Origin of the sequence: Mesorhizobium sp. M0306 (assembly GCF_040321655.1) — a bacterium.
Lineage (GTDB): Bacteria > Pseudomonadota > Alphaproteobacteria > Rhizobiales > Rhizobiaceae > Mesorhizobium.
This window is the reverse complement of sequence record NZ_JAMYRY010000014.1, coordinates 1-55824: the sequence shown is the minus strand read 5'-3', so window position 1 is coordinate 55824 and position 55824 is coordinate 1. Positions and strand designations below refer to the sequence as shown.

55 protein-coding genes, 2 tRNA genes, 1 pseudogene and 1 riboswitch (1 of these 59 only partly in view) are annotated in these 55824 nt (G+C 63.7%); of the genes and pseudogenes, 33 read left to right on the top strand and 25 right to left on the bottom strand.

The window, feature by feature from the left end:
* From NKI95_RS19685 to NKI95_RS19675, 3 genes are all read left to right on the top strand, one after another.
* Positions 1-100: the end of a DUF3592 domain-containing protein gene (locus NKI95_RS19685; RefSeq protein WP_352718952.1), read on the top strand. It extends 878 nt beyond the left edge of the window; only the last 100 of its 978 coding nucleotides appear in the window; the start codon falls outside the window, past its left edge; the stop codon is at positions 98-100.
* Between the two features lie 500 nt (positions 101-600).
* Entirely contained in the window at positions 601-1122 is a 522-nt protein-coding gene (locus NKI95_RS19680) for a hypothetical protein (RefSeq protein ID WP_352718951.1), read from the top strand.
* Positions 1115-1732 (top strand): hypothetical protein, encoded by a 618-nt coding sequence (locus NKI95_RS19675; protein ID WP_352718950.1) that lies wholly within the window; start codon positions 1115-1117, stop codon positions 1730-1732. The genes NKI95_RS19680 and NKI95_RS19675 overlap by 8 nt, the downstream gene beginning before the upstream one ends.
* 12 nt (positions 1733-1744) lie before the next feature.
* Here NKI95_RS19675 and NKI95_RS19670 read toward each other — a convergent pair whose 3' ends face one another.
* The 3 genes from NKI95_RS19670 to NKI95_RS19660 all read right to left on the bottom strand — a co-directional run bounded on the left by NKI95_RS19670 (position 1745) and on the right by NKI95_RS19660 (position 2976).
* Positions 1745-2029 carry a PilZ domain-containing protein gene (locus tag NKI95_RS19670; protein WP_292659122.1) on the bottom strand — a complete coding sequence of 95 codons (285 nt, stop codon included), beginning with the start codon at positions 2027-2029 and terminating at the stop codon, positions 1745-1747.
* 173 nt (positions 2030-2202) lie between these two features.
* A complete protein-coding gene (locus NKI95_RS19665) occupies positions 2203-2787 on the bottom strand; it encodes a BA14K family protein (protein ID WP_352718949.1) in 585 nt (194 codons plus the stop codon).
* A 51-nt stretch (positions 2788-2838) separates the two neighbouring features.
* Positions 2839-2976 (bottom strand): hypothetical protein, encoded by a 138-nt coding sequence (locus NKI95_RS19660; RefSeq protein ID WP_156937338.1) that lies wholly within the window; start codon positions 2974-2976, stop codon positions 2839-2841.
* On the opposite strand from NKI95_RS19660, the gene NKI95_RS19655 reads away from it, so the two are divergent.
* Complete coding sequence (locus tag NKI95_RS19655; RefSeq protein ID WP_352718948.1) at positions 2975-4087, top strand: endonuclease/exonuclease/phosphatase family protein; 1113 nt, start codon at positions 2975-2977, stop codon at positions 4085-4087. The two genes, NKI95_RS19660 and NKI95_RS19655, sit on opposite strands and share 2 nt — an antisense overlap.
* Positions 4088-4094: 7 nt before the next feature.
* A complete protein-coding gene (locus tag NKI95_RS19650) occupies positions 4095-4841 on the top strand; it encodes a hypothetical protein (RefSeq protein ID WP_352718947.1) in 747 nt (248 codons plus the stop codon).
* On the opposite strand, the gene NKI95_RS19645 is transcribed toward NKI95_RS19650, so the two are convergent.
* The 4 genes from NKI95_RS19645 to NKI95_RS19630 form a co-directional block, all read right to left on the bottom strand.
* Positions 4816-5055 carry a hypothetical protein gene (locus NKI95_RS19645; protein ID WP_352718946.1) on the bottom strand — a complete coding sequence of 80 codons (240 nt, stop codon included), beginning with the start codon at positions 5053-5055 and terminating at the stop codon, positions 4816-4818. The genes NKI95_RS19650 and NKI95_RS19645 overlap by 26 nt on opposite strands.
* Positions 5056-5169: 114 nt before the next feature.
* Positions 5170-6387 carry an ABC transporter permease gene (locus NKI95_RS19640; RefSeq protein WP_352718945.1) on the bottom strand — a complete coding sequence of 406 codons (1218 nt, stop codon included), beginning with the start codon at positions 6385-6387 and terminating at the stop codon, positions 5170-5172.
* Between the two features lie 2 nt (positions 6388-6389).
* On the bottom strand, positions 6390-7097 hold the full coding sequence (locus NKI95_RS19635) for an ABC transporter ATP-binding protein (protein ID WP_352718944.1): 708 nt from the start codon (positions 7095-7097) through the stop codon (positions 6390-6392).
* A gap of 2 nt (positions 7098-7099) precedes the next feature.
* Entirely contained in the window at positions 7100-8392 is a 1293-nt protein-coding gene (locus NKI95_RS19630) for an efflux RND transporter periplasmic adaptor subunit (RefSeq protein WP_352718943.1), read from the bottom strand.
* A 111-nt stretch (positions 8393-8503) separates the two neighbouring features.
* Between NKI95_RS19630 and NKI95_RS19625 the strand changes: the two genes are divergently transcribed.
* Together NKI95_RS19625 and NKI95_RS19620 are read left to right on the top strand one after the other, a co-directional pair.
* On the top strand, positions 8504-9409 hold the full coding sequence (locus NKI95_RS19625; RefSeq protein WP_352718942.1) for a PhzF family phenazine biosynthesis protein: 906 nt from the start codon (positions 8504-8506) through the stop codon (positions 9407-9409).
* A 105-nt stretch (positions 9410-9514) separates the two neighbouring features.
* Positions 9515-9590: transfer RNA gene (locus tag NKI95_RS19620), tRNA-Lys, on the top strand.
* 100 nt (positions 9591-9690) lie between these two features.
* On the opposite strand, the gene NKI95_RS19615 is transcribed toward NKI95_RS19620, so the two are convergent.
* From NKI95_RS19615 to cbiE, 8 genes are read right to left on the bottom strand one after another with little or no spacing between them, the layout of a single operon-like run.
* The gene (locus tag NKI95_RS19615) at positions 9691-10416 is read right to left on the bottom strand and encodes a hypothetical protein (protein WP_352718941.1); all 726 of its coding nucleotides are present in this window, start codon (positions 10414-10416) and stop codon (positions 9691-9693) included.
* 16 nt (positions 10417-10432) lie between these two features.
* Entirely contained in the window at positions 10433-11443 is a 1011-nt protein-coding gene (gene cobT, locus NKI95_RS19610) for a nicotinate-nucleotide--dimethylbenzimidazole phosphoribosyltransferase (protein ID WP_352718940.1), read from the bottom strand.
* 24 nt (positions 11444-11467) lie between these two features.
* The gene (locus NKI95_RS19605) at positions 11468-12238 is read right to left on the bottom strand and encodes an adenosylcobinamide-GDP ribazoletransferase (protein ID WP_352718939.1); all 771 of its coding nucleotides are present in this window, start codon (positions 12236-12238) and stop codon (positions 11468-11470) included.
* 3 nt (positions 12239-12241) lie between these two features.
* The gene (locus tag NKI95_RS19600) at positions 12242-13591 is read right to left on the bottom strand and encodes a cobyrinic acid a,c-diamide synthase CobB (RefSeq protein WP_352718938.1); all 1350 of its coding nucleotides are present in this window, start codon (positions 13589-13591) and stop codon (positions 12242-12244) included.
* Positions 13588-14394, bottom strand: a complete 807-nt coding sequence (gene cobA, locus NKI95_RS19595) for a uroporphyrinogen-III C-methyltransferase (protein ID WP_352718937.1) — start codon at positions 14392-14394, stop codon at positions 13588-13590. The genes NKI95_RS19600 and cobA overlap by 4 nt, the downstream gene beginning before the upstream one ends.
* On the bottom strand, positions 14391-15155 hold the full coding sequence (gene cobM / locus NKI95_RS19590) for a precorrin-4 C(11)-methyltransferase (protein ID WP_352718936.1): 765 nt from the start codon (positions 15153-15155) through the stop codon (positions 14391-14393). The genes cobA and cobM overlap by 4 nt, the downstream gene beginning before the upstream one ends.
* Positions 15152-15532, bottom strand: coding sequence for a cobalamin biosynthesis protein (locus tag NKI95_RS19585; RefSeq protein ID WP_352718935.1), 381 nt, complete (start codon positions 15530-15532; stop codon positions 15152-15154). Before NKI95_RS19585 ends, cobM begins: the two co-directional genes overlap by 4 nt.
* Positions 15529-16770, bottom strand: coding sequence for a precorrin-6y C5,15-methyltransferase (decarboxylating) subunit CbiE (gene cbiE, locus NKI95_RS19580; RefSeq protein ID WP_352718934.1), 1242 nt, complete (start codon positions 16768-16770; stop codon positions 15529-15531). The genes NKI95_RS19585 and cbiE overlap by 4 nt, the downstream gene beginning before the upstream one ends.
* Before the next feature lies 1 nt (position 16771).
* On the opposite strand from cbiE, the gene NKI95_RS19575 reads away from it, so the two are divergent.
* Entirely contained in the window at positions 16772-17554 is a 783-nt protein-coding gene (locus tag NKI95_RS19575) for a cobalt-precorrin-6A reductase (RefSeq protein ID WP_352718933.1), read from the top strand.
* On the opposite strand, the gene NKI95_RS19570 is transcribed toward NKI95_RS19575, so the two are convergent.
* The 8 genes from NKI95_RS19570 to NKI95_RS19535 form a co-directional block, all read right to left on the bottom strand.
* Entirely contained in the window at positions 17518-18282 is a 765-nt protein-coding gene (locus NKI95_RS19570) for a precorrin-3B C(17)-methyltransferase (RefSeq protein WP_352718932.1), read from the bottom strand. The genes NKI95_RS19575 and NKI95_RS19570 overlap by 37 nt on opposite strands.
* The gene (locus NKI95_RS19565) at positions 18279-19037 is read right to left on the bottom strand and encodes a precorrin-2 C(20)-methyltransferase (protein WP_352718931.1); all 759 of its coding nucleotides are present in this window, start codon (positions 19035-19037) and stop codon (positions 18279-18281) included. The genes NKI95_RS19570 and NKI95_RS19565 overlap by 4 nt, the downstream gene beginning before the upstream one ends.
* Entirely contained in the window at positions 19034-19681 is a 648-nt protein-coding gene (locus NKI95_RS19560) for a precorrin-8X methylmutase (RefSeq protein ID WP_502909209.1), read from the bottom strand. Before NKI95_RS19560 ends, NKI95_RS19565 begins: the two co-directional genes overlap by 4 nt.
* Positions 19678-21144 (bottom strand): precorrin-3B synthase, encoded by a 1467-nt coding sequence (cobG, locus tag NKI95_RS19555; RefSeq protein ID WP_352718929.1) that lies wholly within the window; start codon positions 21142-21144, stop codon positions 19678-19680. Before cobG ends, NKI95_RS19560 begins: the two co-directional genes overlap by 4 nt.
* Complete coding sequence (cobN, locus tag NKI95_RS19550; protein ID WP_352718928.1) at positions 21141-24806, bottom strand: cobaltochelatase subunit CobN; 3666 nt, start codon at positions 24804-24806, stop codon at positions 21141-21143. Before cobN ends, cobG begins: the two co-directional genes overlap by 4 nt.
* Positions 24807-24825: 19 nt before the next feature.
* Positions 24826-25866 carry a cobalamin biosynthesis protein CobW gene (gene cobW / locus NKI95_RS19545; protein ID WP_352718927.1) on the bottom strand — a complete coding sequence of 347 codons (1041 nt, stop codon included), beginning with the start codon at positions 25864-25866 and terminating at the stop codon, positions 24826-24828.
* Positions 25863-26297, bottom strand: a complete 435-nt coding sequence (locus NKI95_RS19540) for a DUF1636 family protein (protein WP_352718926.1) — start codon at positions 26295-26297, stop codon at positions 25863-25865. Before NKI95_RS19540 ends, cobW begins: the two co-directional genes overlap by 4 nt.
* 38 nt (positions 26298-26335) lie before the next feature.
* Positions 26336-26539, bottom strand: a riboswitch (cobalamin riboswitch).
* 29 nt (positions 26540-26568) lie between these two features.
* Positions 26569-27768: a winged helix-turn-helix domain-containing protein gene (locus NKI95_RS19535; RefSeq protein ID WP_352718925.1), complete on the bottom strand. Its 1200-nt coding sequence runs from the start codon at positions 27766-27768 to the stop codon at positions 26569-26571.
* Between the two features lie 335 nt (positions 27769-28103).
* Here NKI95_RS19535 and NKI95_RS19530 point away from each other — a divergent pair, with 335 nt between their 5' ends.
* From NKI95_RS19530 to NKI95_RS19425, 22 genes are all read left to right on the top strand, one after another.
* Positions 28104-28469, top strand: coding sequence for an NADH-quinone oxidoreductase subunit A (locus tag NKI95_RS19530; RefSeq protein WP_352718924.1), 366 nt, complete (start codon positions 28104-28106; stop codon positions 28467-28469).
* Positions 28460-29041: a NuoB/complex I 20 kDa subunit family protein gene (locus NKI95_RS19525; protein ID WP_292664697.1), complete on the top strand. Its 582-nt coding sequence runs from the start codon at positions 28460-28462 to the stop codon at positions 29039-29041. Before NKI95_RS19530 ends, NKI95_RS19525 begins: the two co-directional genes overlap by 10 nt.
* Positions 29042-29046: 5 nt before the next feature.
* Positions 29047-29649, top strand: coding sequence for an NADH-quinone oxidoreductase subunit C (locus NKI95_RS19520; RefSeq protein ID WP_352718923.1), 603 nt, complete (start codon positions 29047-29049; stop codon positions 29647-29649).
* Positions 29650-30840 carry an NADH-quinone oxidoreductase subunit D gene (locus NKI95_RS19515; protein ID WP_023720747.1) on the top strand — a complete coding sequence of 397 codons (1191 nt, stop codon included), beginning with the start codon at positions 29650-29652 and terminating at the stop codon, positions 30838-30840.
* 437 nt (positions 30841-31277) lie between these two features.
* Positions 31278-32348 carry an NADH-quinone oxidoreductase subunit NuoE gene (gene nuoE / locus NKI95_RS19510; protein ID WP_352718921.1) on the top strand — a complete coding sequence of 357 codons (1071 nt, stop codon included), beginning with the start codon at positions 31278-31280 and terminating at the stop codon, positions 32346-32348.
* A 10-nt stretch (positions 32349-32358) separates the two neighbouring features.
* Complete coding sequence (nuoF, locus tag NKI95_RS19505; RefSeq protein WP_023676626.1) at positions 32359-33663, top strand: NADH-quinone oxidoreductase subunit NuoF; 1305 nt, start codon at positions 32359-32361, stop codon at positions 33661-33663.
* 77 nt (positions 33664-33740) lie between these two features.
* Positions 33741-34436: a helix-hairpin-helix domain-containing protein gene (locus tag NKI95_RS19500; protein WP_352718920.1), complete on the top strand. Its 696-nt coding sequence runs from the start codon at positions 33741-33743 to the stop codon at positions 34434-34436.
* 74 nt (positions 34437-34510) lie between these two features.
* The gene (nuoG, locus tag NKI95_RS19495; protein ID WP_352718919.1) at positions 34511-36592 is read left to right on the top strand and encodes an NADH-quinone oxidoreductase subunit NuoG; all 2082 of its coding nucleotides are present in this window, start codon (positions 34511-34513) and stop codon (positions 36590-36592) included.
* 2 nt (positions 36593-36594) lie between these two features.
* Positions 36595-37638, top strand: coding sequence for an NADH-quinone oxidoreductase subunit NuoH (gene nuoH / locus NKI95_RS19490; RefSeq protein ID WP_352718918.1), 1044 nt, complete (start codon positions 36595-36597; stop codon positions 37636-37638).
* Between the two features lie 196 nt (positions 37639-37834).
* Positions 37835-38326, top strand: coding sequence for an NADH-quinone oxidoreductase subunit NuoI (gene nuoI / locus NKI95_RS19485; protein ID WP_023676622.1), 492 nt, complete (start codon positions 37835-37837; stop codon positions 38324-38326).
* 118 nt (positions 38327-38444) lie between these two features.
* Positions 38445-39065 (top strand): NADH-quinone oxidoreductase subunit J, encoded by a 621-nt coding sequence (locus NKI95_RS19480; protein ID WP_352718917.1) that lies wholly within the window; start codon positions 38445-38447, stop codon positions 39063-39065.
* A gap of 1 nt (position 39066) precedes the next feature.
* Positions 39067-39375, top strand: coding sequence for an NADH-quinone oxidoreductase subunit NuoK (nuoK, locus tag NKI95_RS19475; protein ID WP_023676620.1), 309 nt, complete (start codon positions 39067-39069; stop codon positions 39373-39375).
* Positions 39376-39385: 10 nt separating this feature from the next.
* Entirely contained in the window at positions 39386-41359 is a 1974-nt protein-coding gene (gene nuoL / locus NKI95_RS19470; RefSeq protein ID WP_352718916.1) for an NADH-quinone oxidoreductase subunit L, read from the top strand.
* Entirely contained in the window at positions 41359-42864 is a 1506-nt protein-coding gene (locus tag NKI95_RS19465) for an NADH-quinone oxidoreductase subunit M (protein ID WP_352718915.1), read from the top strand. The genes nuoL and NKI95_RS19465 overlap by 1 nt, the downstream gene beginning before the upstream one ends.
* A gap of 17 nt (positions 42865-42881) precedes the next feature.
* Positions 42882-44318, top strand: a complete 1437-nt coding sequence (gene nuoN / locus NKI95_RS19460; protein WP_352718914.1) for an NADH-quinone oxidoreductase subunit NuoN — start codon at positions 42882-42884, stop codon at positions 44316-44318.
* 4 nt (positions 44319-44322) lie between these two features.
* Entirely contained in the window at positions 44323-45144 is an 822-nt protein-coding gene (locus tag NKI95_RS19455) for a biotin--[acetyl-CoA-carboxylase] ligase (RefSeq protein ID WP_352718912.1), read from the top strand.
* An 83-nt stretch (positions 45145-45227) separates the two neighbouring features.
* The gene (locus tag NKI95_RS19450; protein WP_352718911.1) at positions 45228-46898 is read left to right on the top strand and encodes a ribonuclease J; all 1671 of its coding nucleotides are present in this window, start codon (positions 45228-45230) and stop codon (positions 46896-46898) included.
* 120 nt (positions 46899-47018) lie between these two features.
* Positions 47019-47423: a methylmalonyl-CoA epimerase gene (gene mce, locus NKI95_RS19445; protein WP_352718910.1), complete on the top strand. Its 405-nt coding sequence runs from the start codon at positions 47019-47021 to the stop codon at positions 47421-47423.
* The gene (locus NKI95_RS19440; RefSeq protein WP_292663027.1) at positions 47420-47704 is read left to right on the top strand and encodes a DUF1467 family protein; all 285 of its coding nucleotides are present in this window, start codon (positions 47420-47422) and stop codon (positions 47702-47704) included. The genes mce and NKI95_RS19440 overlap by 4 nt, the downstream gene beginning before the upstream one ends.
* 561 nt (positions 47705-48265) lie before the next feature.
* Positions 48266-49594, top strand: a complete 1329-nt coding sequence (proS, locus tag NKI95_RS19435; RefSeq protein ID WP_352718909.1) for a proline--tRNA ligase — start codon at positions 48266-48268, stop codon at positions 49592-49594.
* Positions 49591-50877, top strand: coding sequence for a lipoprotein-releasing ABC transporter permease subunit (locus tag NKI95_RS19430; protein WP_352718908.1), 1287 nt, complete (start codon positions 49591-49593; stop codon positions 50875-50877). The genes proS and NKI95_RS19430 overlap by 4 nt, the downstream gene beginning before the upstream one ends.
* Positions 50874-51557 carry an ABC transporter ATP-binding protein gene (locus NKI95_RS19425; protein WP_254818120.1) on the top strand — a complete coding sequence of 228 codons (684 nt, stop codon included), beginning with the start codon at positions 50874-50876 and terminating at the stop codon, positions 51555-51557. Before NKI95_RS19430 ends, NKI95_RS19425 begins: the two co-directional genes overlap by 4 nt.
* Positions 51558-51945: 388 nt before the next feature.
* On the opposite strand, the gene lipB is transcribed toward NKI95_RS19425, so the two are convergent.
* Complete coding sequence (gene lipB / locus NKI95_RS19420; RefSeq protein ID WP_352718907.1) at positions 51946-52689, bottom strand: lipoyl(octanoyl) transferase LipB; 744 nt, start codon at positions 52687-52689, stop codon at positions 51946-51948.
* 177 nt (positions 52690-52866) lie between these two features.
* Between lipB and NKI95_RS19415 the strand changes: the two genes are divergently transcribed.
* Together NKI95_RS19415 and NKI95_RS19410 are read left to right on the top strand one after the other, a co-directional pair.
* A tRNA-Leu gene (locus tag NKI95_RS19415) sits at positions 52867-52951 on the top strand.
* 136 nt (positions 52952-53087) lie between these two features.
* Positions 53088-54470, top strand: a complete 1383-nt coding sequence (locus tag NKI95_RS19410; RefSeq protein WP_352718906.1) for a DUF6538 domain-containing protein — start codon at positions 53088-53090, stop codon at positions 54468-54470.
* A gap of 535 nt (positions 54471-55005) precedes the next feature.
* Here the strand turns inward: NKI95_RS19410 and NKI95_RS19405 are convergent.
* Positions 55006-55203 (bottom strand): hypothetical protein, encoded by a 198-nt coding sequence (locus NKI95_RS19405; protein ID WP_352567621.1) that lies wholly within the window; start codon positions 55201-55203, stop codon positions 55006-55008.
* A gap of 53 nt (positions 55204-55256) precedes the next feature.
* Between NKI95_RS19405 and NKI95_RS19400 the strand changes: the two are divergent.
* Positions 55257-55824: pseudogene (locus NKI95_RS19400) on the top strand (transposase); the annotation flags it as partial.

The following is a 55824-nucleotide window of genomic DNA, read 5'->3' as shown; positions in this document are numbered from 1 at the left end:
TGCAGCGGTTCTCGAATGCAGGGTGAGTGGGCTTTGGCTCCTGTGGGTCTGCGCCGTTGGCTTCCTCGGTGGAGCCGCGCTGCTTGTCGGGGTGATCTAGTGCTGAAGCTGCCGTCCTAGACGCTGTAGATCCAGAGGAAGAGCACTTGTCCTCAGCATCTGACAAGAACTCCGCTGTCGAAGCCAGGCCAAGTCAATCTCACCGTCGCACCGTCGACAACAATATGGATGACACGGGAGAACGGCTCTTCGGCCGACGGGTTGGATCCGTAGCATTGGCTGGCCCGCGCCACCCAGCCCGTAGGCGTCTTGAGGAACCTTGCGTGTTCGCAGCCGAGAGCAGGGACCGACAGCGCGTCGCGGTACAATGTGTAGACAGTCTGGCGTTGAACATCCGCAACGGCGGTACAGTTCGATCTGTTCCCGGACCATGTGCCCACATAGGGTTCCGCGGCGACGGCTTGGCCGCACGAAAATGCTAGGATCGAAATGAGCATCAAGAGATTTCGCATCATCGATTCTTTCTTTTCGACGTGGCCTTGGGCCATGCTAAAGCATCGATGCTCAAACTTCACAATGATGCTGCTCCAAGGGACTTAAATGATCATCCGCAAAGCAGCAGCTATTTTTCTGAGCATGCTGAGCGTGTTGCAAGCAGCGAACGCAACAGAATGTTCGCTCAGCCATGCGACCTATCGCGAGCCGCGTTCGGGAGCGACGATACAGTTCCGGCCAACCAACAACGAGCCGGCTGCGCTGACGACGGAGGTCTTTTCGCTGATCGTGCCCAACACCGACATTCATCTGCCGTCGGACATCACCTGGACCAATGGCAAGTACTCGTTTCCTGTGGGCACGATCCGGCACACCTGCACCGACGACGATCGTGAGGCGGGTCTCGAGGACGGCACCGGGCAGTGCAGAGTGTGGGATGGGCAGGTCTATGCGTTCAATGCAGGCGGTGCCGAGCAGTTGAGCTCCCGCGAAGCCTCGCCGGCACCGGCAGGGTTGCTGTTGCCTGACTTCGGCGCGATTTTTACCGAATGGCCCGATTTCGCCAAAGCCAATCCCGACGGTTCAGCCTGGGACGCCTTTAGCTTGACGGGTTGTAGCGATGAATAGCAAGAGACTGCCGGCCTGCATCTTCGCCCTGCCGGTCCTTATGGCCATGGCCACCGGCGCTCGTGCCGACCAAAGCAAGCCGTCGCGTCCGCCTGTCGACAAATGCGCTTGGGAACGGCTGGCGGACAAGGATGTCGGGCTGGCTGCCTGGGTGCAGCGCTGCGATTTCGGTTTTCGCCGGATTCATTTCGAGCTTGGCGGCAATGCGCTTGCCATCAAATACAGCGACGGCGGCCCGGCCGATCCCGTCGTCGAAGTCTTCGATATGCTGCCGGGCGAAGCGGCCGTCGCTGCGTTGCAGCGCATTTTTACGCAGAAGACCGAGAAAGCCATCAGCACACGTTGCGTGCTCATGCCCGAAGGGGTCACGCCCGCGGGCACCCTGCGGTATGTCTTCAGTCCCGACGCCGTTTATCTCAGCGAATTGAAGGCCGCCGCCAACCCTGACGAGGTCGGCGAACCGCCTTGCGGCGAATGGGGCGAAGCCCCGGACGGCATTCAGTATTTCGAGGTGCAATCACCCGAACTGCGAAAGCTTCTATTCGTTCGCGTCGGCCAGGATGAGCCTTTGTTTGACGAGCAGACACTGCAAGTCCTGCCACCCGGATAGCGCCGGGAGATATCAGCCGTAATGCCAACTTGGCTTTGGCTGAGTGCCGGTGAACATCACGCCGATGCGATCCTCGCGGCGCCAGCGGACCACGGCCTCGTAGGCAATGCCGTCGGTCGGAACATAGAGCAGGAATTCATCGGGCACGCGCGCGTCGATCGAGACCTTCAATTCGGCGCCGCCGGCATGCATGTTGCGCAGCGTGCATGTGACCTCGGAATTGGTCATGCCGGTCAGGATCGTCGCGCCCTTCAAGACGCGCTGCCGGCGTTTGTCCCTCTGTTCGTCCTCGGCCATTGCACGCAATCCAGCCAGCTTCGCGTCTCGGGCGTTCTGATCGGGAGGATTATTAGACCTGCCTGATAAAAATAGCGTTATCACCAGTGAGACTGGGCGATTTTCGCGATTCCTGGCTGGAAGAAAAAGGCGCCGCGAAGCACGGCGCCGAATGATGCTTGTTGTCGGCCTGCTTACCTATAGGGCGAGTAGCATTGCTGGCGCGGCCCGTAATAGGGCTGGAAGGTGTTGTCCCAGGCGCGGTACGACCGGTAGCGATTGTAACACCATTGGACATGTGCACTGGAAAGCCGCCCTGCGCGATAATAGCGGCGCGGTGGCGGCGCGTCGTAGTAGTTATAGCTGTTGTACAGGCTGCCAAGGCCGAATCCCAGGCCCAAGCCAAGAATCGCGGCGCCCGCACTATCATCATAGTAGCCGCCGCGGTAATGGCGGCGATGATGGCGCCAACGCCAGCTGTCGTCCCAGCCGCCATTGTCCCAGTGTCTCGAAAAATGACGGCCGCGGAAATTGTTGGACCGCCATCTCCAATCATTGTCGCCGTGCCATTGCCGAAAGCCGCGATTGCGCCAACGCCAGATCTGCCTGTCATTGCCGCCTGCCCAATCTTCACGAATTTGCACGATGTCGGCGGCATTGCCCGCCACCGGCAGCAGGGGTTTGGGCATCGGCCCGGCAAGCGAGGGGGCCGAGAGGCCGGCGATCAGACCGAGGGCCATCAGCCCGGATCTGACGGAAGATAAAAAGAGCGGTTTCATCGCACTCTCCGAAGGTTCAGGCCCCACGCCCAGAATACCCCGGGGAAGGGCCTATTGATGGAACTTTCCATCTGAACGGAAGATGAACAAAAAGGTTCCGTCAACCATGGCGAGCGCGCGATCAATCAGAGCCGCTTGGTTTCTGCGCCCTTGTTTTCGGGCGCGCTTGCGGGCAAAGGTCAAAGCCATGTCGCTGCGCCTTGCCACCTTCAACGTCGAAAACCTGATGAACAGGTTTGATTATTCTGGATACCGCAATCAGCTCAACGAAGATCGCACGCTGGCGCTTTTCGACATCCAGAGCGAGGCCGAATACAAGATGCTCGAGCAGGCGCGGGCGATCGCGCAATCCGACGACACGCGGCAGTTGACGGCGCTGGCGATCGCGGCCACCCGCGCCGACATTATCTGCATGCAGGAGGTCGACAACATCGAGGCGCTGAGGGCCTTCGAATATGGCTATCTGTTCAAGATGGTGGGGCAAGGTTACCGGCAGAAATACACCACCGCCGGCAATGATTCGCGCGGCATCGACGTCGCCCTGATGATGCGCAACGAGACCGCGCAGGGCCAGCCGATCGAATTCGTGCGCATGACCAGCTACGCCTATGTCACGTTCGAGCAATTCGGACTGCACACGGCGGAATTGGCAGCGCTTGGTCACCAGGCCAATGAACGCATCTTCCGGCGCGACTGCCTGGAAGTCGATCTGACCGTGGCTGGCGCGCCGTTGACGCTCTATCTCGTGCATTTCAAGTCGATGGGCTCGCCCCGCAACGGCCTCGACGGCCGCGAGGCGACAATGCCGCTGCGCATCGCCGAGGCGCAAGCGGTGCGCCGGATCATCGAGGAGCGTTTCGGCAAGGACCATGCCGCCGACAAGCGCTGGGCAATCTGCGGCGACATGAACGACTACCGGCAGCGCGTGAAGATCACCGGCGATGCCGTCGACGGCTATCGCTTCGAGGTCATCGACGAGACCCGGTCCTGCATCGACGTGCTCACTGCCGGCGGCTTTTGCGAAAACGCGGTCGAGCGGCGGCCGGAAATGGATCGCTGGACTTTCTATCACACGCGCGGACCGGAAGAGCGGCATCTCTGCCAGCTCGACTACATCCTTCTGTCGAGGGCGCTAGCCAGACAGAACGCCACCGCCGTTCCCGATATCATCCGCAACGGCCAGCCTTGGCGGACTATTTTTCCGGCGGGTCAGGAGGTCGAGCGCTTTCCACGCGCCGGATGGGACCGGCCGAAGGCATCCGACCATTGCCCTGTAGCAATTGCCCTCGACATGGCGTGAGACAGGCGTGAGTTTCGACCTGCCGCGCAACGTCATCCTGCCGGTCGATGCCATCGACGTCAGGCTCGATCCCGGCCCGCATCCGTTCGAGCGCGATAATGCCGAAGCGATCGCCGCAAACTGGCGGCGTGAGACCGCAGCCAAGCCGGCGCTTTTCGACGGCACCGTGGTGCTGCTTTCCGCTCTCAGCTATCGCGACAATCGCCTCCTTGGCCGCTGCCATGCGGTGCGGTATTCGACCTTCATGCTTTGGCGCGGCAATCGACAGGTGGCCGGGGCCGAGCACGCCTATGCCCATGCCATGCTGGTCGCCGGCGACAATGCGCTGGTGGCGATCCGCATGGCGCCGCATACGGTCAATGCCGGGCGCATCTACTTCGCCGCCGGTTCGTTCGAGCCAACCGATTTCCGCGACGGCCTTGTCGACGTCGACTTGAACATGATCCGCGAGGTGCGGGAGGAGACCGGCCTCGACCTGTCAGGCGCGACACGCGGCAAGCGCCACTACGCCCTGTCGACGGCAAGCGGCACGGTGATCTTTCGCCGCTACCGCGAGACGGCCTCCGCCGACGACCTGGCACAGCGGATCAGCGCTTTCGTCGCGGCCGAGTCAGAGCCTGAAATCGAAGGCCCCGTCATCATCCGCAATGCAGCCGACCTGCCGGACGGGTTGATGCCGCATATGAGACCGCTGATCGAATGGCACTTTGCGGGCAAGGATTCCGACTCTAACGTCGCGACCTGCCTTCAATAGCCTTGTCGCTACGGGCAGCGACAAAATACAGCAGCACGCCGAGACCCAGGAGCGCCCCCATCGCCGTTCCCATCGTCTGCCCAATTACCTGCTGGAAGTCAGCGGTGACGCGATCGGGATTATCCATTCCATAACGGATCAAATTCCACCAAAGCCCTGCCAAGGCGGATTCGACGATCACCATCGCCAGAGCCAGTCGCCCTTTCTTGCTCATCCATTGTTCCCCCTTAGTCCCCAACAGCATTGTTATCATTGCAGATTGTGCTGCGACAAGGGCAGGTTGCACATAAAAGTGGCAGCGTCGCGAGGCGACATTTGCTGCAACGCTCTATTCATGCCTCAGCGCGTCGATGGGGTTGAGCCGTGCGCCGCGCAGCGCCGGGAAGAAGCCGAACACCATGCCGATCAGCGCGGAGAAGCCGACCGCAAGCAGGATGACCGCCGGGCTTGGCGCAAACGGGATCGTCAGCGTCACCGAGGCGAGGCCGGCAAGGGCCAGGCCGATCAGGATGCCGATGATGCCGCCAAGCAGCGACAGCACGGTTGCCTCGACCAGGAACTGGATGAGAATATGCTTTTCATGGGCGCCGATAGCGAGCCTGATGCCGATCTCGCGCGTGCGTTCGGTTACCGACACCAGCATGATGTTCATAATGCCGATGCCGCCGACGAGCAGGCTGACGCCGGCGACGGCACCGAGCATGCCAGTCATGGTGGTGGTGGCGCTGGCCATGGCATCGGCGATCTGGGTCATGTCGCGGATCGAGAAATCATCGTCACGGTCGGGCGTGATGCGGCGCGTGTCGCGCAAGATGTCCTCGACGCGCGTCTGCAGCACCGTGGTTGGCGTACGGTCGTCGGCGGCGACATAGATCGATTCGATATCGCGATTGCCGGCAATGCGACGCTGATAGGCGGCGAGCGGCATCAGCACGACATTGTCCTGGTCCTGGCCGAAGCCGGTATAGCCCTTCGGTTCCAGCAGGCCGATGATCTTGCAGGAGGTGCGGTTGACGCGGATGATCTCGCCTTCGGGGTCCCCGGCGCCGAAGAACTGCTGGCGCACCGTCTCGCCGATGAGGCAGACGCCGGTCCCCGAGCGGGTTTCCGAATCGCTGAACGGGCGGCCCGAGACCAGCTTCCAGTCGCGGGCATCGAGATAGGCGCTGTCGGTGCCGGTGACGCCCGAGGTCAGGCTTTCGGTGCCGAAAATGACGCGTACCTGCTTTTGCGAGGCCGGCGAGATGGCGCGCGCGCCGTCCAGATGCGCGACAAGCGCTGCAAGATCCTTGTCGCCGAGCGGCCGGACCACCTGGTCGAGCCCTCCAGGTCCGCCAGGCCCGGCAGGGCGGCCGGAACGGACGACGAGCAGGTTGCTGCCGAGCTTGGAAATATCGGACTTGACCTTTTCGGTGGTGCCCGAGCCGATGGTCAGCATGGCGATGACGGCAGCAACGCCGATGACGATGCCGAGCAGCGTCAGGAACGAGCGCAGCACGTTGCGGCGGATGGAGCGGAGCGAGAGGCGGACGGTTTCCCAGATCATGGCTAGGCCATCTCGAGATTGGCTGTGTCCGAGGCGACATGGCCGTCGAGGAAACGGATCGTGCGCTGCGCATAGCCGGCAACATCGGCTTCGTGCGTGACCATGGCGATGGTCAGGCCGAGCTCGCTGTTCAGCTGCGTCAGGAGCTCCATGATCTCGTGCGTGCGGGCGGTGTCGAGATTGCCGGTCGGCTCGTCGGCAACGAGCAGCGTCGGCCTGGTGACGATGGCGCGGGCGATCGCCACGCGCTGCTGCTGGCCGCCGGACAGCTCGGCCGGCGTATGATGCTCGCGGCCGACAAGGCCGACCTCGGCAAGTGCCTGCATGGCAAGGCCGCGGCGCTCGCGGGCACCGATGCCGCGATAGATCAGCGGCAGTTCTACATTCTCGGCGGCCGTGGTGCGCGGCAAGAGATTATAGCCCTGGAAGACGAAGCCGACATAGAGGTTGCGCAGCACAGCGCGGCGGTTGCGGTCGAGACGGCCGGCGTCGATGCCTTCGAAGCTGTAAGTCCCAGCGGTCGGCGTGTCGAGGCAGCCAATGATGTTCATGGCCGTAGATTTGCCCGAACCGGACGGGCCCATGATGGCGACGAATTCGCCGCGCCTGATGGCGAGGTCGACGCCGGCCAGCGCATGCACCCGGGCCTCGCCCTGGCCATAGCTTTTCCAGACCTTGTCGAAGCCGATGAGGGTCGCGCCCGATGCCACGATCAGCTCCGCTGCTGCGAGGCGGTAATGACTTGCGCGCCTTCCTCCAGGCCGGAGACGATCTCGGTCAGTTCGCCATCTGTCGAGCCGACCCTGACGTTGACCGGATGCGGCCGCCCATTCTCCAGCACGTAGAGCGTGCGCGAGCCGTCGGTGGGCTTCGTCGCCGCCTGGCGCTGGCGGTTGCCGCCGGGGCGTCCCATGCGGCCGGTGAACAGGTCGGTGAGGCTCCAGCCGCGCTCCGCCGTCTGCGCCGGCCGGTAGCGGAAGGCGATCGACGGCACGGTGAGCACGTTTTTGGCCTGCTTGGTGACGACCGAGACGGTGGCGGTCATGCCGGGCCGCAACAGAAGCTCGCTGTTGTCGACATCCAGCCTTGCATCGTATGTGACGACGCCGTCGGTGGTGACCGAGGCATAGGAAATGTCGCGGATTTCGGCGTCGAATGGCCGTTCGGGGAACGCGTCGACGGTGAAGCGCGCATGCTGGCCAGGTTTGACGGCGCCGATATCGGCCTCGTCGACCGCAGCTTTCAGTTCCATGTTCTTCAGATCCGCGGCGATGACGAACAGCACCGGCGCCTGCAGCGAGGAGGCGACCGTCTGGCCGGGATCGACCGAGCGCGTCAGTATGATGCCGTCGATCGGAGCGTAGATGGTACTCTTGGCAAGATCCGTCTGCTGCGCCTTGAGATCGGCATTGGCCATGGCGAGGTTGGCTTTGGCGATATCGAGCGCTGCCTTCGAGCGGTCGCGCGTGGCGGTTGCCGCTTCAAGCGACTGGTCCGTCGCCATGCCGCGCTTGGTCAGTTGCGCCGCGCGCACCAGCGCCTTTTCGTTTTCGGCCAGGGTCACGGTGGCGTCCTCGACGCTCGCCGCCGCTGCCTTGGCGGAGGCCTGGGCGCGCTCGATCTGCACCTCCAGCTTGGCGGTGTCGAGCGCGGCCAGCACATCGCCCTTCTTCACCAGCTGATTCTCGTTGACCGAGACCGAGCGGACGACGCCGGAGAGTTCGCTGGAAATATCGACCTGGGTGAGGGGCTGCAGTGTGCCGGTAGCCGAAACTGCGACGGTAAGATCGGCCATGGCGGCCAGTGTCGTGGTATACTCGATCTTGGCGGGCGAGCCCGCATACCACTGGTAGCCGACGACGCTCGCGGCGACGGCAAGCAGTGCGAACATTGGGTAAAGCCAACCGCGACGGCGTTTTGTCTTCAGGCCCTGGTGGTCAAGCCCGAGCGCCGTCTCGATGGCGGAAGCGGATTCCGTCTTTGGCAGATTGACAATCTGGTCCACGCCGGACCCCTATGTTCAGTGATATCCCATCAGTGCACAAATCAGGCCTAATGGTTCAAAATTCAAATTAAATTTCGCTCATGTTGGGAATGAGGCAGAGGACTTACTGAGATGCAGCCGCGGAATTACTTGCTTTACGACGTATTCACCACCAACCGGCTGGCCGGCAATCCGCTGGCCGTGGTGCTCGACTGTGACGGGCTGGACGTTGCGGCGATGCAGGCGGTGGCGCGCGAGTTCAACCTGTCCGAAACCGTTTTCGTGCTGCCGCCTGATAATCCCAAGCATCGGGCCCGCATCCGCATCTTCACACCCGACTATGAAATGCCCTTCGCCGGCCACCCAACCGTCGGCTCGGCGATAGCGCTCGCCGAAATGGCGGGAGAGGCCGCCGGCATCTTCGTGCTCGAGGAGAATATCGGCCCGGTGCGCTGCGCTGTCAGCAAGCACGATGGTTCGACCTTTGCCGAGTTCGACCTGGCGAAACTGCCGGCGCAGCTGGAATTGTCGGCCGATCCCGAGGCGATCGGCGCGGCCCTTGGCCTTGGGCCGCACGAGATCGGCTTCGAGAACCACCGCGTTTCGTTCTGGTCGGCTGGAGTGCCTTACGTGACCATCCCAGTCGCCAATCTGGAGGCGGCTGCCCGGATCAGGCTGGACAATCAGGCCTGGTCGGAGCTCGCACCACGCAAAAGCGACTGGGCCTTCGCCAGCCCCTACGTCTATTGCCGCGAGACGGTGCACCACGACAGTGCCTTCCATGTCCGCATGATGGTGCCCGGCAATCCGTCCTACGAAGACCCGGCGACCGGCTCAGCGGCGGCCGCGTTCGCCGGCGCGATCATGCATTTCGACGGCCCGACCGACGGCGTTTCACAACTGTGGATCGAGCAGGGGCTGGAGATGGGCCGGCCTTCGCGCATCCGCCTCGAACTGAATGTCGAAGGCGGCAAACTGGCGGCCGCCCGCATCGGCGGCCACGCGGTCAAGGTGGCGGAAGGCAGGCTCTTCGTCTGATCGTTGTCGGCTTCAAGCGATTTGTCGGGAAATGAATCCGGCAGGGCTGGACATGGCGGATGTCGGCGGCTATATGCCCGCCAACGCCGGTTTTTCCGGCCGAGTGGGTGCGTAGCTCAGTTGGTAGAGCAGCTGACTCTTAATCAGCGGGTCCACAGTTCAATCCTGTGCGCACCCACCAAAAATCTCCAGGATTTGGTGGAAAGACCTTAGCGAGCCGCGGCGCGAGACAGCGTTTTGCCCGTCGCACATGTCGGCAAGCGGCTAGTCGACTCGCCCGACTACTGGATAGTGGGCCTCAGATAGGTCAGGATTGCTCGCGTTATGGCAACGGCATCGAAGCTTGTCTTGCTTTTGCCGGCGATCCATTCGAGTTCCGGATGCCTGGGCAGTCGAAGTGCATGGAATAGCGCCTCGCCCGAGAGACCGCCCAGGCCAAAGGATGTAGGCTCATCGTCTGCGTAGTAAGGAAAGCTAAAATCCAGCCGGATCGGCCCACCATATCCAAGCTTTAGTTTCATCACGACTAGAACCTCGTGGCCAAAAGCATCTTCTATCGTGCCCCTAAAGCTGAGGTCACGAAGAAAATAATCGTGTGACGATCTATCCAGCCCCATGGAACTCCACAGTCTCCACGTGTGTGCTTTTAACTCCTTGTAATTCGTAAATTTTCTCATCTCGGGGGTGAGGCGCGTGGGCAGATCAGCGTAGCCGGTCTCTTCTCTCTCCTCAGCCGCGTTGCGAAAATCCTCAAAAATCCGGACGGTTTCTGGATCCGCGGGTTCCTTGGAAAAGTAGGAAATCCGCTTTTGAGAAATCATCTCGCATAGGTCCTCGACCGAATGGCCTGATCGTTCAGCCCAATCCTCCGTGGCCAACATCCATGGTGAACTGTATGTGAGCCCGGCAAAGGCCCCAGCCTTCCGATCGAAATCGCGGACAATTCGCGCATAGACTTCGCGAATGCCCTGCTTCGGGTCACGAAAAGGATATGGCGGTTCATTCATCGCAGCCGTCTGGTCCTTACTTCTCCGAAACCCCAGCCTCGGCAAAACTTGCCATGCGGGCATGGCACTCCAATGCCGAGCGGACCATGTTGACCGCCAGGCAGGCGCCGGAGCCTTCGCCGAGACGCATGCCGAGATCGAGCAGGGGCGGCAGGCCGAGCGCCTCCAACAGGCGGCGATGGCCCGATTCGGCCGAGACATGGGCTGCCAGTGTGTGCGCGAGGCCGGCCGGATGCAATCTCGCCAATGGTGCCGCGGCGGCGGTGCAGACGAAGCCGTCGAGCAGCACCGGCACGCCGAGATGGCGCGCCGCCAGTGTTGCGCCCAAGATCGCCGCAAGCTCGCGCCCGCCGAGGGCTGCCGCTATCTTCAGGGGGTCGGCTAGCGCCGGGGCGTGGCGCTTCAGGCCGGCCTCGATGGCGACGATCTTGCGCACGAGGCCGGCATCGTCGACGCCGGTGCCGCGCCCTGTCCATCGTTCCGCGCCGCCGCCGAACAGCGCGGTCGAGATGGCTGCCGCCGGCGTGGTGTTGCCGATACCCATTTCGCCGAAGCAGACAAGGTCGAGATCCCTGCTGATCGCGTCGTAGCCGGCCGAGACGGCGGCGAGGAAGGCCTCGTCGTCCATCGACACTTCTTGCGTGAAATCGCCGGTCGGACGGTCGAGGTCGAGCGGGATGACGTCGAGTTCGGCGCCGGCGATGCGGGCAAGCTGGTTGATGGCGGCGCCGCCGCCGGCGAAATTTGCCACCATCTGCACGGTGACCTCCGAGGGGAAGGCCGACACGCCTTGCGCGGTGACGCCGTGATTGCCGGCAAAGACGAAGACCTTGACGCGGTCGAGCTTTGGCATGTCGCGGCCCTGCCAGCGCGCCAGCCAGGCGGCTATCGTCTCCAGCCGGCCGAGGCTGCCTTGCGGCTTGGTCAGCGTGTCCTGGCGGCGGGCGACGGCATTGGCCGCGGCGTCGCTGCCATTGGGCAGGTCGAGGCAGGCGGCGCGCAATTCATCGAGCGATTTGAAAGGCATGGGGGCGAAATCTCCGAAACAGAGTCAGGAAAGGGAAACGGAAGCGACGAGCAGGATTGCGATCTCGCCCAGTTGCTGCAGGGCGCCGACGGTGTCGCCGGTCTGGCCGCCGACCTGGTTCAGGCACAGCGCGCGGAAGGCGGCGAGTAGCCCAAGCAGGATGAGTGCTGCGAAGGCGGCGCCTACCCCAAGCGCCAGCAGCGCGGCCGCACCGAGCACAGCACCGGCTATAGCGGTTTCGGCGGTGACTGTGCCTGCATCAACCGAGAGGCCGTCGGCGCGGGCCGGTGGCAGCAGGAGCATGAAGGCGCCGAGCAGGCCGCGCGAAGCCGCTTGCGCGGCAATGAGGGCCCAGAAGACATGAGCCGGGCCGGCGAATCCAGAGAGCACGCTCCAGCGGATCAGCAGCGAGATGCCGAGCGCGCAGGCGCCGTAGGCACCGATGCGGCTGTCGCGCATGATCTCCAGTTTCCTGTCGCGCGTCTTGCCGCCGCCAAAGCCGTCGGCGACATCCGAAAGCCCGTCTTCATGCAGGCAGCCGGTGGCAAGCAAGATTGCGGCAAGGGTCAACGCTGCAGCAGGACCCTCGGCAAGGCCGAGCTTCGTTCCGACGGCGTAGACCAGCGCACCAGCCAGAGCGACGGCGAGACCGGCAACGGGCGCAGCCCAGATCGCAGCGGCAAGGCTGCGGCCACGGAAGTCGGCTCTCGGCAGCGGCAGCCGGGTAAAGAAGACGAGGCAAAGCGCGATGTCTTCGAGGAGCTGCCGTTGCGAGGGGATCTGGAGTTTGAGCATGATCTATTCTGAAAACCGGCTACCACTTTTCGGGATCATGCTCTCGCCCCTCGCAATGGCATGGAAGAACGTGCCGCTGACATTGCCGCGCCGGTAGCCCGAAGCGCCGAGCGGATTGCCTTGTCCGTCGGCGAGGTCGGCCAGCGGCTCGTCATTGCCGGTCGTAACCATCTGCGCGTAATGGAATTCGTGGCCGCGGATCAGCATGCCTTGGCCGCCGAGCGGACACCCGGACCGCAGCCGCGCCTCGCGGTAGCCGAGATTCATCTTGCGCTTGGCGAAGCTGGTCGAATGGCCCAGCAGGCCAAGCATCCGATGCGTCTCGCCCGACGCGTCCTCGAGCGCCTCGCCGAGCACCATGAAGCCGCCGCACTCACCATGCACCGGCCGCGAGGCGGCGAACCGCGCCATGCCGGCCCTGAAATTCGCCGCGGCCGCGAGGCGGCCGGCATGAAGCTCGGGATAGCCGCCGGGCAGCCAGCAGACATCGCAATTGTCGCCAGGCGCCTCATCGGCGAGCGGCGAGAACGGAACGATCTCGGCGCCGGCCTTGCGCCAATGCGCGGCGACATGCGGATAGAGGAAGGTAAAGGCGGCGTCCTCGGCCAGCGCAATGCGCTGGCCGGGCGGCGGCAGCGCGTCGTCGAAATTGCCCGGCGCGGGCGTGAATGGCGCCGCCAGCGCCATAATGGCGTCGAGGTCGAGCGAGCGCTCGACCATGTCGGCCAGCCGGTCGAGATGCGCCATCAGATTCTCATATTCGCCGGCCTGAACGAGGCCGAGATGGCGCTCGGGCAGGTTGAGCGAGGGATCGCGCAGGATGGCACCGACGACAGGCAGGCCGAGTGCCTCGATGGCATCGCCGCAAAGCCGGCGGTGGCGCTCGCTGCCCAGCCGGTTGAGCACGATCCCCGCCATGCGTACATCCGGATCGTAGGTGGCAAAACCCTTGGCGACGGCCGCTGCCGTGGTCGACTGGCCGGAAACGTCGAGCACCAGCAGCACCGGCAGGCCATAAAGTCGGGCAAGGTCGGCGGCCGAGCCGGTGCGGCCCGGAGCAGCCGGAATCCCGTCGAACAGGCCCATGGCGCTTTCGAGGAAGATGAAGTCGGCGTCCTCGGTCGCTTCGCCAGCCAACGCGTTGAGCAGGGCGGGCGGCATTGCCCAGCTGTCGAGATTGACGCCGGACAACCCCGTAGCGGCAGTGTGGAAGCCGGGATCGATATAGTCCGGGCCGGACTTGGCGCCGCGCACCTTCAGGCCGCGCCGGGCAAGCGCGCGCAAAATGCCGATGGTGACGCTGGTCTTGCCCGAGCCCGAGCGCGGCGCACCGATGATGATGGCGCGGGTCATGGCTCACCCGCCAGTGCCGCGCGCATCCCGACGATGCCGCCGACGACGATCAGCGCCGGCGAGGTCAGACCGGCTGCGGCCGTTTCTTCGGCAATTGTGGCGAGCGTGGCGACGACGATCCGTTCCTGCGGTGTCGTCGCAGCGACGATCACCGCGGCGGGCGTCGAAGGCGCCAGCCCGCCCTCAAGCAGCGAGGCGGCGATCAGCGGCAGATTGGCCATGCCCATATAGATGACCACCGGCTGGCCGGTACGGGCGATGGCCGCCCAGTCGAGATCGTCATCGGTGCCGGCGGCGTGACCGGTTGCCAGGATCAGCGCCTTGTTGATGCCGCGCATGGTGCCGGGAATGCCGGTTGCGGCCAGCGCGCTGAGGCCGGACGTCAGGCCGGGCAGGATGCGGAACGGGATAGTTTCCCCGGCCAGCGCCAGCGCCTCTTCGCCGCCACGGCCGAATATATAGGGGTCGCCGCCCTTCAGTCGGACGACACGCCGGCCCGCGCGCGCCAGCCGGACCAGCAGAGCGGTGATGTCGTCCTGCTTCATCGACGGCTTGCCGCCGCGTTTGCCGGCATAGAACAGTTCCGCGCCCTCGGCGACGGCGACGACTTCCGGCGAGACCAGCGCGTCATAGACCAGCGCGTCGCACTGTCCGAGGGCGGCCAGTACTTCCAGCGTCAGGCAGCCGGGATCGCCAGGGCCGGCGCCGGCCAGCCAGACATGCCCGGGCTCAAGCTGGCGCGGCTCGAAATTCAGCCGGGTGAGCGCCTGCTCGACCGTAGTGTTTCTATTGCTGCCGCTCACAATCCGTCCCGTCCGCGAAAACGCCGCTGGTAGTGCGCGTCGTACAGTGAACTTTCGCCAAAGCCCTCCGCTGCCAGCGAGCGGCCGACGAAGATGATTGCCGTGCGTTCCATCGGATCGGCGGCCAGTTGCGCCTCGATGGTGGCCAGTGTGCCGGTCAGCACGCGCTCGTCCGGCCAGGAGGCGCGGAAGACGACCGCGACCGGGCAGTCGGCGCCGTAATGCGGCGTCAGCTCGGCGACGACGCGATCGACGGCATGGATGGCGAGGTGGATGGCGAGCGTGGCGCCGGTGCGGCCGAAGCCGGCCAGCGTTTCGCCGGGCGGCATTTTCGAGGCGCGGCCGGAGATGCGGGTAAGCACCAGGCTTTGCGCGACTTCCGGAATGGTCAGCTCGCGGCGCAGCGCTGCCGCCGCAGCGGCGAAAGACGGCACGCCAGGCGTCAGCGTGTAAGGGATGCCGTGCTTTTCCAACCGGCGGATCTGTTCGGCAACGGCGCTCCAGACCGAAAGATCGCCGGAATGCAGGCGGGCGACATCATGGCCGGCCGCGTGGGCGGCCAGATATTCGGCCTCGATCTCGTCGAGCGACATCGGCGCGGTGTCGATCAACCGCGTTCCGGGCGCGCAGTGCTGCAACAGATCGGGCGCGACGATCGATCCCGCATAGAGGCAGACGGGACAAGTGCCGAGCAGGCGGCTGCCGCGCAAGGTGATCAGATCGGCGGCACCCGGGCCGGCACCGATGAAGTGAACGGTCATGCCGCATCTCCGCTGATGGCGATGGCGCAGGTGATAGGACCGAGCACGGTGCGCGGCCCGAGCAGTTTTGCGCCTTTGCCGGCGGCGGCAAGCGCCGAGGCTTCGGAAACAGACGGCGTGCCGGCATGCTCCTGCGATAGGTCGGAGTGGCTAGTCGTAGACGCAGCTTTGAGTTCGGCCTGCTCGACAACGATTACCGGAAGGCGGAGTTCGCGTCCGGCGGCGAAGATTGCCGCTTCATCCTGCTTGAGAGACGCGGTCGCGAGGGCCGAAAGCGCGGGCAGGGCAAGCCCGTGCGCTTCCAGGGCGGTTTCTACCGCAGCAAGCACGTCCCGCGCGCTGACGCCTTTGCGGCTGCCGATGCCCGCGACCATCATGGCTTGACCCAGCTCCATTGGGTGACCGGCATAGCCGGCCGCCACGCCTGCATCGAACCGACCGGCGAAGCACGGGATACCGCGATGCGGGTGAGCTCGCCGCCGAACGCAGTCTGACGGGAAAGCAGCAGCGCCTCCATCTCCAGCGTCACCGCGTTGGCGACGAGGCGGCCGCCGACAGGTAAGGCATCGAGGGCTCTTTCCAGCACTCCGGCATCGCTGCCGCCGCCGCCGATGAAGATCGCGGCCGGCGTTTCCAGCCCGGCAAGAGCTTGCGGTGCCGAACCTTCGACGACGGTGAGACCGGGAACGCCGCAGGCCGCGGCGTTGCGTCGGATGCGCGCGGCGCGGGCCGGATCTGCCTCAACGGCGATCGCACGCATGGAAGGATGGGCCAGCATCCATTCGATGCCGATGGAGCCCGAGCCGGCGCCGATGTCCCACAGCAGTTCGCCGCGCCTTGGCGCGAGAGCGGACAGGGTGACGGCGCGCACTTCGCGCTTGGTGATCTGGCCGTCATGCTCGAACAAATGATCGGCAAGTCCCGCTGTCAGCGGCAGGATGCGTGCTTGCGGAGTCGATTCAACTTCGATCGCGAGCACGTTGAGCGGATTGATCTTTGCGAGGCCGAAAGTGCCGGCGCTCGCCGAGCGCAGCCGTTCGTTCGGGCCGTCCAGCGCCTCCAGAACCGTCAGCCGCGAAGCGCCGAAGCCAAGTTCGGTCATGAGACGGGCAATCGCTTCCGGTGCATCGCTATCCGAGGTCAGCGCGAGAATGCGGGTGCAAGGATGCAGCAACGGCCGGATCAGGTCGAGCGAGCGGCCATGCAGCGAAATGGTCTCGACGTCCTGCAGCGCCCAGCCCAGGCGTGAGGCGGCCAGCGAAAAGGCCGAGGGCGCGGGGATCACCCGCATATCCTCTGCCGCGACCTTGCGGGCGAGGGTGACGCCGACACCGTGGTAGAAGGGATCGCCGGAGGCCAGCACGCAGACGCGTCTGCCGGAGAGCGCCAGCACGTCGCGCAGCTCGGCATCGAAAGGCGTCGGCCAGGCATGCGCTTCACCTTTGGCGAGCGACGCGACGAAGGCAAGGTGGCGCTTGCCGCCGAAGACGAATTCGGCCTCCGCGATCAACCGCTTGGCCTCGTCGCCGAGACCCGCTACACCGTCCTCGCCGATGCCGATGATCGTGAGCCACTTGGAAGTGAGCTTGGCGCCGCGCGGAGCTTCAGCAGGCATGATGACCTACCGCATTCTGATCCTCGGCGGAACCACCGAAGCCCGGCAACTGGCTGGAAAGCTGGCCGCGCGCGCGGATATTTCGGTCATGCTGTCGCTGGCCGGCCGCACCGAAAGCCCGGTCGCGCAAGGGGTGCCGGTACGTGTCGGCGGCTTCGGCGGTGCCGGCGGGCTGGCGGCGTATCTCCGCCAGAACCAGATCGACCTGCTGATCGACGCCACGCATCCCTATGCGGCGCGAATCTCCGCCAATGCGGCGGAAGCAGCGCGCATGACCGGCGTGACTATCGTTGCGCTCAGGCGTCTGGGCTGGGACCCAGCCGAAGGTGACCACTGGATGTTGGTCGATAGTGTTGCCAGCGCGGTGACGGCTCTGGGATCGGTGCCGCGCCGCGTGTTCCTGGCGCTCGGGCGGCAGGAGGTCGCTGCCTTCGAGGCGGCTCCCCAGCATCATTATCTCATCCGCAGTGTCGACCCGGTCGAGCCAAGGCTCGCTGTGCCCGACGCGACCTATCTCTTGGCGCGCGGGCCGTTTCATGAGGTCGATGAGCGCGCGCTGCTTCAAGAGCACCGCATCAATGTCGTCGTTTCCAAAAACAGCGGCGGCGAGGCGACCTACGGCAAGATCGCGGCGGCGCGAGCACTGGGAATCGAGGTGGTGATGATCTGCAGGCCGGCGCTGCCGGACGTCACGTCGGCTGAGACCGTCGAATCTCTTGCCGCGATGGTGGATCATTTTCTGGTCGGTCATGTTCTTGGGCCCGCTGCCGACCGCGGCGTGTAGACCAGCGCTGGTTTTTCGCCGCGCTTGATGATCCTGGTTTCCGGCGAGCCGATGATGATGCAGGTGGCCATGTCGGCCTTTTGCGCATCGGCTTCCGCCAGCAGAAAAACCTCGATGCGCTCGTCAGGGCGGCCGGCGGCACGGCCGAAGATCACCGGCGTGGTGCCGGGCAGGATCGCAGCAAGGCATTCGAAGGCGCGGCCAAGCTGCCAGGGGCGTGCCTTGCTGATCGGATTGTAGAGCGCGATGACGAAGCCGGCGCCGGCTGCCGCCAGGAGCCGCAGCTCGATCAGCTCCCACGGCTTCAGATTGTCGGACAGCGAGATGGCGCAGAAATCATGGCCGAGCGGCGCACCGATGCGGGCGGCGACAGCGAGCATGGCGGTAATACCGGGCACGATGGCGATGTCGACCGCACGCCATTCGGGTGGGCCCGCCTCTATCGCCTCGCAGACGGCTGCCGCCATGGCGAAGACGCCGGGATCGCCGCCCGATACGACGGCGACATCGTGGCCTTCCGCGGCCTTCAGCAGTGCGTCCCTGGAGCGGGCGAGTTCCTCGCGATTGTCGGAGGCGATGCGGGTCTGGTCCGCGCGCAGGTCGAGCCGGTCAAGATAAGGCTTGTAGCCGTAGAAGAATTTCGCCTCGGCAACGGCGCGGCTGGCTTCCGGCGTCACCTGGTCGGCGTTGCCTGGCCCCAGGCCGATGACGGTCAGGCGGCCGCTCATGCTTCGGCTCTCAATGCATTTGGCCGGCCCGACCAGCCGGCCACCAGCACGATGGCGAAATAGGGCGCCTGGTCGTCCTTTTTGTCGGCAAGCCGCATCGAGACGCCGCCCGGCATGGTGCCGCGCTCGACATAGATGGCCCGCGCCAGCTTGTCGGTTGCCTCCAGCGCACGCCTGATCTTTGGCAGGTTGCGGCCGACCTTCATGATCACCGCGGCATCGGTGTCGGCGAGGCGGCGCGTCAGCTCGAATTCGCTCATCGTGCCCGGCAGCACCGTCAGCACGTCGTCGCCCTGGACGATCGGCAGGCCGGTTGCCGACCAGCAGCCGGACATGGCGGTGACGCCGGGAATGACTTCGGTCGGAAAGCGGTGCGTCAGCCGGACATGAAGATGCATGTAGGAGCCGTAGAAAAGCGGGTCGCCCTCCGAGAGCACCGCGACCATCCTGCCGGCGCTGAGGTGCTCGGCGACCTTTTCGGCCGACTGCTCGTAGAAATCCGTTATCTGCGACCGGTAATCGCCGTGATCCTTGTCGATCTCGGTCGTCACTGGATAGAGCAGCGGCAGTTCGATCAGATCAGGGCGAAAATGCGCGCCGACAATGGCGCGCGCATTGCTGTTGTTGCCACGCTTGGCGAAATGCGCAACGACATCGGCCTCGGCCAGAGCACGCACTGCCTTCAGCGTCAAAAGTTCCGGGTCGCCAGGACCGGTGCCGACGCCGACCAGCCGACCTTTTGCGATCGCATTCATAGGCCCGGCCTCGCCAATGCATTGAGGGCGGCGGCGGTCATGGCGCTGCCGCCCAGCCGTCCGTGCACGACGGCGTAAGGCACGCCATAGGAATTTTCGGCCAGCGCATCCTTCGATTCAGCGGCGCCGACAAACCCGACCGGCATGCCGATGATCGCCGCCGGCTTTGGCGCGCCGTCGCGCAGCTTTTCCAGCAGATAGAAAAGGGCGGTCGGCGCATTGCCGATGGCGACGACCGAACCGGCCATGCGCTGGCCCCACAGGTCGATCGCCGCGGCCGAGCGGGTGTTGCCGATCTTTTTCGCGATGTCGGCGGTCTGCGGATCGCGCAGCGTACAGATTACCTCGTTGCCGGCCGGAAGCCGGGCGCGCGTGACGCCATGCGAGACCATCTGCGCGTCGCAGAAGATCGGCGCGCCGGCCCCCAACGCCGTGCGCGCGGCGGCGACGAAGTCGCTCGAGAAAACGAAGTGCCGCGCAGCCTCGACCTGGCCGCAGGCGTGGATCATGCGGATGGCGATGTCGGCCTCGGCTTCGGAAAAGCGCGACAGGTCGGCCTCGGCGCGGATAATGGCGAAGGAGCGCTCGTAGATCGCCGTGCCATCATGGATGTAGTCGTAGGCGTTCTGGGCGGGCATGCTCATTCCTGTCGGTAGATTTCGGTGATGCCGGCCGCGCCGAGCCTTGCCAGGCAAGCGGCAGCAGTTTCGCCGGGATGTCGTGCGCTGCGGATCGCCGCTGCAATGCGGCCGATGCCGTGCGCAGCGTCGTAGCCCGGCCTGTATCCGGCGGGCCATGCCTTTGCCGTCCCGTCCACGACAAGTCCGGCTCCGTTTTCGCCACCGACCAGGGTCAGCGCTGCCGGACCGGGATGGGCGCAACCCTTGGCGCAGCCGGAGATGTGCAGCGTCAGCGAGGAATCAAGGATGTCGCGGTTTTCTGTAGCGATGATCTCGGCGATGTCGCGGGTGGCGATCCGGCCGGAGGCGCAGGCGGGTACGCCGGGGCAGGCGGCGATCCTGGTGCGCGGATCGGCTGCGTCGGTGACGAAGCCGACGGTTGCGGCGGTTTTCTGGAGTGAAAGACATGCGGCTTGGGAGAGGCCGAGGAAAAGCAACGCGCGACCCGGCGCCAGGCGGATTTCGGCGGCGCCGAGGGTGAGGGCCTCTTGCGTCAGGTCGATGAGCTTTTGCGCTGGCATGCTGCCGAAGGGGAGGCCGATGCCGAGGGCGGTTGCGGTGGTGGCTAGGTTAAAAACTCCGATGGGCTGGCGTTCCGTCGCACCCCCCTCTGTCCTGCCGGACATCTCCGCCTCAAGGGGGGAGATTGCGCTCTGATCTCTATTTTCGGCAATCTCCGACGCTGCGGAGGAAGAGCCAACGACAAAACCGCCGATCTCCCCCCTTGAGGCGGAGATGTCCGGCAGGACAGAGGGGGGTAAAACGCGCCAACTTGCCAGAGATCCCAACTGTCTCTCGGTCAAATCCCGCGCATGGGCATCGCGGCCTTTTTCGGCAACCATCCTGAGAATGGCGACGGCGATGTCACAAGCCGCATCTTCCTCGGACATCGCCAGCGGCGTGGCACCCTGCGCATCCCCGGCGAGCGATACCCGCCACTTAATTCCGTCGGCGGTCCGCATCGCAGCCAGCCTGACATCGGCCGTAACCGCATCCATCGTCAGCCGTCCGCCACCATCGACAATCACTGAAACCTTTGGGCCGAGGCGCTGCGCCAAGCCGGCTCCATCAATTGCCGCCCGAATCCGCTCCGCCATCGGGCGCGGGTCGGCTATCTCCTCTGGGTCGAGCCCGGCCAGCGGGCCGGTCTCGACCGGCACGCCAATGCGCACCGCAATACCCAGCGAGTCGACCTCCATCGCCAGCAGCCGGGCGCTTGCCGGCGTCAGGCCACGGATCTGCAAGCTGCCGCGGGCGGTCACTTCCATGATGCCGTTGCCATGGCGCAAGGCGGATTCGCAGAGTCCGATCAACGACTTCGGCAACAGTCCTCCAGCGACCGGATTGAGCCGCACCAGCAGCCCGTCGCCGGTTTGCATCGGTGCCGATAAAGCGGGGCAGGCGCCACGGCGCGAGAAAGCGTTCATGCCGCCACCCCCAGCGCTTGCGCTTCGGCAATTAGTGCGGCGAGATCGTCATCGATCGAATTGCGCAGCGGATGCCAGAGACCGCGTCGCCGGGCCGAGAGAAAACGCTCGGCGATGACTTTTGCGGCTGAAGGGTTTTCGCGCAGGATGAAGGCGCGGACCACGGGGTCGCCGAGATAGGCGTCGTGCACGGCCTCGATCAGCGTGCCTGATATGGCATGGGTAGTCTCGGCAAAGCCGACCAGCCGGTCGACCGTCTCGGCGAATTCCGAGGCGCCGCGCGGCCCGTGGCGCATCTGGCCGGCAATGAAGCGCGGATTGACGGCGCGCGCCCGCACGACCCGGGATACGGCCTCGCCAACCGAGCGCGGCTTCGGCTTTTGCGGGTCCGTGGTGTCGAGCACGATCACGTCGGCGTTTTTGCCGAGCGCGGCAAGCGCTGCCGAAAAGCCGCCGATAAAGGCGACGTCGGCCGAGCCTTCGAGGATGTCGCGGCCGGGGTCGTCGCCGGTATGAACCAGAAGGTCGGCCTCAGCGATGCGGCCCTCAAAAGCGCCGGGCGCCGAAATGCCTTCGCCCTCGGAGCCGCCATAGGCGTGCGAGGTGGCGGCGAGATAGGCGCGGCCGATCTCTTCGCGCACGGCCCAGTCGCCGCTCGACAACAAATCCTCGACACCGGCGCCGTAGGTCCCGGGTGAGGTGCCGAAAATGCGTGGACTGATCTTGCCGTCTGCACGGGTTCTCGCCGCGAGCGGGTTTTCCGAAGCGTCCTCGTCGCGGGCGGCGACGGTGTTGGCCGCGGCATCGATCAGCGCGATCTGGGTCGGGAACATGTCGCGGAACAGGCCTGATATGCGCCAGGTGACGTCGACGCGCGGGCGGCCGAGCGTTGCCGGCGGCAGCACCTCTATGCCGGTGATGCGGCCGGTGGCGGAATCCCATTGCGGCCGGCAGCCCATCAGCGCCAGGCCTTGCGCGATCTCCTCACCGCCGGTGCGCAGCGAGGCCGAGCCCCACAGGTCGATAACCAGCGAGCGCGGCCAGTCGCCATGCGATTGCATGTAGCTGCGGACGACTTCTTCCGCTGCCACCTTGCCCAGATCATAGGCGGTCGGCGTCGGCATGGTGCGCGGGTCGGCGGTAAACAAATTGCGGCCGGTGGGCAGCACATCCCGCCGGCCACGTGCCGGCGCACCGGCCGGACCGGCAGCGACGTGGCGGCCGTCGAGGGCGGCAAGCAGTGCGGTTTTTTCAGCTACTGCACTTTGCCGCCGTACCGGATCAGCCTCGCCTTGCGGCGAGCGGCCATAAATATGCAGGCCGTCCTTGATGGCGAAATCCTTGAGATCGCAGAGCCAGGCGTCGATGCGGCGCAAGGCCTCGTCGGCTGCGTCGGTCCTGGCGACGCCGGCCTCTGAGGCGAGGCCCGTCTTTTCCGCTGTCTCGACGATCAGCTTTGCCAGGCTGTCGCGGCGGCGGCGGTCGAGCCCGTCGGCCTGGGCATATTCGTCGACCAGTCGTTCAAGCCTATGCTGGTTTTCGTCCAGCCCGGCGCCGGTCAGCGGCGGCGGCAGATGGCCAAGCGTGACGGCGGCAATGCGCCGCTTGGCCTGCGCTGCCTCGCCGGGGTTGGAGACGATGAACGGATAAATGACGGGCAGGGCGCCGGTGACGATTTCGGGAAAGCAGTTTTCGCTGAGCGCGACGGTTTTGCCGGGCAGCCATTCCAGCGTACCGTGGGCGCCGACATGGACAATTGCATGGATGCCGAGCGACTTGCGCAGCCAGAGGCCAAAGGCGACCAGCGCATGGCGCGGCGGCAGCGTCGGGTCGTGATAGTCGGCGCGGCGGTCGGCTGAGCGCCCGCGGTCAGGGGCGAGTGCCACGGTGACGTTGCCGAAGGTGGCTGCGCGGAAGGCGTATTTTGCGGCGGCAGGCGCTTGAACACCCCCCTCTGTCCTGCCGGACATCTCCCCCTCAAGGGGGGAGATTGCGCTGTTGTCTCTGCTTTCGCCAATTACCGAGGGCGTTAAGGGAGAGCCGGCGGCGGAACTGCCAATCTCCCCCCCTGAGGGGGAGATGTCCGGTAGGACAGAGGGGGGTGCCTCGCGCGAACCCGTCTCATCTTCCGCATTCCCCCATGCGGCCTGTACCGCAGCGATGGCCGCCGGCGGCAATTCCTTCGAGACGGTAAGATAATCCTGCAAAGCCAGCCCCTGGTCGGCTGGCTCCAGCATCTCCAGCAACTCGCGCGGCGTTTGCGGAATCCTTTCAACGGCGTAGCCCTGTTCGCTCAGGTCGTGCAGCATCGCCAGCACGCTGGACGGCACGTCGAGGCCAACCGCATAGCCGGTGCGGCCGGGGGCGCTCGGATAGTCGGGGATCAGGATGGCGAGCTTGCGCTCCGCGCGGGGCGTCCGCTGCAGGCGCACGAAGGCCTCGACACGGTTCGCCACTTGCGCCACGCGGTCGGGCTCAGGCCGGTTGGCGAAGGCGCGGAAGGCCAATGCGGGATCGGTTTCGCTTTCGCCCTTGAATGAAATAGCGCCGGCCAGGATGCGGCCGTCGAGCTCGGGCAGGACGACATGCATGGCAAGGTCGGCGGGCGCCAGGCCGCGCTGATTGTTTTGCCAGATGTCGCGGCGGGTGGTCGCAACGATGACCTGGAACACCGGCACGCCGGCGCGGTCGAACAGGGTTTCGACGCCAGGCTCGGCACCCGAGGCGAAAGCTGTGGCGGTGATGATGGCGGCAGGCTTCAGGGTTGCAAGCGCGGTTTCGACAAAGGCGAGCGATGCCGGGTCCTTGAGGCTGGAGACGAAGATAGGGACCGGCGCTATGCCGCGCGCGCTCAGCGCTTCGAAAAGCGCATCGATGGGCGCCACGTCGGCAGCGAGCAGCATCGAGCGGTAGAACAGGATTGGCACGACGTCCCCCTCCCCCTCGAGGGGAGGGTGGCCCGCAGGGCCGGGTCGGGTCGTTGCGGCAGTGCTCGACGTTTTGTGTAGGCGCGCTTCAAAGTGTTGGCGCGCTTCGGAGAGGACCCCACCCCCGGCCTGCGGCCGGACCCTCCCCTCGAGGGGGAGGGGGACGCCGCGTTCTGCGACCCCCAGTCCCGGCTCGTAAAATCCCGCCTTTGGCACGCTGACTGGTTCAGCGACCGCCACACCCGATCCGGCGAGACTTGCCAACCTCTGCACCAGCGCCGTCATATTCGCCGGTCCGCCCTCGCGGAAATAGCCAAGCAGGCCGTCCAACTCCTCGCGCGGCAGCGTCGAGCCTTCGATCAGCCGCAAATCCTCGTCGTGGCTCTCGCCGGGCAGCAGCGCCAGCTTGATACCGCGATTTCGCGCGATAACGGCGAGCTGGTCGCAGCCATAGCGCCACCACTCATAGCCGCCGAGGATGCGGACCAGAATGACCTTGGCGTGGCGGGCGACGCTGTCGATCCACAGGTCGACGGACATCGGATGGCGCAGGTCGCGCAAGGCGGCGAGCCGCATCGACGGCAGGCGGTGCGCATCTGCCTTCCACGCCGCCGCCAGCCCGGCCAGGTCGCTGTCGGTGAAGGACAGGGCCACGACATCCGCAGGCGTTTGCCTGAGATCGACAGGCTCGGCGAGATCGTCGAGCGAGGCGGATGTGGTGGTGAGGATGTGCATCGCGGCTCGTTACCTGGGGTCAGCCGGCGAGGATACGCTCGATCGCCGGGCGGTTCAGCCCTTTCAGGCCGATGACGACAAGGCGCGAGCGGCGGTCGTCTTCAGCGGTCCAGGCGCGATCGTAATAGTGATTGACGCGCGGACCGACGGCCTGCAGCAGGAGCCGCATCGGCTTGCCGCCGACTTCGACGAAACCTTTGACGCGCAATACGTTTTCTTCCTCCGCCGCCGTGGCGACGCGTAGTGCCAGCTCGTCCGGGTTGGACACGGACGCGATGTCGATGACGAACGAGTCAAAGTCGTCATGTTCGTGGTCGAGCTCGTCGTCGTGATGGGTCTTGCGGTTCTCGATGTCGTCCTCGACGGCGAGGCCGAGGCCGAGCAGCACCGACGGATCGACCTTGCCTTGCGAAGTCGGCACGATCTTCACCGCCCGCGCAACGTGCTTGCCGATGACGGCATTGGCACGGGCCAAGCCGGCTGCGTCCATCAGGTCGCTCTTCGACAGGATGATCAGGTCGGCGCAAGCGAGCTGGTCCTCGAATACTTCCTCGACCGGATCGTCGTGTTCGAGCGTCTCGTCCTGCGCGCGCTGCGCCTGCAGGGCATCCATGTCGTTGGCGACGCGGCCATCAGCCAGCGCCGGCCCGTCGACGACGGCGATGACGCCATCGACCGTGACACGGCTTTTCACCGACGGCCACTGGAAGGCCTGGACCAGCGGCTTGGGCAGGGCCAGCCCGGACGTCTCGATCAGGATATGGTCGACCCTCGGCGTCAGCGACAGGATCTGGTCGAGCGCCGGAACGAAATCGTCGGCCACTGTGCAGCAGATGCAGCCATTGGCCAGTTCGACGATGTTTTCCTCGGGGCAGGTGTCAATGCCGCAGCCCTTCAGGATCTCGCCGTCGATGCCGATGTCGCCGAACTCGTTGACGATGATGGCCAGGCGCTTGCCTTTGGCGTTTTCGAGCAAATGGCGGATCAACGTCGTCTTGCCGGCGCCGAGAAAGCCGGTGACGACGGTGCAGGGAACGCGCGAAAGGGAGGCAGCGGTCATATCGAGTCCTTCAAAAGGTCAAGGGGAGGGATGCGGGCAACCAGGCCGCGCTTCAGGCAATCGGGACGGCCGCGCCATGGAATGAGCCCATCCGTCGAGGTGGCGAACAGCTTTGCGCCGGTCACGAGATCGGCGCCGCTGGTCGCAGTCAGGTCGCCGAAGACGTAACTCCAGCAGCCGTCGCGCAGTATGGCGGCGCTGAGCCGGCGCTTGCAATTGCCGAGGCATTCGACGGTGCGGATTTTGATGTTTTCGCTGGAAGCGGCGCGGCGCGTGTCCTCGGCGAGCAGTTCGCCGGCGCGGGGATGAGCGTCCGAACCGGTCTCGTCACGGCAGGACGAGCAGACGATGACGGTAACTCCGGCCGGGGAATCACCATGGCCGGACAATAAATCCGCTGTCTCAGCCGGAAAACTGCTGTCGCGTTCCAAATCAGGCTCCTTGCCCGGAAAACCCGCCAGGCGATCGGATTCTTATGTCCTAGACGGCAGGTCTCCTGGCTCGCGGGTCATCGCCTGGATGCCGCCTTCCCGGGAATATCCCAGTGGTTTTCGGCCGAGGCTCATCGCTTACAGTTGCGGGGACAGCCGCGGATTTGAAATCGAGATTTCGCACCGCATTCCCTCTTGGCCCTTGCCGTTGCGGGCAGGGGACCGTCTGGAACGGATTTAGGCTTGTGAAGGCAGTCGTGTCAACGCACGTCTATGACGCGGCGATATCTACGAGCGGCCGGCCAAGGTCGCCGGCAGCTGTCACCTCGATGCGCTCAAGCCCGAGCCAACCCTGCATCAGCTTCAATTCCTCGAAGAGTTCGGCAGCGGTTTGTGGCGGGGCGCCGGGCTCCGCATATGCGGCATGGACGCGCAATACGCCGGCCGGACGGTCGGCCCTGAGGTCGACGCGCCCGACGATGCTGTCGCCGAGCAGGAACGGCAGCACATAATAGCCATACCGGCGCTTTTCGGCCGGCGTGTAGATCTCGATGCGGTAGTGGAAGTCGAACAACCGCTCGGTGCGCGACCGCTCGAAGACGACGGGATCGAACGGCGCAAGCAAGGCGCGCGCCTCGATCCTGTGCGGCAAACGGGCGTCCTTGTGGAGATAGGCTGTTTTGCTCCAGCCTTCGACGCTCACCGGCAACAGCTCGCCAGCCTCGACCAGCTCCTCGATGCGGCCCTTGATATCGGCGGGCGAGAGGCGGAAATAGTCGCGCAGGTCGCCTGCCGTCGCGACGCCATGGGCGCGGGCGGAGATACGCAGCAATTCGCGGTGAGCGTCCTCGGGAGCGGGCGCTGGCAGGCTTAGTATTGTTGGCGGCAGCACGCGCTCCGGCAGGTCGTAGAACCGCTCGAAGCCGCGGCGGTGCGCGGTGGTGATGCGGCCGGCCCAGAACAGCCATTCGAAGGCATGCTTGGCATGGCTCCAGCCCCACCAGCCACCCGAGCCCTTCTGGCCTTCGAAAGCCGACGCCGCGATCGGGCCTCGTTCGGCGACCTCGCGATAGATGTCTTCGATATAGGCGGCGTGCTCGCGGCCCCATTTGGCCAGTCCGCTGTACATTTCCTCGCCGCGCTCGGCCCGCTGCATGCGCCAGCGCATCAGCGGATAGGTCTCGACCGGCAGGAAGGAGGCTTCGTGCGCCCAATATTCGAAGACCATGCGCTTCCGCGTTATGGCGGAGTCGTCGAGCAGCGCCAGCTTGTAGGGGCCAAGCCGCGAATAGAGCGGCATATAGTGGGCGCGCACCACGGCGCTGACAGAATCGATCTGCAGCAGTCCGGTACGGGCAAGCACGCGGGCCAGATGCCTGCGGTCGGGCGTACCGGCGGGTCGGGGGTCATTGAATCCCTGTGCCGCCAGCGCGATGCGGCGGGCCATGCGAAGTGAGATTTTTTCCTTCATCAAGGCGGTATCCTGATGATGTTGGACAGAGCAGAGAACCTGCGATTCCGCGCCATGCTAGCAGGGTTTTGGCGGCATCCATGTCAGGAGAGAAAAGTGGAGTAAAAGGTGAAGGAAATCAAACAGGAGCAGATCGGACCAGTTTTCCCGGATATGCCGTCCAGCACCGCGATTTGAACAAGGTTTGACTTGCTTCGCCGAAAGCGCTGCGCTAACCCTCGCCGCGTTGCAGCATAGAGCCTCCTTAAAACGGTTCAGTGGTTAAACTGTCACGCTTCCGCAAGTGGGTCCGGTGCTGTAATCAGAGTGGATTGGCCGCCAACGGAAACTGCAGCATGAACGCACTTTTAGGTTCGTACCTGCCCATCGTCCTGTTCATCGGCGTGGCGCTGATCGTCGGGCTGGCGCTGCTCGCCGCACCGTTCCTGGTGGCCTATCGCAACCCCGATCCGGAAAAGCTTTCGGCCTATGAGTGCGGCTTCAACTCGTTCGACGACGCCCGCATGAAGTTCGATATCCGCTTCTACCTGGTGTCGATCCTGTTCATCATCTTCGACCTGGAGGTGGCCTTCCTATTTCCTTGGGCGGTGTCGTTCAGCAAGATCGGCATGCTCGGTTTCTGGTCGATGATGGTGTTTTTGGCGGTGCTGACCATCGGCTTTGCCTATGAATGGAAGAAAGGGGCGCTGGAATGGGATTGAGCGACAATTCCGGCACGCTCGTCGCGCCGAAGCCCAAAGGTCTCATCGACCCCAACACCGGCAGGCCGGTGGGGGAGGATGATCCGTTCTTCCTGGAGATCAACAACGAGCTGGCCGACAAGGGCTTTCTCGTCACCTCGACCGAGGCGCTGATCACCTGGGCGCGCAGCGGCTCGCTGATGTTCATGACCTTCGGTCTCGCCTGCTGCGCGGTCGAGATGATCCACACCTCGATGCCGCGCTATGACTCGGAGAGGTTCGGTGTCGCGCCGCGCGCGTCTCCGCGCCAGTCCGACATCATGATCGTCGCCGGCACGCTGACCAACAAGATGGCGCCGGCGCTGCGCAAGGTCTACGACCAGATGCCCGAGCCACGCTACGTCATCTCGATGGGCTCCTGTGCCAATGGCGGCGGCTATTATCATTATTCCTATTCGGTGGTGCGCGGCTGCGACCGCATCGTGCCGGTCGACATCTACGTGCCCGGCTGTCCGCCGAGCGCCGAAGCGCTGCTCTACGGCATCCTTCTGCTGCAGAAGAAGATCCGCCGCACCGGCACGATCGAACGGTGAGCGGCATGAGCCAGGCGTTGAACGATCTCTCGACCTATCTCGGCGAGAAGCTGACCGGCCGGATCGGCGAGGCGGTGCTCGCCTATGGCGAACTCACTATCTCGGTCGAGCCGCGCGACCTGATCGAGGTGGTGACCTTCCTGCGCGACGACCCGAAATGCCAGTTCATCTCGATCATCGACGTCTGCGGCGCCGATTATCCGTCGCGGGCAAAGCGCTTCGATGTCGTCTATCATTTGCTGTCGCCGAGGCAGAATATCCGTGTCCGCATCAAGGTCCAGGCCGACGAAGAGACGCTGGTGCCGTCGATCACCGGCATATATCCCGGCGCCGACTGGTTCGAGCGCGAGACCTATGATCTCTACGGCGTGCTGTTTTCGGGCCATCCCGATCTGCGGCGGATCCTGACCGATTACGGCTTCGAGGGTCATCCGCTGCGCAAGGACTTTCCGCTGACCGGCTTCGTCGAGGTGCGCTACGACGACGAGGCCAAGCGCGTCATCTACGAGCCGGTGGAATTGAAGCAGGAATTCCGCAATTTCGATTTTCTGTCCCCATGGGAAGGCACGGATTATGTTCTGCCGGGGGACGAGAAGGCAAAACAGTGAATGGCTGAAACCTCCGTCCGCAACTTCAATATCAATTTCGGCCCGCAACATCCTGCGGCGCATGGCGTTTTGCGCCTCGTGCTGGAGCTCGACGGAGAAGTCGTCGATCGCGTCGATCCGCATATCGGGCTTTTGCATCGCGGCACGGAAAAGCTGATCGAGCACAAGACCTATCTGCAGGCCGTGCCCTATCTCGACCGGCTCGACTATTGCGCGCCGATGAACCAGGAGCATGCCTTCGCGCTTGCCGCGGAGCGGCTGCTCGGTATCGAGGTGCCGAAGCGCGGGCAGCTTATTCGAGTTCTCTACTCCGAGATCGGCCGCATCATGTCGCACATCCTCAATGTGACGACGCAGGCGATGGATGTCGGCGCGCTGACGCCGCCGCTGTGGGGCTTTGTCGAGCGCGAAAAGCTGATGGTGTTCTACGAGCGCGCCTCTGGCTCGCGCATGCACGCCGCCTATTTCAGGCCGGGCGGCGTCCACCAGGACCTGCCGCAGAAGCTGATCGAGGACATCGGCAAGTGGATCGATCCGTTCCTGAAGTCGGTCGACGATCTCGACGCGCTTTTGACCGGCAACCGCATCTTCAAGCAGCGCAATGTCGACATTGCCACCGTCTCCCTGGCGGACGCCTGGGCCTGGGGTTTTTCCGGCGTCATGGTGCGCGGCTCGGGCGCGCCGTGGGATCTGCGCAAATCGCAGCCCTACGAATGCTATGCCGAGCTGGACTTCGACATTCCGATCGGCAAGAACGGCGACTGTTTCGACCGTTATCTGGTGCGCATGGAAGAGATGCGGCAGTCGGCGAAAATCATGCGCCAGTGCGTCGACCTGTTGCTCGGCAAGGAGGGCAGCGGGCCGGTGTCTAATCTCGACGGCAAGGTGGTGCCGCCGAAGCGCGCGGCGATGAAGCGCTCGATGGAAGCGCTGATCCATCACTTCAAGCTCTACACCGAAGGTTATCGCGTGCCGGCCGGCGAGGTCTATGCAGCCGTCGAGGCGCCGAAGGGTGAGTTCGGCGTCTATCTCGTCTCCGACGGCACCAACAAGCCCTATCGCTGCAAGCTGCGCGCGCCCGGCTTCGCGCATCTGCAAGCCATGGACTTTTTGTGCCGCGGCCACATGTTGGCCGACGTCACCGCCGTTCTCGGCTCCCTCGACATTGTCTTCGGGGAGGTTGATCGGTGACGATGGCACGGGCCCGGACATCCAAATCGTTTCTAGCGGCGGCTTGCCTTGCGGCTTCCGCTGAAGCATCCCTTGCCGGATCCGGTGATGGGCTATCCTCGAAGGATCTTCTTAAGGACGGGTTCAAGCTGGTAGCGGAAGGCGATCTGCTCACGGTGCGCGAATTCGGTGGCGATGTGCTTCTGGATTCTGGAATTTTTGTACTCGGTGCGCCGCGAGGCCAACCCTGTAGCAAAAGTGAGAGGACTTTTGTCGCAGAGGTACCGAGCTTGGCACGGCCCCGCGACTGTGGACGCGTAACTTGGTGGAATGACCGTTACGACGAGTACGTCCGGCTAAAGCGTGGGAATGAAGAGTTTGTATGTGTCTTTGGGCAATCCGAGGATTGCTATCGCGCCTATAGCTCTAGCCAGTAGAAACCGAAGAAGCGAAACTCCATGTCAGTCCGCCGTCTCGCAGAAGCCAGCCTCCAGCCAGCCTCCTTCGCCTTCAACCGGGCGAATGCGGCAGCGGCGAAGCAGTGGATTAAGAAATATCCGAAAGGTCGCGAGCAGTCCGCGATCATCCCCTTGCTGATGCTGGCGCAGGAGCAGGAAGGCTGGGTGACCAAGGCGGCAATCGAGACGATCTCCGACATGCTCGGCATGCCCTATATTCGCGGGCTGGAAGTCGCGACCTTCTATACGCAGTACCAGCTCAATCCGGTCGGCACCCGCGCCCATATCCAGGTCTGCGGCACCACGCCCTGCATGCTGCGCGGCTCGGAAGCGCTGATGGATGTGTGCCGCTCGAAGATCCATCACGACCAGTTTCACACCAATGACAAGGGCACGCTGTCGTGGGAGGAGGTCGAGTGCCTCGGCGCCTGCGTCAACGCACCGATGGTAATGATATTCAAGGACACCTACGAGGATTTGACGCCGGAGCGGCTCGCCGAGATCATCGACCTTTATGACTCCGGCAAGGGTGCTTCGGTGACGCCAGGGCCGCAAAACGGCCGCGTCACCTCAGAGCCGGCCAGCGGTCTGACGACGCTCAGGAGCGAAAAGGCGATCCTGAAGGCGACCCGCGACCGGGAAACCAGGGCGGCGACCAAGGCCGCCAAGGAAGCGGCGCCGGCGGCTGCCGCCGCAGCACCCGCGGCGCCGGCCCCGCCAGCCGCTTCTGCCGCGCCGGCGCCGGTTGCGCCCTCGAATGCCAGCAAGCCGAAGACCGACGCGGTCGAGACCAGCCCGGCGCTGAAATCGCCATCGGCGACAAAAATCGCGCCCGCGGCGGAAAAGGCGGCGAGCGTCGCAGCGCCGCTGCATTCGGCCGCCAATGCCAACAAGGCCGAGCCGCAGGTCGAGGACGTCTCGAAACAGCGCAAAGGCCCCAAGAACAAGGCCGAGCCGGCGTCAGCTTTCAAAGCGCCGGAGGCCAAGGTTAAACCGGCGAAGACTGCCGCCAAGGCGACCAAACCGTCGCTCGGAAACAAGAGCCGGCCGACCGGCAAGAAACCGGTCTGAGGAACGAGCAATGCTTCAGGACAGGGACCGCATCTTCAACAACATCTACGGCCGCTTCGACAAGTCGCTGGCCGGCGCGATGGCGCGCGGCGCCTGGGACAACACACCCGGCATCGTTGCCAAGGGGCGCGAGTGGATCGTCAACGAGATGAAAGCGAGCGGCCTGCGCGGCCGCGGCGGCGCCGGCTTCCCGACCGGGCTGAAATGGTCGTTCATGCCCAAGCAAAGCGACGGCCGGCCGAGCTATCTCGTCGTCAATGCCGACGAGTCCGAACCCGGCACCTGCAAGGACCGCGACATACTGCGCCATGACCCGCACACGCTGGTCGAAGGCTGCCTGCTTGCCGGCTTCGCCATGGGCGCGGTCGCCGCCTACATCTATGTGCGCGGCGAGTTCATCCGCGAGCGCGAGGCGCTGCAACGCGCCATCGACGAGGCCTATGCGGCCAAGCTGATCGGCAAGAACAACACCTCCGGCTATGATTTCGACATCTACATGCACCACGGCGCCGGCGCCTATATCTGCGGCGAGGAAACGGCGCTGCTCGAAAGCCTCGAGGGCAAGAAGGGCCAGCCACGGCTGAAGCCGCCATTTCCGGCCAATGTCGGCTTGTATGGCTGCCCGACGACGGTCAACAATGTCGAGTCCATCGCTGTCGCGCCGACCATCCTGCGCCGCGGTGCCGCCTGGTTCTCGTCCTTCGGCCGGCCCAACAATGTCGGCACCAAGCTGTTCTGCATCTCCGGCCACGTCAATAATCCGTGCACCGTCGAAGAGGCGATGTCGATCCCGTTCCGCGAACTGATCGAGACGCATTGCGGCGGCATTCGCGGCGGCTGGGACAATCTGCTGGCGGTCATTCCGGGCGGCGCCTCGGTGCCGCTGGTGCCGGCCGAGCAGATCATCGACGCGCCGATGGATTTCGATGCGCTGCGCGACCTGAAATCGGGCCTCGGCACGGCGGCTGTCATCGTCATGGACAAATCCACCGATATCGTGAAGGCGATCGCGCGGCTGTCCTACTTCTACAAGCACGAAAGCTGCGGCCAGTGCACGCCATGCCGTGAGGGCACCGGCTGGATGTGGCGGGTAATGGAGCGGCTGGTGCGCGGCGAGGCGCAGAAGCGCGAGATCGACATGCTGCTCGACGTGACCAAGCAGGTCGAGGGCCACACGATCTGCGCGCTGGGCGATGCGGCGGCATGGCCGATCCAGGGCCTGATGCGGCATTTCCGCGGCGAGGTGGAGCGGCGCATCGACGAGTTTTCGCGCAACGCACACCGCGCCGAACCGGTGCTGGCTGCGGCGGAATAGAAGAATTCAAAATGCGGACGAATGTCCGAAACGAGGAAACGAGCACGGGGCAGACGGAAACGACCAGGAGACCACCTATGTCGCTGTTTTCGACACCCGACGATTTTACGCCCGATATGGACCCGTTGTTGAAGATGAACCATGATCTGACCAGGATGATGCCGAAGGAGATGGCCAATGCCGTCAATCTCCTGGCGCATCCTGTCGCGGGCGCGGCGGCGATGACCGCACTCGGCATCGGCCTTGCCAACCACGCCTTTGGTATCTGGATGGGCGTGCTTTCAGGCGCGGCCGAGACCTCGCAGCGGCTTTGGCAGCCGGTTGCCGAGGATTTCGAGACCCGGACGGAACGCGTTTCTGCGACTGGCAAAAGCTCCTCGACAAAGGCGCGCGCAGCCACCAAAACCCTGATTGCCGAGGCGCAGTCCTTCGCCAACGATGTGACCGACATTGCGACGAGCACTGCGGCGCGGAGCTTGGCGAATGCGAGCACCGTTGCAGCGGATGCGTCGGCCGGGCTGATGCCGGAAGATTTCAAGCAGCCCAAGCCGATGGACCGGCCAGCCGAGCCCGCCGACCTCAAGGCGATATCGGGCATCGGGCCGAAACTGGAAAAGGTGCTGAACGGCCTTGGCATCTGGACATACGCCCAGATCGCCGCGTGGACGCCGCAAGAGATCGCCTGGGTCGAAGATTACCTGTCGTTGAAGGGCCGGATCGGCCGTGACGGCTGGATCGGTCAGGCGGCCGCGTTGGCCGGGGCCACAAAGTGAATTCAATAGCGTGCGCGGTCTCGGCTGCGCCCGGAAGGAAAGATTGCGGAACGTCCGCAGGGGTTTGAGGCGAAATGGCAAAGCTCAAGGTCGACGGGAAAGAGATCACTGTACCCGACCATTACACGCTGCTGCAGGCGGCCGAGGACGCCGGCGCGGAAGTGCCGCGCTTCTGCTTCCACGAGCGGTTGTCGATCGCCGGCAATTGCCGCATGTGCCTGATCGAGGTGAAGGGCGGCCCGCCCAAGCCTCAAGCGTCCTGCGCCATGGGCGTGCGCGACCTGCGCCCCGGCCCGAACGGCGAGCCGCCGGAAATCTTCACCAACACGCCGATGGTCAAGAAGGCCAGGGAAGGCGTGATGGAATTCCTGCTGATCAACCATCCGCTGGATTGCCCGATCTGCGACCAGGGCGGCGAGTGCGACCTGCAGGACCAGGCGATGGCGTTCGGCGTCGATTCCTCGCGCTACCACGAGAACAAGCGGGCGGTCGAAGACAAGTATATCGGGCCGCTGGTCAAGACGATCATGAACCGCTGCATCCATTGCACGCGCTGCGTCCGCTTTACCACCGAGATTGCCGGCATATCCGAGCTCGGCCTGATCGGCCGCGGCGAGGATGCCGAGATCACCACCTATCTCGAAAGCGCGATGACTTCGGAGCTGCAGGGCAATGTCATCGACCTTTGCCCGGTCGGTGCGCTGACCTCCAAACCGTACGCCTTCCAGGCACGGCCTTGGGAACTGACCAAGACAGAATCCATCGACGTGATGGACGCCGTCGGCTCGGCGATCCGCGTCGATAGCCGGGGCCGCGAAGTGATGCGCATCCTGCCGCGTACCAACGAGGCGGTGAACGAGGAATGGATTTCCGACAAGACCCGCTTCATCTGGGACGGCCTGCGCACGCAGCGCCTCGACCGCCCCTATGTGCGCAAGGACGGCAGACTGGCCCCGGCAAGCTGGGCGGAGGCTTTTGCCGCGATCAAGGAAGCGGTGTCGAATGCGGCACCCGAAAAGATCGGTGCCATTGCCGGCGATCTCGCTGCCGTCGAGGAGATCTACGCGCTGAAGCTTCTGATGGCTTCGCTCGGCTCGAAGAACACCGACTGCCGCCAGGACGGTGCCGCACTCGATCCGTCGCTCGGCCGGGCGAGCTATGTCTTCAACCCGACCATCGAAGGCATCGAGCAGGCCGACGCGGTGCTGATCATCGGCGCCAATCCGCGCTTCGAGGCGTCCCTGCTCAACGCCCGCATCCGCAAGCGCTGGCGGGCCGGCAATCTGCCGGTCGGCGTCATCGGCGATGTCGGCGATACGCGCTATGATTACGAGCAGCTCGGCGCCGGGCCGGAATCGCTGAAGGATCTGGCCGACGGCAACGGCAAATTCTTCCAGCTGCTGAAGAAGGCGACGCATCCGCTGATCATCGTCGGCCAGGGTGCGCTGGCGCGCCCGGACGGCGCGGCCGTGCTCGGCCAGGCGGCGAAGCTCGCCGTCGCCGTCAACGCCGCAAGAGCCGACTGGAACGGCTTTGCCGTGCTGCACACCGCCGCGGCACGCGTCGGCGGCCTCGATGTCGGCTTCGTGCCGGGCGAGGGCGGCAGGAATGTCGCCGGCATGCTCGGCGAGACCGACGTGCTGTTCCTGCTCGGTGCCGACGAGATCGACATGGCCAAGACCGGCGGCGCTTTCGTCGTCTATATCGGCACGCATGGCGACAAGGGCGCGCATCGCGCCAACGTCATCCTGCCGGGCGCCGCCTATACCGAGAAGTCGGGCACCTTCGTCAACACCGAAGGCCGCGTGCAGCAGACCAACCGGGCCGGCTTTGCGCCCGGCGAAGCGCGCGAGGATTGGGCGATTCTCAGGGCGCTGTCGGATGTGCTGGGCAAGAAGCTGCCGTTCGATTCGCTGCCGCAGCTGCGCGCAAAACTCTATGCGGAATACCCGCATCTTGCCCGCATCGACCATGTTGCGGCCGGCCACCCGGCCGACATCGCCAGGGTGGCGAAGCTCGGCGGGCGGCTGAACAAGGGCACCTTCACCTCGCCGGTCAAGGATTTCTACCTGACCAACCCGATCGCGCGGGCTTCCGCGGTGATGGCCGAGTGCTCGGCTTTGGCAAAGAACGGCTTCAGGCAGGCGGCGGAGTAGACATGGACACCTTCTTCTCCTTCTACGTGCTGCCGGCGCTGCTGATCCTTTTGAAGTCGGTCGTGCTAATCGTCGTGCTTTTGATCTTCGTCGCCTATGTGCTTTACGCCGACCGCAAGATCTGGGCGGCGGTGCAATTGCGCCGCGGACCGAACGTCGTCGGCCCGTGGGGCACGCTGCAGGCCTTCGCCGATCTTTTGAAATTCGTCTTCAAGGAGCCGGTGATCCCGTCCGGCGCCAACAAGGGCGTTTTCCTGCTGGCGCCTTTGGTGTCGGCGGTGCTGGCGATCTCTGCCTGGGCGGTCATCCCGGTCAATGAAGGCTGGGCGATCGCCAACGTCAATGTCGGCATCCTCTATGTCTTCGCCATCTCCTCGCTCGAGGTCTATGGGGTGATCATGGGCGGCTGGGCGTCCAATTCGAAATACCCGTTCCTCGGCGCACTGCGGTCGGCGGCGCAGATGGTGTCCTACGAAGTCTCTATCGGCTTCGTCATCGTCACCGTGCTGCTTTGCGTCGGCTCGCTCAACCTGACCGACATCGTTTTGTCGCAGCAGGATGGGTTGGGCACGCGGCTCGGCCTGCCCAACACCTTCCTCGACTGGCATTGGCTGTCGTTGTTCCCGATGTTCATCGTCTTCTTCATCTCGGCGCTGGCGGAGACCAACCGTCCGCCCTTCGACCTCGTGGAAGCCGAATCGGAACTGGTCGCCGGCCATATGGTCGAATATTCCTCGACGCCGTTCCTGTTGTTCTTCCTCGGCGAATATGTCGCCGTGGTCCTGATGTGCGCGCTGGCCACCATCCTGTTCCTTGGCGGCTGGCTGCCGCCCTTCAATTTTGCGCCGTTCACCTGGGTGCCGGGGCTGATCTGGTTCGTGCTCAAGGTCTGCCTGGTGTTCTTCATGTTCTCGATGGTGAAGGCGTTCGTGCCGCGCTACCGCTACGATCAGCTGATGCGGCTCGGCTGGAAGGTCTTCCTGCCGATCTCGCTGTTCATGGTGGTCGCCACCGCCGCTTTCCTCAAGATCACGGGGTTTGCGTGATGACATATGAAATTGGGGGAGCTATCGGTGGCGTTGTTTTTGCGACTGTCGAGTTCTTTCTACTTCGCGCTTACTGGTTGAACCCCGAACTTCCACTGAAAAACCGACGTGTCCTAAGAGGCGTTGCCTTTTTCGGTTTTGCCTTTCTGCCAATAGTTGGATGGATTCAAGGTATGAAACTTTCGGGAGCCCTTTGATGTCCGCTCTTTCCCAGGCCGCCAAGTCGCTGCTTTTGCAGGATTTCGTCAGCGCTTTCTTCCTGTCGATGCGCCAGTTCTTCGCGCCGAAGGAGACGATCAACTATCCGCATGAAAAGGGGCCGGTCAGCCCGCGCTTCCGCGGCGAACATGCGCTGCGCCGTTATCCGAACGGCGAGGAACGCTGCATCGCCTGCAAATTGTGCGAGGCGATCTGCCCGGCACAGGCCATCACCATCGAAGCCGGCCCGCGCCGCAATGACGGCACGCGGCGCACCGTGCGCTACGACATCGACATGGTGAAATGCATTTATTGCGGCTTCTGCCAGGAAGCCTGCCCGGTCGACGCCATCGTCGAGGGGCCGAATTTCGAGTTCGCGACGGAGACGCGTGAGGAACTTTATTACGACAAGGACAGGCTTCTGGCCAATGGCGACCGCTGGGAGCGTGAGCTGGCGCGCAACATCTCGCTGGATGCGCCTTACCGCTGATATTTGACGCATGGACGGGGCGAGGGGCCTCGTTTAAGGAACACGCAACTTGCCGACCGGAGGCGGTGGCAAAAAACAGGACGAACGTCCTGTTCGGACAGGAACCCGGGGGAACCCCATGCTGAGTGGACTAGAGGCGGCCTTTTTCTACCTCTTCGCCTTTGTCGCGGTGGCGTCGGCGTTCATGGTCGTTTCGGCGCGCAATCCCGTGCATTCGGTGCTGTTCCTGATCCTGACCTTCTTCAACGCCGCCGGCCTGTTCATGCTGACCGGCGCCGAGTTCCTGGCGATGATCCTGCTCGTCGTCTATGTCGGCGCGGTCATGGTGCTGTTCCTGTTCGTCGTAATGATGCTCGACGTCGATTTCGCTGAAATGAAGGAAGGCGCCCTGCAATATGCACCGATCGGCGCGCTGGTCGGGCTGATCCTGGCGGCGGAGCTGATCGTCGTGCTCGGCGGCTATACATTCGCGCCGAAACTGGCGGCGACGATTGCGAAACCCATTCCGGACCTGGCCGCGCGCTCGAACACGGCAGCGCTCGGCGACATTCTCTATACGGATTACCTCTACTACTTCCAGGTGGCGGGGCTGGTGCTGCTGGTCGCCATGATCGGCGCCATTGTGCTGACGCTGCGCCACAAGCCGGGCGTCAAGCGGCAGTCGATCGCCGCCCAGGTCGGCCGCACGGCGGCAACCGGAGTGGAAATCCGCAAGGTCAAGACGGGCGAAGGAGTCTGAGATGGTCGTCGGCATCGCGCACTACCTGACCGTATCGGCGATCCTGTTCACGCTCGGCGTGTTCGGCATCTTCTTGAACCGCAGGAACGTCATCGTCATCCTGATGTCGATCGAGCTGATCCTGCTTGCGGTCAACATCAATTTCGTCGCCTTCTCGGCGGCGCTCGGCGATCTTGTCGGCCAGGTGTTTGCACTGTTCGTGCTGACGGTCGCGGCGGCCGAAGCGGCGATCGGCCTTGCCATTCTCGTCGTCTTCTTCCGCAACCGCGGCTCGATCGCGGTCGAAGACGTGAACATGATGAAGGGTTGACGGAACCACCATGTATCAGGCCATCGTCTTCCTTCCGCTGCTCGGCTTCCTGATCGTCGGCCTGTTCGGCACCTCGCTCGGCGCCAAGGCTTCCGAATACATCACCTCCGGCTTCCTGGTGATCGCGGCTGTGCTGTCGTGGATCGCCTTCTTCTCGGTCGGCTTCGGCGGCGGCGAGGTATTCACCGTGCCGGTGATGCGCTGGATCCAGTCTGGCGGCCTCGAAGCGTCTTGGGCGCTGCGGATCGATACGCTGACCGTGGTGATGCTGGTCGTCGTCAATACGGTGTCGGCGCTGGTCCATATCTACTCGATCGGCTACATGCATCACGACCCGGACCGGCCGCGCTTCTTCGCCTATCTGTCGCTGTTCACCTTCGCCATGCTGATGCTGGTGACGGCCGACAATCTGGTGCAGATGTTCTTCGGCTGGGAAGGCGTCGGCCTTGCCTCCTATCTGCTGATCGGCTTCTGGTACAAGAAGCCGTCGGCCAATGCGGCTGCGATCAAGGCGTTCATCGTCAATCGCGTCGGCGACTTCGGCTTTGCGCTCGGCATATTCGGCGTGTTCGTGCTGTTCGGCTCGGTCAATCTCGGCACCATCTTCGCCAATGCGGCGACGTTCATTCCGGCGGAAGGCGCGCCGCAAGGTGCGGCCGTGCTGACCTTCCTCGGCTATGCACTCGATAAGCAGGCTGCGATGACGGTCGTCTGCCTGCTCCTGTTCATGGGCGCCATGGGCAAGTCGGCGCAGGTGCCGCTGCACACTTGGCTGCCCGATGCCATGGAAGGCCCGACGCCGGTCTCGGCACTGATCCATGCCGCGACCATGGTGACGGCAGGCGTGTTCATGCTGGCGCGGCTGTCGCCGCTGTTCGAGCTGTCGCATTCGGCACTGACGGTGGTCACCTTCATCGGCGCCTTCACCGCCTTCTTCGCGGCGACAGTCGGTCTCGTCCAGAACGACATCAAGCGCGTCATCGCCTATTCGACCTGTTCGCAGCTCGGCTACATGTTCGTGGCGCTCGGCGTCGGCGCCTATGGCGCGGCGATTTTCCATCTGTTCACCCACGCCTTCTTCAAGGCGCTGCTGTTCCTCGGCTCGGGCTCGGTCATCCACGCCGTTTCCGACGAGCAGGACATGCGCAAGATGGGCGGCCTCAGGACGCTCATCCCGACGACTTACTGGATGATGGTGATCGGCACGCTGGCGCTGACCGGTGTCGGCATCCCGGTAACAATCATCGGCACGGCTGGCTTCTTTTCCAAGGACGCCATCATCGAAGCGGCCTTCGCCGGCCACAATGCGGTCGCCGCGTTTGCCTTCATATTGCTGGTCGTTGCCGCCTGCTTCACCTCCTTCTACTCCTGGCGGCTGATCTTCATGACCTTCCACGGCGAGCCGCGGGCCAGCCACGAGGTCATGCACCATGTCCATGAATCGCCGCCGGTCATGCTGGTGCCGCTGTTCATCCTGGCGGCGGGCGCGCTGTTTGCCGGCGTGATCTTCCACGGCGCCTTCATCGGCGAGGGCTATGCCGAATTCTGGAAGGCGTCGCTGTTCACGCTGCCGGACAACAACATCCTGCACGAAATCCACGAAGTGCCGTTGTGGGTCGAGCTGTCACCGTTCATCGCCATGCTGATCGGCTTTGCGATTGCCTGGCAGTTCTACATTCGCGCGCCGGAAATGCCTCGGAGCGTCGCCGCCAACCATCGCCTGCTCTACGCCTTCCTGCTCAACAAATGGTATTTCGACGAGCTCTACGACTTCCTGTTCGTGCGGCCGGCAAAGCGCCTCGGCAGCTTCCTGTGGAAGACCGGCGACGGCACCGTCATCGACGGGCTCGGGCCGGACGGCATTTCGGCGCGCGTCGTCGATGTCACCAACCGGGTCGTCAAGCTGCAGACCGGCTATCTCTACCACTATGCCTTCGCCATGCTGATCGGCGTTGCCGCACTCGTCACCTGGATGATGCTCTGATGACCGCCTGGCCGATCCTATCGCTGGTCACCTTCCTGCCGCTGGTTGGTGTGCTGCTCATCCTTTTCGTGCGCGACGACAGCGAGAACGCGCGCCGCAACATCCGCGCCATCGCGCTGTTCACGACTGCGTTCACGTTTGTGATTTCGTTGTTTATCTGGACCGGCTTCGACAATTCGCAGCCTGGCTTCCAGTTCGTCGAGAAGTTTGCCTGGCTGGATTCCGGCATCTCCTACCATATGGGCGTAGACGGCATCTCCATGCTGTTCGTCATCCTGACCACCTTCCTGATGCCGCTCTGCATTCTCGCCTCGTGGGAATCGATCGAGAAGCGCGTCAAGGCCTATATGATCGCTTTCCTGCTGCTCGAGACGCTGATGATCGGCGTGTTCTGCGCGCTCGACATCGTCTTGTTCTACGTCTTCTTCGAAGCCGGCCTGATCCCGATGTTCATCATCATCGGCGTTTGGGGCGGCAAGCGGCGCGTCTATGCCTCGTTCAAGTTCTTCCTCTATACGCTGGCCGGCTCGGTGCTGATGCTGCTCGCCATCATGGCGATGTTCTTCCAGTCCGGCACCACCGATATCCCGACGCTGCTGACGCATAATTTCCCGGCCAATATGCAGACCTGGCTATGGCTCGCCTTCTTCGCGTCCTTTGCGGTGAAGATGCCGATGTGGCCGGTGCATACCTGGCTGCCGGACGCGCATGTCGAGGCACCGACGGCCGGCTCGGTGATCCTGGCCGCCATCCTGCTCAAGATGGGCGGGTACGGCTTCCTGCGTTTTTCGCTGCCGATGTTTCCGATCGCATCCGAAATGTTCGCGCCGCTGATCTTCACGCTCTCCGTCTTCGCCATCATCTACACCTCGCTGGTGGCGCTGATGCAGGAGGACATGAAGAAGCTGATCGCCTATTCGTCGGTCGCTCACATGGGCTTCGTTACCATGGGCATCTTCGCGATGAACCAGGAAGGCGTCCAGGGTTCGATCTTCCAGATGCTGTCGCACGGCCTGGTCTCCGGCGCGCTGTTCCTCTGCGTCGGCGTCGTCTACGATCGCATGCACACGCGTGACATCGACGCGTATGGCGGATTGGTCAACAACATGCCGAAATATGCAACGGTGTTCATGATCTTCACCATGGCCAATGTCGGCCTGCCCGGCACCAGCGGCTTCGTCGGCGAGTTCCTGACCATGCTCGGCGTGTTCCGGGTCAACACCTGGGTGGCGTTCTTCGCCGCCACCGGCGTCGTCCTCTCGGCGGCCTATGCGCTCTGGCTCTACCGCAAGGTGATCTTCGGTGCGCTGACCAAGGAAAGCCTGAAAGGCCTGCTCGACCTGTCGACGCGCGAGAAGGTGATCATCTATCCGCTGGTTGCGCTGGTCATCTTCTTCGGCGTCTATCCGGCGCCGATCTTCGACGCGACGGCCGAATCGGTCAAGGCGCTCGTCACCAATGTCACTGCATCCATCGGCGCCGCGCAGACCGCGGCGGCGAACTGACTGGGGTTTTGCGAACCATGACGCCGGACCTTCTCTCCAGCCTGTCGCTCTCGACGCCAGAGCTGATCCTCGCCATCGGCGCCTTGGCGCTGTTGATGCTCGGCGCCTATTCTCGCGCCAACACCACCGTCACGGTGAGCGGCCTTGCCGTCGCCGTGCTGGTGATCGCCGGCGCCTGGCTGATCTTTTCGCCGGGGCAGGGCAACGCCTACGGCGAGGCCTTCATCCAGGATCCGTTCGCCCGCTTCATGAAGATGCTGGCGCTGATCGGCTCGGCGGTGACGCTGGTCATGTCGGTCCGCTTTGCCCAGGCGGAGCATTTCGACAAGTTCGAATATCCGGTGCTGATCCTGCTCTGCACGCTCGGCATGATGCTGATGATCTCGGCCAACGGCATGATCGGGCTCTATCTCGGCCTCGAGCTGCAGTCGCTGGCGATCTACGTGCTGGCGGCGATCAACCGCGACAATCTGCGCTCGACCGAGGCCGGGCTGAAGTATTTCGTTCTTGGCGCGCTGTCGTCGGGCATGCTGCTTTACGGCATCTCGCTGGTCTACGGCTACACCGGCAATACCGGCTTCCAGGAGATCGCCGCGGCGCTGAGCGGCGGCGAGCGCCAGCTTGGCCTCGTCTTCGGCCTGGTCTTCGTGCTGGCCGGCCTTGCCTTCAAGATCTCGGCGGTGCCGTTCCATATGTGGACGCCCGACGTCTATGAAGGCGCGCCGACGCCGGTGACGGCTTTTCTGGCGGCGGCACCCAAAATGGCGGCGATGGCGCTGATGGTGCGCGTCACCATGGGCGCCTTCAAGCCGATCGCCGCCGACTGGCAGCAGATCATCGTCTTCATTTCGATCGCCTCGATGGCGCTCGGCGCCTTCGCGGCCATCGGTCAGACCAACATCAAGCGGCTGATGGCCTATTCCTCCATCGGCCATATGGGTTATGCGCTGGTCGGCCTTGCCGCCAACAGCCAGGACGGCGTGCGCGGCGTCGCCATCTACATGCTGATCTATCTGGTGATGACGCTCGGCACCTTCGCCTTCATCCTCGCCATGCGGCGCAAGGAGGGCAATGTCGAGCAGATCAGCGATCTCGCCGGCCTGTCGGCGACCAATCCGATCATGGCGACGATCCTCACCATCCTGATGTTCTCGCTGGCCGGTATCCCGCCGCTCGCCGGCTTCTGGGGGAAATGGTACGTGTTCCTCGCCGCCATCAACGCCAATCTCTACGCGCTGGCGATCATCGGCGTGCTGGCCTCTGTGGTGGGCGCCTACTATTATCTGCGCATCATCAAGATCATGTGGTTCGACGAACCGGTCGGCGGCTTCGTGCCGATGGCGACCGAACTGCGCGTCGTGCTCGGTGTCTGTGGCGCCTTCGTGCTGTTCTACGTGCTGATTGGCGGCCCGATCGGAACCTACGCGGCAGCCGCGGCCAAGACCTTCTTTTAGCGGAATGACGTTCAGGCTGGCCCCAACCGCGGCTTCGGAAGGGTTCCGGCTCGAGGCGCACGATACGGTCGGCTCAACCAATGCGCTGGCGCTGGAGCACGCGCGGGCAGGCGATCCCGGCAAATTGTGGGTCGTTTCAAAAAAACAGGAAGCTGGGCGGGGCCGCCGCGGCCGCGCCTGGGCGACGCCCGAGGGCAATCTGGCCGCGACGCTGCTGGTGATCACCAACACCGAGCTTCGACTTGCCGCGACGCTCGGCTTCGTTGCCGGACTGGCGCTGGCCGACGCGCTCGACGCCGTCGTGCCGAAGGGCAGGATCGCGATCGGCCTCGATGGTGCGAGCCAAGGCAAGAACCGTTTCGAACTGAAATGGCCGAACGATGTGCTTGCCTCGGGCGCCAAGCTCGCCGGCATCCTGCTGGAATCGGCGATGCTGGATGGCGACCGTTCGGCGGTGGCTGTCGGCATCGGCGTCAATGTGGTGGCTTATCCCAGGGATTTGCCCTATCCAGCGACGTCGCTCAACGCGCTGGGATCTGCTTGCGACGCCGAGACGCTGTTCCTGGCGCTGTCGGATGCCTGGAGCGAGAATGCGCGGCTGTGGAACGAAGGGCGTGGGCTTGCCGCCGTCAGGCGGCGCTGGCTGGCGCGTGCGGCGGGGCTTGGCGGGCAGGTTGCTGTCAGAATTGACGGTAATGTGGTGCGCGGCACCTTCGAGACCATTGACGAGGACTGCCGTTTCGTGATCCGCGACGATCAAGGTTCGGTTCTGACGATCGCTGCCGGCGACGTGCATTTCGGCGCGGTTGCCTCGGCCGGCGTTTGACCGGCCAATACGTTGCCTGGCCAGCATTTGACCAGCTTGAATTTGACCGGCCCGCAATTTTGACCGGCAAGGAAGGAAAGACCATGGCGACAGCGGAAAACGCCGAACTTGTCTTCGTGCCGCTCGGCGGTGTCGGCGAGATCGGCATGAACTTCGCCCTCTACGGCTATGGGCCGGCCAATGCGCGCGAATGGATCATCGTCGATGTCGGCGTCACTTTTCCCGATGCAACCCTGCCCGGCGTCGACCTGGTACTGCCCGACACGCGTTTCATCGAGGAGAATGTCGCCAATCTGCGCGGCATCGTCATCACCCATGCGCATGAGGACCATTACGGGGCGCTGCACGACATCTGGCCGAAGCTCAAGGCGCCGGTCTGGATGACGCCGTTCAGCGCTGGCCTGCTGGAAGCCAAGCGGCAGGGCGAGCAAGGGGCGCCGAAGATCCCGGTGACGATCTACCGGGCCGGCGAGAAATTCACCGTCGGCCCGTTCGAGATCGAGGCCATCCCCGTCGCGCACTCCATTCCCGAACCGATGTCGCTGGCGATCACGACGCCGGCCGGCGTCGTCATCCATACCGGCGACTGGAAGATCGATCCGGCGCCGACGGTCGGGCCGAAGACCGACGAGGCACGCTTCCGCGCCTATGGCGACAAGGGCGTGCTGGCGCTGATCTGTGATTCCACCAATGCGATGCGGGAAGGGGAATCGCCGTCCGAAGTGGCGGTGGGCGAGGGCCTCAAGAGCGTCATCCAGAACGCCAAGGGCCGTGTCGCCGTCACCAGCTTCTCCTCCAATGTCGGGCGCATCGTCTCCATCGCCAGGGCAGCGCGGGATGCCGGCCGCCAGTGCCTGGTGCTTGGCCGCTCGATGAAGCGCGTCATCGATGTGGCTGATGAACTCGGCTATATGGACGGGTTGCCGGAATTCATCGCCGAGGAGGATTACGGCTTCATTCCGCGTGAAAACCTCGTCATCATCTGCACCGGCAGCCAGGGCGAGCCGCTTGCCGCACTTGCCAAGCTGTCGCGCGACGAGATGAAGTCGGTGGCGCTGACGGCCGGCGACACGGTGGTGTTTTCCTCGCGCACCATTCCCGGCAACGAGAAGGCGATCCTCGAAATCAAGAACCGCCTGATCGATCTCGGCATCAAGATCATCGAGGACGGCGATGCGCTGGTGCATGTCTCCGGCCATCCACGCCGCAGCGAATTGCGCAAGATGTATGAATGGGTGCGGCCGCAGATCGGCGTTCCCGTGCATGGCGAAGCGGCGCATCTGGTGGCGCAGGGCTCGTTGATGTCGACGTCCGGCATCGGCCAGGTCGCGCAGGTGCGCGACGGCGACATGCTCAGGCTGTATCCGGGTGCCGCTGCCATCATCGACCAGGTGCCGTTCGGCCGCATCTACAAGGACGGAAGGCTGGTCGGCACCGACCAGGCGATGGGCATTCGCGACCGCCGCAAGCTGTCCTTTGCCGGACATGTCGCCGTCAACGTCGTGCTCGACGACAAATACGAGCTTGCCGGCGATCCGGATCTCGTCGCCATCGGCGTCGCCGAGGCCGACGGCGGCGGCGAGAGCCTGGAAGACCTGATGATCGATGCGGCAATCGGCGCCGTGGACTCCATCCCCCGCCAGCGCCGAAAAGACCTCGACCTGGTCCAGGAGGCGGTGCGGCGCGCGGTGCGCGGCGCGGCCAACGAAGCCTGGGGCAAGAAGCCGCTGGTGACGGTGTTCGTCACGCGGTGACGAACAAGGGAATAGGGGAGTAGGGCAGTAAGGGAGTAGGGAAAGTGGATGGCTGCATCGCCTTTTTCCCTATTCCCCTACTGCCCTACTCCCTTACTCCCCTAACTTTCGGAGCACCCTATGCTCGGACGCCTCAACCATGTCGCGCTTGCCGTGCCGGATCTGGCCGCGGCTGCGGCGGTCTATCGCGATACGCTTGGCGCCCGCGTGACCGCGCCGCAAGCGCTGCCGGAGCATGGCGTTACGGTGGTGTTCGTCGATGTCGGCAACACCAGGATAGAGTTGCTGGAGCCGCTCGGCGAAGGCTCGCCGATTGCGGGATTCCTCGAGAAGAATCCGTCCGGCGGCATGCACCATGTCTGCTATGAGGTGGACGACATTGTTGCGGCGCGCGACCGTCTCAAGGCCGGCGGCGCGCGCGTGCTGGGCGACGACAATCCGAAGACCGGCGCACATGGCAAGCCGGTATTGTTTCTGCACCCCAAGGATTTCTTCGGCACGCTGGTCGAACTGGAGCAAGCATGAGCTGGGTTTCGTTTGTCGCCCTGTTCTTCGCCACATGGTGGGTGGTGTTGTTCGCCGTCCTGCCGTTCAGCATGCGGACGCAGGACGAGGACCAGGACGTGACGCTTGGCACGGTTCCGAGCGCGCCGCGCGGACCGCACATGCTGCGGGCGGCGCTGCGCACGACGATCGCCACGCTGGTCCTCATGGGTATCTTCTACGGCATCACAAGAGGGCTTGGCCTCGGCATCGACGACATCCCGCACATCGTGCCGGATTTCAACCAGAGCCCAGCGCATTAGCCGGCTACCTACTGTGTCCGGCTATCCAAGGCCTATGCCGACGCCCTGAAATCAAGCTGCGCCAGCAAGGTCAACCCAAAGTAAAGGCCGGGGCGGGTTTGGGCTGACACAACGTCATGTAGTTTGGTAATCTGTCGTGCTAACCAAATGATTGCACAAAAAAAATGCAAGGCGCGAGGCCTTGCAATTTAAACGCGTCCGATCTGTTTCCGGTGTCCGGCGGCAGCGAGTTACCGCGCCTAGATCGCATCCTCCCAAGACTTTGACCGCGTAGGAGGGCAGATTTTTCTCTACCCTCTCGGTTATGGGGGCACACTAGCCTAAGCCAGGTGAAAATGTCACGAAGAATTTTGCTCGGAAACAAGCAATCTCGTGCTGCAGTGCACAATAGTGCGGCAGGCGTTGCTTGCGAAACGACCAGCCGGCCGCATGCGGCGATCGCAACGCCGTGCAGCGCCTGGGCCGGGTTTCCATTCCGCCATGAAATGGCTATGAAGCCGGGGCAAGCAAGCCTGCGCTGCGCCGATTCCGGCGCCGCCATCCTCTCTCACGGACCAGTTCATGCGTTTGTCGCGCTATTTCCTGCCCATTCTCAAAGAAAATCCGCGCGAGGCCGAAATCGTCTCGCATCGGCTGATGCTGCGCGCCGGCATGATCCGCCAGCAGGGGCAGGGCAGCTTTTCCTGGCTGCCGCTCGGCAAGCGGGTGCTGGACAAGGTCTGCCGGATCATTCGCGAGGAGCAGAATCGCGCCGGCGCGCTCGAAATCCTGATGCCGACCATCCAATCGGCCGAGCTGTGGCGCGAAAGCGGCCGCTATGAAGACTATGGCAAGGAGATGCTGCGCATCAAGGACCGGCAAGACCGCGATATGCTCTACGGGCCGACCAACGAGGAGATGGTCACCGAGATCTTCCGCTCCTACGTCAAGTCCTACAAGGACCTGCCGCTCAACCTCTATCACATCCAGTGGAAGTTTCGCGACGAGGTGCGCCCGCGCTTCGGCGTCATGCGTTCGCGCGAGTTCCTGATGAAGGACGCCTATTCCTTCGACCTCGATTATGAAGGCGCCAAGGCCGCCTATAACCGTATGTTCGTGTCCTATCTCAGGACGTTTACGCGCATGGGGCTGCAAGCGATCCCGATGCGCGCCGACACCGGGCCGATCGGCGGCGACCTCAGCCATGAGTTCATCATCCTGGCCGACACCGGCGAGAGCCAGGTGTTTTGCCATCGCGACTATCTCTCGCTTGATGTACCGGGGGCGAATACCGACTTTTCGAATGACGCCGAGATCGCCGAGATCGTCAAGACATGGACGACGCCCTATGCCGCCACCGACGAGATGCATGACGAGGCGGCATGGGAGAAGGTGCCGACCGGCGACCGGGTCTCGGCGCGCGGCATCGAGGTCGGCCATATCTTCCATTTCGGCGACAAATATTCCAAGCCGATGGGCGCCAAGGTGACCGGGCCGGACGGCAAGGATCATTTCGTCTCTGGCGGTTCCTACGGCATCGGCCCGTCGCGGCTGGTCGCGGCGATCATCGAGGCCAGCCATGACGATAACGGCATCATCTGGCCGGAAGCGGTGGCACCGTTCGACATCGGCCTGATCAACATGAAGGCTGGCGATGCCGAATGCGACCGGGTCTGCGGCGAGCTGCATGCCGCCTTTGCCGCCGCCGGCAAGGAGGTGCTCTACGATGACACCGACCAGCGGCCGGGCGGCAAGTTCGCTACCGCCGACCTGATCGGACTTCCGTGGCAGGTGATCGTCGGGCCGCGCGGTGTAGCCGCCGGCGAGGTCGAGATCAAGAACCGCAGGACCGGCGAGCGCGAGACGCTGCCGGTCGGCGACGTGAAAAAGCGTTTCGGTGCCGCGGCATGAACGAAGCGGCAGCAGCCAAACCTTCGGCGGCAGGACCCTTTTCCGGCTTTGAGCGCATGGTGGCGTGGCGCTATCTGCGCTCGCGCCGCAAGGAGACGGTGATCTCGGTCATCGCCTCGATCTCCTTCCTCGGCATCATGCTGGGCGTCGCCACGCTGATCGTCGTCATGGCGGTGATGAACGGCTTTCGCGCCGAACTGCTGACGCGCATCCTCGGCGTCAACGGGCACCTGATCGTGCAGCCGCTCGACATGCCGCTGGAGGACTATGCGCAGGTCGCCGGCCGCATCAACGGCGTGCCCGGCGTCAAATACGCCATTCCGCTGATCGACGGACAGGTGCTGGCGCAAGGCAATGTCGGGGGCGGCACCGGCGCGCTGGTGCGCGGCATACGCGGCGAGGATCTCGGCAAGATCACAATCGTCGCCAACAACATCAAGGAGGGCTCGATCGTCGGCTTCGACACCGGCGAGGGCGTCGCCATCGGCAGCCGCATGGCCGAGAATCTCGGCCTTGTGCTTGGCGATACGATCACGCTGATCTCGCCCGAGGGCGACGTCACGCCGCTCGGCACGACGCCGCGCATGAAAGGCTATCCGGTCACCGCGATCTTCGAGGTCGGCATGTCGGAATATGACAGCTCCATCGTCTACATGCCGTTTTCGGAAGCGCAGCTTTATTTCAACATGGACGGCAGGGCGCAGACGATCGAGATCTACGCCGACAATCCCGACAATATCGACGCGCTGAAGCCGAAGGTCGAAGAGGCGGCGCAGCGGCCGATCAGCCTTGTCGACTGGCGAGAACGCAACAGGACGTTCTTCGATGCGTTGCAGGTCGAGCGCAACGTCATGTTCATGATCCTGACGCTGATCGTGCTGGTGGCGGCGCTCAACATCATTTCGGGCCTGATCATGCTGGTGAAGGACAAGGGCCACGACATCGCCATCCTGCGCACCATGGGCGCCACGCGCGGCGCCATCCTGCGCATCTTCCTGATGACGGGCGCGGCGATCGGCGTTGTCGGCACCATCGCCGGCGTGCTGCTCGGCGTTGTAATCTGCCTGAACGTCGAGCGAATCCGCCAGTTCTTCTCCTGGCTGGCCGGCGAGAGGCTGTTCAATCCCGAGCTCTATTTCCTCAGCCAACTGCCCGCCCGGATGGATGTCAGCGAGACGATCTCGGTCGTTCTCATGGCGCTGGCGCTATCGTTCCTGGCGACCCTGTTTCCGGCGTGGCGCGCGGCCAGGCTCGATCCGGTCGAAGCGCTGAGGTACGAATGATGGCCGAGGCCATTATCGAGCTGAAGAGCGTCGAGCGGCACTATGTGCAGGGGCCGCGCAAGCTGACCATCCTGAACGGCGCCGATTTTTCGCTGAAGCGTGGTGAGATGGTGGCGCTGGTGGCGCCGTCGGGCACCGGCAAGTCGACGCTGCTCCATACGGCCGGGCTGCTGGAGCGGCCGGACGCCGGCGACGTGATCCTGGCGGGGCGCGCCTGCGGCCGGCTTTCCGACGACGAGCGCACGGCGATCCGCCGCAACGACGTCGGCTTCGTCTATCAGTTCCATCATTTGCTGCCGGAATTCTCGGCGTTGGAAAACATCATGATGCCGCAGCTGATAAAAGGGCTGCCGCGCAAGGAGGCGGCCGAGCGAGCGGCGCAATTGCTCGACTATATGCAGATCGGCAAGCGGGCGCAGCATCGCCCTTCCGAGCTCTCCGGCGGCGAGCAGCAGCGCGTCGCCATTGCGCGTGCCGTCGCCAATGCGCCGCTGGTGCTTTTGGCCGACGAGCCGACCGGCAATCTCGACCCGGTGACCGCTTCCTATGTGTTCGAGGCGCTGGCAGCGCTGGTCCGGCAATCGGGCCTGGCGGCGCTCATCGCCACCCACAATCACGAGCTCGCCTCGCGCATGGACCGCCGCGTGACGCTGGCCGACGGCAAGGTCGTGCCGCTTTAGGGTGTGTCGATATTCAGGTGATGCCGGCCTGTGATCTGGCAGAAGCCCTCCCGCTATATTCCGTGCGCGCGTTCGGCCCGAACGGATCGGCAATCTCCCTCTCAACCCTTTCTTAACCCTGCCGAAATTGACCGCGGGCGATTTCGGTGATGCCGGACCGCGGTCGTTGACATTCGAACAAAATTAGAACAAAATACGAACATACTAACAACAGGAGAGAGTTATGACCGATCTTGTTCAGGATGTCGTCTCGCTGGTGTGCATGAGCACGTTCCTCATTTCCATGGCAATCTGGATCGGCGCGATGTGAGGGGCCGCCGAAAAAGTGGCTCGACGCTGATGAGCGAGGGCCGCCTTCGCACCTTGGCGCAGGCGTTCGACGAGTGTTTCAGCCGGCCCTGCGGGACACTTCGACAGGCGACACCGCGGCAGGCCCGAACACGTCCTCGAAAGCGGATTTCAGCGCCAGGTCGAGGTCGGCCATGGTCACGGGAAGGCCGAGATCGACGAGGCTGGTGACGCCGTGATCCTGGACGCCGCACGGCACGATGCCGCTGAAATGGCTGAGGTCCGGCTCGACATTGATGGCGATGCCGTGAAAGCTCACCCAGCGCCTCAGCCTGATACCGATGGCGGCGATCTTGTCCTCGGCCGCCGAGCCGTCGGGCAAAGCGGGGCGGTCCGGCCGCACCACCCAGACGCCGACGCGGTCCTCGCGGCGTTCGCCGCGCACATTGAAGGCAGCCAGCGTGCCGATGATCCATTGTTCGAGTGCCGCGACGAAAGCGCGGACATCCTCGCGCCGCCGCTTCAGGTCGAGCATCACATAGGCGACGCGCTGGCCAGGCCCATGATAGGTGTATTCGCCGCCGCGCCCGGCGGCAAAGACCGGGAAACGGTCCGGCTCGATCAGGTCCTCGATGCGGGCGCTGGTGCCGGCGGTGTAGAGCGGCGGGTGCTCGACCAGCCAGACCATCTCGCCGGCGGCGCCGCTGCGGATTGCCTCGGCGCGCGCCTCCATCACGGCGAGCGCATCGGGATAGGCGGTGAGTCCGGGCTCGATGCGCCATTCGACCGGCGCCGAGCCGGGCAAGGGCAGGAACGACGTGGCGATCTGGCTGCGTTCTGTCATGATATCTCGTCTCGCCACCCATATGGCGGCAATCGGTACAAACGTCCAGTTCCGGGCACGCTCGGCCCCTTGAAGAGTTATGCCGATGTCCGGCCGATTATTGCTGGCCGCGCACTTGTTTCACTGGAAACGATTTGCTACACGCCGCGGGCCGGTTGGTTCCGGCTCCTACCACGTGCGGTCGTGGCGGAATTGGTAGACGCGCAGCGTTGAGGTCGCTGTGGGGCAACCCGTGGAAGTTCGAGTCTTCTCGACCGCACCATCAAATTAGTGAACTGGCTCTCCTAACTCGTTGAAATATCATTCCGACAAATCCCCTCTTTCGGGGGAACTTGGAATTCTGGCCGTAATGCGATACAGTCTGCGATACAAACTGAGATACATCGCGAGATTGGCCCATGCGAAAAGAGGCCGTCGCAGAGCCCGCCAGGGACCCGGATCGCTACCTCATCCGGCGCGACGGGATTTTCTATTACCATCGGCGAGTGCCTGCCAAGCTGGCCGGCATCGACGATCGAGGCAGCTTCATTCGCAAGTCTTTGGGAACGGACGAGCGTCGCCTGGCACGTGCAATGCGCGACAGGCTTGAAGACGCGGATAAGACCCTGTGGGCCGTGCTTCTTTGCGGCGGCGAGACAAGATCAGCACTTGATCAGTATCGCGACGCCGTCCGCCGAGCTGAAGCCATGGGGGTCTCCTATCTTTCAAACGGACAAGTGGCAGGCTTTCAGAATGTTGATGCGATCTTGAAGCGTGTCGAAGCGCTGGAGCGCGTTCAAGCGGCCCCCGCCGTGGCCGACGCTCTCCTTGGCGGTGTGCCGGTGCCGCCGGTCAAAATCTCAGACGCTTTTGATCTCTATGCCGATGAGATCATGGCACATGAAATTGCAGGCAAGAGCCAGTCTCAGCGCCGAATGTGGAGGAAAGTAAAGCAGAGGGCCGTCAGCAATTTTGTCGCCCTGGTCGGCGACAAGCCCATCGGTGAAATCACGCGCGAGGATGGACTGGCTTTCTACCGATTTTGGCTCAAGCGCGTTGCGCCGTCGCCTGATGTCGGACCCGCAACACATTCCGCCTCGGCCGGCAATCGAGATCTCGGCAACATGCGCGACCTCTACAGGCGCTATTTCGCTCATCTGGGCGAGGAACAAAAAGGCACCCCATTTGATGACCTCCGCTTTTCGGAGGGTGGCAAGCGCCGTCGTAAACGCCCGTCATTCGAACCCAAATGGATATCCGATCAGATCATGAGGCCAGGCGCTTTAGCATCCCTGGATGCTCAAGCGCGCCGATGCGTTTTGGCGCTGATCGAGACAGGCGCACGGCCAAGCGAGATATGCAATCTCGACGAGACCGTGATCTTCCTTGACACACCGGTTCCCTACATTCGCATCACCCCACGGGAGGACGCCGATGATCCGCGCGAAATCAAGACCGAATGGTCCGTGCGAGATGTGCCGCTGGTAGGCGTCGCCTTGGAAGTTTTTAAGAGAAGTCCACAGGGATTTCCGCGCTACCGCAATCGTGAAGAGGCACTTTCAGCAAACCTGAATAAGTATTTCAAAACCCACAAACTGTTCCCGACTCTGAAGCACAAGATTTACTCGCTTCGGCACAGTTTCGAGGATCGTATGAAAGAGGCAGGCCTCGACAGTGAGCTTCGCAAAATCTTAATGGGCCATACGATCGAGCGGGTAGAGTATGGTTCGGGCGGATCACTGCAATGGCGACGCGACGAGCTCAAAAAAATTGCTTTGCCTTTCGATCCCGAGATCGTTTGAGCCGTTCCTGGACCCGCAGCATTGCGCCCGTCTCTGCCATCAGTTTCTTCCTTTCGCTTTCAAGACGCTCGTAAATTGGGAGATACGCTTGTCCTTTTTTGCCAGCCTTGTGAATAGCAAGCGCCAGTGTATCCAGAGCGCGGTCAATTCGCTCTAACGTCACAGACTCAGGAACCGTGCTGACCCGTGGCAGAGCACAATTCATCCGCGGTTCCCATCTCCGTTTTCGGCTCGGTGATGACACAGAGGAGATAATGGCAGCAGGAGCAGGTGAGAAAAGCGGTTTGGCTCTGGCATAGCGCGGCGGCGCGCTTCGGCGTAGAAATCGGAAAACGGGCCTGCGGCGGCAGCTCTGAAATCGATCGGCGTTAGGCCTTCATCCGCCGGAGATCGGAATCCGAAACCCACCATCTATGGCACGCGACTGCAGATCAGTCGCGGTACGGCACCTCTCGCCGGGGGTGGCGGTCCCGCGTCTCGCCTGTGGCGCCGCTATGCTGACGCTCCTTCGGCACCCGGTTAACCGGTCTCGAGGTCACGAACTGGCTACGTCGACGAAATGAATCCTCCTTAGACCAATGGACATTTCATCGACTGCGCTTTGTACGCCCTTTTTATTGACGAGGCGTTCTTTTGCTACTGTGGGCAAGCGGCCTGACAACAAATCGAAATCGAGTCCCACGAACTCGAAATTGGGAGTCATGACGATGGTTGATGGGTCATGACCTGCCACTGAGTTTTTCCTCCATCTGAGATTAGAGTCCGGCCTCGATTGAAGGAGGACTGATGAAGAGAAAGCGGTTTACGGAAGAGCAGATCATCGCGGTTCTGCGTGAGCACGAAGCGGGGGCGAAGGCGGGCGACCTGGCGCGCAAGCATGGGATCTCCGAGGCGACGCTGTATAACTGGAAGGCGAAGTATGGCGGGATGGACGTCTCCGATGCCAAACGGCTGAAGGCCTTGGAAGACGAGAACGCGAAGCTGAAGAAGCTGCTCGCCGACCAGATGCTGGAAGCCTCGGCACTGCGCGAGCTTCTGTCAAAAAAATGGTAGGGCCCGCCGCCAAGCGCGAAGCCGTCGCGCATCTGCAGGCCACGATGGGCCTGTCGGAGCGTCGGGCCTGTTCCTTCGTCGACGCCGATCGTAAGATGATCCGCTACCAGTCTCGCCGAGCGCCAGAGGCGGCACTGCGCGGCCGGCTACGCGACCTGGCCAACGAGCGCCGGCGCTTCGGCTATCGGCGGCTGTTCATTCTGGCGCGAAGGCGAGGCATCGGGTATCAACCGCATCTACCGGCTATACCGCGAAGAAGGACTGGCCGTGCGCAAGCGACGCTCCAGGCGCCGAGCGGTAG

Bases quoted from the DNA above. Each gene is read 5' to 3' on its own strand.
- mce (WP_352718910.1), top strand. From the start codon at position 47,019: ATGCTCGGACGCCTCAACCATGTCGCGCTTGCCGTGCCGGATCTGGCC.
- nuoF (WP_023676626.1), top strand. From the start codon at position 32,359: ATGCTTCAGGACAGGGACCGCATCTTCAACAACATCTACGGCCGCTTC.
- NKI95_RS19600 (WP_352718938.1), bottom strand. From the start codon at position 13,591: ATGACCCGCGCCATCATCATCGGTGCGCCGCGCTCGGGCTCGGGCAAG.
- nuoG (WP_352718919.1), top strand. From the start codon at position 34,511: ATGGCAAAGCTCAAGGTCGACGGGAAAGAGATCACTGTACCCGACCAT.
- NKI95_RS19530 (WP_352718924.1), top strand. From the start codon at position 28,104: ATGAACGCACTTTTAGGTTCGTACCTGCCCATCGTCCTGTTCATCGGC.
- NKI95_RS19675 (WP_352718950.1), top strand. From the start codon at position 1,115: ATGAATAGCAAGAGACTGCCGGCCTGCATCTTCGCCCTGCCGGTCCTT.
- nuoK (WP_023676620.1), top strand. From the start codon at position 39,067: ATGGTCGTCGGCATCGCGCACTACCTGACCGTATCGGCGATCCTGTTC.
- nuoL (WP_352718916.1), top strand. From the start codon at position 39,386: ATGTATCAGGCCATCGTCTTCCTTCCGCTGCTCGGCTTCCTGATCGTC.
- NKI95_RS19430 (WP_352718908.1), top strand. From the start codon at position 49,591: ATGAACGAAGCGGCAGCAGCCAAACCTTCGGCGGCAGGACCCTTTTCC.
- NKI95_RS19625 (WP_352718942.1), top strand. From the start codon at position 8,504: ATGCAGCCGCGGAATTACTTGCTTTACGACGTATTCACCACCAACCGG.
- NKI95_RS19655 (WP_352718948.1), top strand. From the start codon at position 2,975: ATGTCGCTGCGCCTTGCCACCTTCAACGTCGAAAACCTGATGAACAGG.
- NKI95_RS19440 (WP_292663027.1), top strand. From the start codon at position 47,420: ATGAGCTGGGTTTCGTTTGTCGCCCTGTTCTTCGCCACATGGTGGGTG.
- NKI95_RS19665 (WP_352718949.1), bottom strand. From the start codon at position 2,787: ATGAAACCGCTCTTTTTATCTTCCGTCAGATCCGGGCTGATGGCCCTC.
- NKI95_RS19410 (WP_352718906.1), top strand. From the start codon at position 53,088: ATGCGAAAAGAGGCCGTCGCAGAGCCCGCCAGGGACCCGGATCGCTAC.
- NKI95_RS19535 (WP_352718925.1), bottom strand. From the start codon at position 27,768: ATGAAGGAAAAAATCTCACTTCGCATGGCCCGCCGCATCGCGCTGGCG.
- cobT (WP_352718940.1), bottom strand. From the start codon at position 11,443: ATGCCTTTCAAATCGCTCGATGAATTGCGCGCCGCCTGCCTCGACCTG.
- NKI95_RS19525 (WP_292664697.1), top strand. From the start codon at position 28,460: ATGGGATTGAGCGACAATTCCGGCACGCTCGTCGCGCCGAAGCCCAAA.
- NKI95_RS19560 (WP_502909209.1), bottom strand. From the start codon at position 19,681: ATGAGCATGCCCGCCCAGAACGCCTACGACTACATCCATGATGGCACG.
- lipB (WP_352718907.1), bottom strand. From the start codon at position 52,689: ATGACAGAACGCAGCCAGATCGCCACGTCGTTCCTGCCCTTGCCCGGC.
- NKI95_RS19465 (WP_352718915.1), top strand. From the start codon at position 41,359: ATGACCGCCTGGCCGATCCTATCGCTGGTCACCTTCCTGCCGCTGGTT.
- cbiE (WP_352718934.1), bottom strand. From the start codon at position 16,770: ATGCCTGCTGAAGCTCCGCGCGGCGCCAAGCTCACTTCCAAGTGGCTC.
- nuoI (WP_023676622.1), top strand. From the start codon at position 37,835: ATGTCCGCTCTTTCCCAGGCCGCCAAGTCGCTGCTTTTGCAGGATTTC.
- NKI95_RS19480 (WP_352718917.1), top strand. From the start codon at position 38,445: ATGCTGAGTGGACTAGAGGCGGCCTTTTTCTACCTCTTCGCCTTTGTC.
- NKI95_RS19605 (WP_352718939.1), bottom strand. From the start codon at position 12,238: ATGCTCAAACTCCAGATCCCCTCGCAACGGCAGCTCCTCGAAGACATC.
- cobM (WP_352718936.1), bottom strand. From the start codon at position 15,155: ATGACCGTTCACTTCATCGGTGCCGGCCCGGGTGCCGCCGATCTGATC.
- nuoE (WP_352718921.1), top strand. From the start codon at position 31,278: ATGTCAGTCCGCCGTCTCGCAGAAGCCAGCCTCCAGCCAGCCTCCTTC.
- NKI95_RS19425 (WP_254818120.1), top strand. From the start codon at position 50,874: ATGATGGCCGAGGCCATTATCGAGCTGAAGAGCGTCGAGCGGCACTAT.
- NKI95_RS19615 (WP_352718941.1), bottom strand. From the start codon at position 10,416: ATGAATGAACCGCCATATCCTTTTCGTGACCCGAAGCAGGGCATTCGC.
- NKI95_RS19645 (WP_352718946.1), bottom strand. From the start codon at position 5,055: ATGAGCAAGAAAGGGCGACTGGCTCTGGCGATGGTGATCGTCGAATCC.
- NKI95_RS19670 (WP_292659122.1), bottom strand. From the start codon at position 2,029: ATGGCCGAGGACGAACAGAGGGACAAACGCCGGCAGCGCGTCTTGAAG.
- cobN (WP_352718928.1), bottom strand. From the start codon at position 24,806: ATGCACATCCTCACCACCACATCCGCCTCGCTCGACGATCTCGCCGAG.
- NKI95_RS19640 (WP_352718945.1), bottom strand. From the start codon at position 6,387: ATGATCTGGGAAACCGTCCGCCTCTCGCTCCGCTCCATCCGCCGCAAC.
- nuoH (WP_352718918.1), top strand. From the start codon at position 36,595: ATGGACACCTTCTTCTCCTTCTACGTGCTGCCGGCGCTGCTGATCCTT.
- NKI95_RS19450 (WP_352718911.1), top strand. From the start codon at position 45,228: ATGGCGACAGCGGAAAACGCCGAACTTGTCTTCGTGCCGCTCGGCGGT.
- NKI95_RS19455 (WP_352718912.1), top strand. From the start codon at position 44,323: ATGACGTTCAGGCTGGCCCCAACCGCGGCTTCGGAAGGGTTCCGGCTC.
- nuoN (WP_352718914.1), top strand. From the start codon at position 42,882: ATGACGCCGGACCTTCTCTCCAGCCTGTCGCTCTCGACGCCAGAGCTG.
- NKI95_RS19575 (WP_352718933.1), top strand. From the start codon at position 16,772: ATGACCTACCGCATTCTGATCCTCGGCGGAACCACCGAAGCCCGGCAA.
- NKI95_RS19515 (WP_023720747.1), top strand. From the start codon at position 29,650: ATGGCTGAAACCTCCGTCCGCAACTTCAATATCAATTTCGGCCCGCAA.
- NKI95_RS19680 (WP_352718951.1), top strand. From the start codon at position 601: ATGATCATCCGCAAAGCAGCAGCTATTTTTCTGAGCATGCTGAGCGTG.
- cobG (WP_352718929.1), bottom strand. From the start codon at position 21,144: ATGAACGCTTTCTCGCGCCGTGGCGCCTGCCCCGCTTTATCGGCACCG.
- proS (WP_352718909.1), top strand. From the start codon at position 48,266: ATGCGTTTGTCGCGCTATTTCCTGCCCATTCTCAAAGAAAATCCGCGC.
- cobW (WP_352718927.1), bottom strand. From the start codon at position 25,866: ATGACCGCTGCCTCCCTTTCGCGCGTTCCCTGCACCGTCGTCACCGGC.
- NKI95_RS19500 (WP_352718920.1), top strand. From the start codon at position 33,741: ATGTCGCTGTTTTCGACACCCGACGATTTTACGCCCGATATGGACCCG.
- NKI95_RS19660 (WP_156937338.1), bottom strand. From the start codon at position 2,976: ATGGCTTTGACCTTTGCCCGCAAGCGCGCCCGAAAACAAGGGCGCAGA.
- NKI95_RS19570 (WP_352718932.1), bottom strand. From the start codon at position 18,282: ATGAGCGGCCGCCTGACCGTCATCGGCCTGGGGCCAGGCAACGCCGAC.
- NKI95_RS19585 (WP_352718935.1), bottom strand. From the start codon at position 15,532: ATGATGGTCGCGGGCATCGGCAGCCGCAAAGGCGTCAGCGCGCGGGAC.
- NKI95_RS19565 (WP_352718931.1), bottom strand. From the start codon at position 19,037: ATGAATGCGATCGCAAAAGGTCGGCTGGTCGGCGTCGGCACCGGTCCT.
- NKI95_RS19520 (WP_352718923.1), top strand. From the start codon at position 29,047: ATGAGCCAGGCGTTGAACGATCTCTCGACCTATCTCGGCGAGAAGCTG.